A 45106-nucleotide genomic window follows, 5' to 3' on the forward strand; every position below is an offset into this window, starting at 1 on the left:
CTCGGTTCGTTCGGTCCGTTGGGATGGGAGTGATAGAAGCCGATTAACTCCACCCCCTTCTCGATGAACGTCTCTCGCCCAGCAAGAAGCGCTTCGGGATCGATTTCGAACCGCCGTGTCGGTGTGCTGGCGACGTTTGGCGTCCGAATCGAATCTTGCACCGTCGCCGGCGGGCCGGTTCGGCCGCCAAGGAGCCCACATGCTTCTTTGGGGGCGGCTTCAAGAGCGTGCTCAACGATCGATTCACGAACCGACGCCGCCAGTTGCATTTACCCCAGGTCGCGGCGCATCGCGATGTCGAACCACGGACAGGTCCGCAGTTGCCGGTAGTTCCGGGGGTTCTCCCAGAGGTCCTCGTAATCGACCCATAGCACACCGCCGACCTCCGCCGGATCAGTATCGAGTTCCGGATCCGTCACGGTCGCCGTGAGCACTGCACAGACCTCCCATTCGAGCCCTTCGTCGAGATAGTAGCGTTTGTATTCGAACCGATCGGTCACGCCCAAGTTCTCGTACTGGTCCGGTGTGACCCCGAGTTCCTCTTCGAGACGTTCCTCCGTGGCCTCGATTTGTGTTTGTCCCTCAACCGGATGTGAGGCGACCGTTCCGTCCCAATGTGTATCCCATAGCCGTTTGTCCCGGGCGCGCTGGGCGAGCAACACCCGCCCCTCCTCGTCGAACAGCATACAGGTAAACGCACGATGGCGGATACCGTCCCCGGTGTGTGCTTCGAGTCGATCGACGGTTCCTTCTGCGGTATCTTCCTCGTCGACCGCGATGACCGCTTCGCCGCCGGACCGTTCGCCTGTGGCGGTCTCATTGTCACTCGTTTCGTTGGTCCCACTCATGGACAGTGAAACGGCGAGGACTGATTTGTACCCACCGGTCTTTCACCGGTTCCGGGTCCTCACCCCCGTTTTTCCTCGAGGATCAACCGCGTTTTTGTCGAACGGACCTCCGACTGCTCCCGGGTCCGCGTGATGAGCTCGTTGACCCGTTCGGTGTCCATCGCGTCGACAACGAGGACCATGTCCTCCTCCCCGGAGACCTGCCAGACGAAATCGACTTCGGACCATTCGGCCATTCGTTCGGCGAGGACCTGTGTGTTTACGTCGACTGCAACTGACACCTCGACCATCGACTTGACGTTCCCCGTTCGAGTCGCGATCGTGAACCGCTCGATCGTTCCGTCCTCGAGTAATCGATCGACGCGATTGCGAACTGTGCCTTCGGAGACGTCGAGAATATCCCCGATCTCGGTGTAGGGGGTTCGGGAATCTTCCCGAAGAAGTGCGAGAATCTCCCGGTCGAGATCGTCCATGTCCGTTTCTCTCTCGCCCGGCCGAAAACTGTTTCGAATTTCGTAATTCAACTACGAAAGCAAGCCTTATATTTCATGCAACGTTTGAATCTCGTAATGTCGGACGCCTACATCGCCCTGGAGACCGGCAAGGTCCTTGAGGGTCGCGCCAGGTCGCCCGGGGAGGCCCACGGCGAACTCGTTTTCACGACGCCGTATACGGGCTACGAGGAGAGCCTGACCGATCCGTCCTACGAAGCGCAGGTACTCACCTTCGCGTACCCACTCATCGGGAATTACGGCGTCCGAGCGGAGCGATTCGAGTCCGACCGGGTTCACCCCAACGGGGCCGTCGCCAGGGAACTCACTGATGACGTCGCCGAATGGCTTCAGGACGAAGGCGTCCCGGCGGTCGATGCGGTCGACACGCGGGACCTCGTCTTGGACATCCGGGATGGCGGCGCCATGAAATGCGGGATTTCGGCGGGGCCTGACGCCTCGGCGGAGAAGGCCCGCGAGGAACTCGACGTCTGTCCGCACATGAGCGAGATCGAGGCAATCGGCGATATGGTCAGCGTTGAGGACGTCGAAGTCCATCGGGCCGACGGCGAGGGGCCGAAGACCGCTCTCATTCACTGTGGAACGAAGGGCAGCATTATTGATTCACTACTGGCCCGTGGTTCCGATGTCCACGTGTTCCCCCACGACGCCGATCCGGCCGAGGTGGAATCCGTTGACCCGGACCTGGTCTTCATTTCTAACGGGCCAGGCGATCCGGCGAACTACGGACCGACCGAGGACCTCGTCGAGCACTTCCTCGGTGTGCTCCCCATCGCCGGCATCTGTCTCGGGATGCAGATCGTGGCCAACGCGCTCGACGGCGAGACGACGAAGATGGAGTTCGGCCATCGCGGCGTGAACCAACCAGTCCTCGATCAGGCGAGTGGCCGGGTCGTCATGACGACACAGAATCACGGGTATATGGTCGCTGACGCGGGTGACCTCGACGTGACACAGGTCAACGTCAATGACGACACACCGGAGGGGGCCGAATCGGCCGACATCGGCGTCATTACCCGCCAGTATCACCCCGAGGCTCATCCAGGACCCCACGACACACTGGACTTTTTCGACGACGTCCTGGCGATGGCCGACGCTGGCACCCACCCGAAAGCGACTCAGTAAGATCGGCGCCGGTCGTGTCCCCCTGTCGGGAAAACCCGGTGGGCTTTATTGCTCCCATACGAATCTTGTGCTGATGGCCCACGAGTACGTCGAGCAGCTTTGGGAGCAGCGCGAGCAGAAGGAGGAGTATTTCGCCGAGAGCCCCCGGTCACCGATCCCGCACTCGGTCCAAGCGGAGTTCCCCGGGCTCGAATATTTCCCCGTCGATGAATCCATGCGCTTCGAGGTCGAACTCCACGAACACGAGGATCCCGACCGGTTGACTGTCGAAACGACGGCGGGCAACAGCCAGGAATACCTTCAGTGGGGGGAGTTCCACCTCGAAATCGACGGCGAACCGGTGACGATTCAGGCCTATAAGAGCGATTCCGCCGATGACCGGCTTTGGGTTCCGTTTCGCGACGAGACGAACAGCGAGGCAACCTACGGGGCGGGCCGCTATCTCGACCTCGAACGGGAGCACCACTATCAGGACGGCGTCTGGATTCTCGATTTCAACCAGGCGTACAACCCGACCTGTGCGTACAACGAGGGGTACGAATGTCCACTTATTCCGACGGAAAACTGGCTCGACGTGCGGGTCGAAGCCGGCGAAAAGGAGTATCCCGGCGAGCCACACAGCCCGACAGGTCACTGAGGGACTACTGTTGACCCCACTTTTCGGTCCGTTTCAGCCGGTCCGAGATGGACTCGACGTCTAACGGCTCCTCTTGGGCTTTAAGGGCGGCGAGGGTCGCTCTCGCAGACGAAAAGGTCGAGAAGTAGGTAACCTCCTGTTCGACGGCAACCTGCAACGGTTCGCGGTTCCGGGAGATGATGAGGTCGATGTCCCCGGCCTGGATGGCCGCTTCGAACTCACTCTCGTCTTCGAAGTCAGCAATAGCGAAGTGTCGGGCGAACCCCTCGATGAGCTCTTTGCCGGCCGCAGTCTCGGGGTCGGGGAATTCCTCGTGGCTCAGATCGATCAGCGCGGTCCCTTCAGTCGGGATCGGCTTGTCAATAGCCATCTGGGACTTTTCGTAGGCCTTGCCGAACGTGTCGGCCGTGCCCATAACTTCGCCAGTAGATTTCATCTCAGGGCCGAGTGTGGGATCCGACCCGGGGAGTCTGTCGAAGGGGAGAACGACTTCCTTGAACGAGATCTGCTCGGGGATCTGCTCCTCTACGTCGAGTTCGGGGAGACCCGTCCCAGCCATCACTTTTGCGGCCAGCTTGGCGATCGGGACGCCCGTAGCCTTGGAGATGAACGGCACCGTCCGGGAGGAGCGGGGGTTCGCTTCGAGGACGTAAACAGTGCCATCTTGGATGGCCAACTGGACGTTGAGCAGGCCGACTGTTTCGAGAGCCGTGGCGATGTCTTCGACGACATCACGCACCCGCGCCATCGTCTCCTGACCCAGGTTCTGCGGCGGGATCATCACGGCCGAGTCACCCGAGTGAACCCCGGCGCTCTCGATGTGCTCCATGACGCCGCCGATGAGGATTTCCTCGCCGTCGGCGACCGCGTCGACGTCTAGTTCGATGGCGCCTTCGAGATAATCGTCGACGAGAATCGGCTTTTCAGGGGAGACCCGCACGGCCTCCTCGATATAGCCTTTCAGTTCGTTGTCGTCGTAGACCACTTCCATCCCCCGGCCGCCGAGCACGTAACTCGGCCGGACCAGAACGGGATAGCCGATCTCGTGGGCCAGGTCGAGCGCTTGGGCTTCGTTTGTGGCCGTCCCGCCGGAGGGCTGATCGACGCCCATCTCGTCCATCAGAGCGTTGAACCGGTCCCGGTCCTCCGCAAGGTCCATCGCCTCAACACTCGTTCCCAAGAGTTCACACTCGAGGTCCCGCCGCTCGATTTCGGCCGCGAGCGGGTCCCCGATGTTCACGGAGGTTTGACCGCCGAACTGGACCATCACCCCGTCGGCATTGGTTGCTTCGATGATGTCTGTGACTTCTTCTGCGGTGATCGGTTCGAAGAACAGGCCGTCGGAGGTATCATAATCCGTCGAGACGGTCTCGGGATTGTTATTGACGATGTGGGTCTCGATGCCTGCCTCCCGAAGTGCCCGGACGGCGTGGACGGTTACGTAGTCGAATTCGACTCCCTGTCCGATCCGGATCGGGCCTGCACCGACGATTACCACACTTTCGACGTCCGGGTTAGTCTGCACCTCCACGCGGGTCCGTTCTCCTGGTGAGCGTGCGGAGTAATAATACGGTGTCGAGGCGGCGAACTCCCCGGCACACGTATCGACCTGTTTGAACGTACGTCCTGGGCCTTCCGACTCGGTCGTTTCGACACTGACTGCCGGGTCAGCATTGGTCCCCGGGAGGTCCATCTCGGTCGGTCCCAGCCCCCCACCGGTCGCACTTGTATCGACCGTTCCGTCGGTCGCCATGGCGGCGGTTTCGGCGTTCGTGTAGCCGGTTTTGAGGGCCGGTTCGAAGTTCCCGTCAGCCGCCTTCCCAGCGGCAGTCGCTACATTGGCGAACCGTTCGATGTACCACTCCTTGATTCCGGTTGCCCCGACGACCTCCGCCGTGGTGAATCCACGATCGAATGCCTCGAAGATGGCGTAGGGCCTGTCCGGGGTCGGGGTTTCGAGATGGTTTTTGACCAATTTTTCGTCCGAGACCGCATCCCAGTCCACAGCGGGGACGTACTCCGTCGAACGCAACGCTTTGAGCAGGGATTCCTCGAAGGTCCGGCCGATGGCCATCGCCTCCCCAGTCGACTTCATCGCCGTCGAGAGCGTGAAGTCCACTTCGGGGAACTTGTCTATGGGCCACCGAGGGATCTTCGTCACGATGTAGTCGATCGCCGGTTCGAAGGCTGCGGTCGTTTCACCCGTGATCTCGTTTTCGATCTCGTGGAGTTTCTTGCCCAGTGCGACCTTTGCGGTGACTCTTGCGATGGGATACCCGGTCGCTTTGGAGGCCAGCGCGGAGGACCGCGAGACACGGGGGTTGACTTCCACGACACGGTATTCCCCGCCTGGGGTTCCGTCGTCGTGCCACGCGAACTGGATATTACAGCCGCCCTGTATGCCCAGGTCCCGAATGACCTCGAGGGCTGCGTCCCGCATTTCCTGGTGACCCTCGTCGGGGATGACCTGACTCGGGGTCACGACCATCGATTCGCCGGTGTGGATCCCCATCGGATCCAGGTTCTCCATGTTGCAGATGATGATCGTGGAGTCCGCGGCGTCCCGCATGACCTCGTATTCAAGTTCGACCCATCCGTCGATGGACTCGGTGATCATCACCTCGTGGTTCCGTGAGAGGTTGAGTCCGCGCTGGACACGGTCGTGGAGGTTCTCCATGTCGTGCACCACGCCGGATCCCTGCCCGCCAAGAGTGTAGGTCGTCCGCATGATGACTGGCAGGCCGCCGACGGTATCCACGGCGTTCTCGATTTGTTCGAGACTCTCGATGGTGACCGATTCGGGGACCGGCTGATCGAGGGCCTGCATCCGGTCACGGAACTGTTCGCGGTCCTCGGTCGCGTAGATCGTTTCCAGCGGGGTCCCCATGATCTCGACGTCGTACTCGTCGAGAACGCCCTGCTCGGCGAGTTCGGCGGTGACGTTCAGTCCGGTCTGGCCGCCCAGCCCCGCGATCACGCCATCCGGTTCTTCTTCACGGATGACTTCGGCGATGGCCTCGGTGGTGATCGGTTCGAGGTAGACCTCGTCGGCCATCTCCGGGTCGGTCATGATCGTCGCTGGATTCGAGTTGACGAGGACGACCCGGACGCCCTCCTCTTGGAGGGCTCGGCAGGCCTGTGCGCCGGAGTAATCGAACTCAGCAGCCTGTCCGATCTGGATCGGCCCACTTCCGATGAGAAGTACGGTCCGGTCGTCTGGCATTACCGAGTGAAACCCGCACATCGTAATAAGTCCGGCGAAAGTTTCCAGTTTTCGCAACTCGATTTCGAAATTCGAAGGATTTGCCCCTCCCGTCAATGGGCCAGGACCAGGATCTTCTCGGGCGTGCTTCGCACACAGATCGGCTCAGGTGGCGGAGACGAAAACGAGAGTGCCTGGTCTTCGGCCACGAGCAACCGATCGAAAACGTCGCCACTGACTGGACAGGTGTATCCTTCGCGGTTTTCGAGGGTCATCGTCGACCCGTCCTGTTCCAGCAGTTTGAGTCCCGCTCGGTAGTCGTGTACGGAAAAGCCGTCTTCGACAGCCAGTGTCGGCATTAACTGATCGATGGTCTCTTCGCCCCAAGAAGGTATGATGCCGAGGCTCGTTAGTCCCGACAGCCTCGTCGGTTCAGTAGAAATCCTCGATCAACTCGTCGTAGGCCTTTGCGAGCTGTTCGGTCACGGGCCCGACCGCGAACTGTTCGCCATCGAGTTCCCCGACAGGCCACACTTCACCGGTCGTGTTGGTTAGGAACAGCTCGTCCGCCTCAGCAAGCCGCTCCGGCCGATAGCGTCCCGTTTCGACCGGAATATCTAAATCGGCGGCCAAATCGAGGACCACGCCCCGGGTCACGCCCGCGAGAATTGCCCCCTCGAGACTCGGCGTATGGAGGACGCCGTTCTCCACGAAAAACACGTTGGCAGTCGTTCCTTCGGCCACGTAGCCTGCCGTGTCCAGGAGCAACGCATCGTCGGCCGCGACAGTCCCGTCCTCGTTTCTGAGTTCTAACCTGGCCAGGACCCCGTTGAGGTAATTGTGGGTTTTCAGTCCGGGCGGAATCGCGTCCGGGTGATTTCTCCGTGTTTCGACGGTCTCCACCACTGCCGGCCCGTCCCATCGCGGCTCGCCCTCTACCCCCGCACGCGGGAGTTCTTTGACAATCACCACGATCGTCGGGTCAATGTCGGGTTTGGGCGTGAGCGCTCCCGGTTGGATACCTCGGGTAATCGAGACGCGCACGTACCCATCTTCGAGATCGTTCGCGTCGAGTGTCTCTTCGACACGCTCGTGGAGGTCGTCCGGAATCACCGCGGGCATTCCGAGTTTTTCACAGGTGGTTTGCAGTCGCTCGAGATGCGCATTCCATTTGAAGAGGGTTCCCCCGTAGGCTCGCAGCGTCTCGAAGGCCGCGTCGCCGTATTGAAACCCCCTGTCAGCGACATTGACGGTCGCCGCTTCGGCGGGCACGAGCTCGCCGTTTACGTGGTATTGCATACGTCTTCAACGAACCATGCCACGATATCTATTCCCTTCGGTGTCAGGATGCTTTCTGGATGGTACTGTACGCCGTAATGAGGCTTGACATCGTGGCGCACACCCATCACCAGTTCTGGTTCGTCGTCGGTCCAGGCGGTCTCTTCCAGACTCGCTGGGAGGTTTTCTCGTTGGACCCCCAGGGAGTGATATCGTCCCGCCTCGAACTCATCAGGGAGGGTGGCGTACATACCCTCGCCGTCGTGGGTCACGATGGACGATTTCCCATGGACGACGCCCGGGGCGAGATCCACCGGTGAGCCGTGGACCGCACAGAGGGCCTGGTGGCCGAGACAGACTCCTAGAGTCGGATAGTCCACTTCCGCGAAGATCGGCATTGAAACGCCTGCGTCCTGGGGAATCCCCGGCCCTGGCGAGACGATGATACCGTCCGGGTCTAACGCTCGAATCTCCGGGATATCGATTTCGTCGTTCCGTTTGACGGTCATCTGGCCTGCGAATTCCCCGGCGTACTGGACCAGATTGTACGCGAAGGAGTCGTAGTTGTCGACCACCAGGATGTGAGGCCCGCTCTCTTTAGTCAAATCGCTCATTCGCCCACCCCCAGGTCCCCGGCGTCGAGGGCCGCATCGACCGCGTTGAGCAGGGCGCGGGCCTTGTCGAGTGTCTCGTCGTATTCCCGATCCGGGACCGAATCGTGGACGATCCCGCCACCAACCCGGAGGTGATAGTTCTCACCATGTCGCACCAGCGTCCTGATCACGATATTGAGGGTGGCCCGCTCGTCGAACCCGATTGCGGCCATGCTGCCGGTATAGGGCCCCCGTCGGGTCGATTCGACCTCCTCGATGATCTCCATCGTCCGTGGTTTTGGTGCGCCGGTGATCGTCCCACCCGGGAACATTGCCCGAATGGCGTCTACGACTCCCGAATCAGGTCGGAGCCGCCCCGAAACCAGCGACACCAGGTGCATCACCTCGGAGTACCGGTCGACCCGGCGATACTCGTCGACGGTGACTGTCCCGTATTCGGACACTTTCCCGAGGTCGTTTCGCTCCAGATCCACCAGCATGGCGTGTTCAGCCCGTTCTTTCTCGTCGCCCGTGAGATCTGCTTCAAGCGTGCGGTCCTCGTCTTCAGTTGCCCCGCGAGGGCGCGTCCCCGCGATCGGTTCGGTTTCGATGCGATCACCCTCGCGTTCGAGGAGGAGTTCGGGACTCGCGCTCACCAGATCGACCCCTGGGTATTCGATCAATCCAGAGTACGGGGCGGGATTAACCGACCGGAGCGCGTCGTAGGCCTCGACCGGATGAACGGCGGCTGGGGCCTCCAACCGCTGCGAAATATTGACCTGGAAGGTATCCCCGGCCCTGATGTAATCCTGTACCGTTCCCACCCGGTCCGCGTACATCGAGCGGTCGGTTGGGCTCTGGAATTCCGCGGTATTTGTCACGGCCGGCGGATCGCCGACCGTCGGATCACCAGCAGCGATCCGCGCAGCCAGGGCGTCTAACTGGTCTCGACCCCGCTCGTAGGCAGCCGTCGCATCTTCTTCGACGGTGGGCGAGGCGACGAGGAACAATGACGGCTCCTCCGCAAGTGGCATTTGCCAGGCTGCGATGGCCTCGTAGACGCCGAACTGGAGATGTGGCAGTCCACGGTCGTCGGTCGCCTGCTCGGGGAGGTCCTCGAGGTCCCGGACGACATCGTAGGAGAGCCAGCCGAAGAGGCCGCCTGGATAGGGGATTTCACAGTCGGTTTCGGCGAGCGATTCCTTATCCAGGACCGTCTCTAACTGGTCGAGTGCCCCTGCGCCGTCGACAGTGAGAAACGCCGTGGGTTCAACGCCGAAGTAGCCCCACCCCTCGCGCCCACCGGAGGTTTCGAAGAAAAATGACGGCTCGGCCCCCCTGGCCCGCCGGTACGCAGTCCATGGATCGACCGACAGCGTTCCCATGATTGGAACGCGAGTCCCAGCCGGGGACCCAGCAGCCCGTTCGTGGAACGCGGAACGGGAGGTCGACACCGTGAACGCAGACATACTGGTGGAACGTCGGGCTCGATTCAAGACACTTTGGGTCTTTGTCGGTCCTGCCGACGCTTTTCAAACCGGCTCGTCGAACTCGTCATCGAAGTCCCGAACGTCCCGGTACTCCGTGACGAACTCCTCGACATCGAAGTCGGCCCGGTGTTCGGTAAAGGCCGCCGTCGCCGAATTGTCTCCCACTTCCGTGACCGCGTTCGCCATGATTTCGAGTATCGCTTCGACGACGAGTTCGTGGAGTTCCCGCGAATCGAAGGCCGAGACCCAAGCCACTGCGAATCCCGTCGACCCGTCCTCCATCGCGTCGTGGGCGACCAGATGCTCGGGATAGGCGTCCATCACCAGTCCCATAAGTGGAATTGTCCCGAATTCGTCGGTTTCAGTGCCCTCCGCGGCGAGCGTCTCGGCGAGCACCTCTGTGACCGACGCGGGCAAGAACCGGGTCGGTGGATGTGGGTCCATGACGACGGCGTGGGTGGCCCCACACTCACATGCGAATTCTCGGAGCCCCAGATCAAGGTCGTCGGGCGTGATAGTCTCGCCACAGGGCAAATCGATCGTCGTGTCGCTCGTATCGGACGGAACGCCTGGTTGGGCCATTATGGCCACTCCTCCCGGTCTGGTTCCCCATCAGGCTTGCGCTGTTCACCGACTGGCCAGCCCGCTGCCTTGGCGGCGTCTTCGACCGGGAAGTACTCCCAACCGGCTGCTATGGCCGCTTCTCGGTCCGTTTCGTCCGTGCCGATCATGACGTAGCGATCCGATTCGAACTGGCCTCTGACACTCTCCAGGGTCTCTTGGAACCCATCCGGGCCCGAAAAGAAATCCTCGCGGATGCGACGTTTCCGCGTGTAATTCGTCAGCACGTGTGTCGGTTCGTCGGCCGAAACGACCCCTGCGTAGCGGGTCCATTGCCGGGCGTCGGCAAACGCGGTCCCCGGTTCGGCGAGGGCCTGTAATGCCGACAGTTCGAAGGCAAGGGTCATTTCGCCCCCGTCATCCGGCGTGTCCATACGACTGCTGGGAGCGATTCGCGCAAAACCGCTTCGGTCCGGGGCCGAAAAGGGGTCTTAGTCGAAGTTGACGTCAACGTCGAGGTCTTCCAGGCTGAAGGACTCCTGCAGGAGCACGTCCTTCTGATCGGCAACTTCCGCGCCGCTCAGGATGAGGTCCTTGTACTTGGACTGGGCAGCGAGGTCGCCGATGAGGACGCCACCGATGAGCTGGCCGTCCTGGAACGCGAGACGCCGCCAGGACGTCTCGTCGTACTTCCGCTCGGCATCGTCGTCACCCTCTGTCGGGTAGCCAAAGGAGAGGAAGGGGAAGTCAAAGTGCGTGATCGAGTACGAAGAGACCCACCGGAACTCCTCGGTCTCAACGTCTGCGCCCTGGTCCGCGAGCATCGTGCGAGCGGCCAGACTGCCCTGTTCCTTCGCCGAGCCCCAGGAGCCGTTTTGGGCCTCGCCTTCGATGACTGGATCGAAGAAGGTCACGATGTCCCCGGCCGCATAGATGTCATCCGCGTCGGTCCGCATGTATTCGTCCGTGTGAATGCCGCCGTTGGTCTCGACATTCGTGCCCTGCAATAGTTCAGTGTTGAAATTCAGGCCGATAGCGGCGCCGACAAAGCGACTCTCGTAGCGCTCGCCATTGGCGTCGATCGTTGCATCGACGTGCCCCTCATCGTCCATCACGAATTCCTCAACGCCGGACTCGAGCACCAGCTCGATTCCCATGTCACGCATCGCTTTGTGCATGATCTCGGCCCCTTCGAGGCTCAGCGCGTATCGCCACCAGCGATTCCCGCGCATGATGTACCAGGCGTTCTCCAAGTCATAGGCGCCGGCGATGGCGGCCAGGTCGATGCCGAGCAGGCCAGCACCGACGATGACGGCATTCTCAGCCGTTTCCATTCCTTCCCGGATGTCCCGAGCGTCTTCGAACGTCCAGAAGTGATGGAGTCCGTCAGCGTGACTGCCAGGGACGGGAATATTTGCCGGTGTGCCGCCGGTTGCGACGAGTAACTTGTCGTACTCGTAGGTTTCGCCCTCGTGAGTGTAGAGTTCGTGGGCGTCCTCGTCCACGGAGGTCACGAGCGTGTTCATTTGAAGGTCAATGTCACGATCCCCATACCAGTCGGTTTCGTGGATTGAGACCGGACCCTCGGGCATTTTGCCCTTGGCGTACTCCTTGATGAGAATGCGGTTGTAGAGGGCCTCTCCCTCGTCGGTGATGACGGTAATGTCCGCGTCGTCATCGTGTTCGCGGAGTTCTTCGGCGGCCGTACTTCCAGCGATTCCATCGCCGACAATCACGTAGGACGCACTCATACAAGGGTTTTCTTCGTCTTCCTTAATGTGGATTGCTATATCAGTCAAGCCCCGTTTCGGACCGATTATGTCCGGGTCCGAAGCGCTCGGATCGCCTGCTGGCAACCTTGGACGAGTGGCTCGCCATGTCCCGGAGCGACGATTTCGACCGGTGGGAGACGGTCGAGCAGCCGTTCCACGCTGTGATCGATTCTGACCGTGTCCCGATTCAGGTACCACGGCGGGCGCGAGAGGGTTTCTCCATCACTTCTGAGCAGATCTCCGATGAAGGCTACGTCTCTGGCCTCGCTGACGTAGGCGACGTGACCTGGTGAGTGGCCTGGGGTGTGGATCGCGGTGAACGAACCGATCTCGTCCCCGTCTTTCACAGTGGAGAGCGGGCGGTTCGGTGGCGTGAGAAACACCGCTCCGAAGCGCTGGATTGCTTGTTTCACGCCGGAGAGGCCCGGCACGGTTCGGCCCGCGACGAGGTCCAGGTCGCCTGCGCCGACGATGATTTCCGGCGATCCTGGGACCGCGGTGAGGGCTCCGACGTGATCGAAATCGTAATGTGTCACGAGAATCCGCTCGACCTGTGCCGGTTCGAAGCCAGCGGCCCGAATCTCGGATTTGATTGTGGAGCCACTCCACGGGAGGCCAGCGTCGATCAGCGTGAGCACGTCGTCGTCGACAAGGTAGGCGTTCACGTAGTCCAAGTCGAGGTGCCAGATGCGTTCGGTAAGGTGGCCACCCATGGGTGAGAAACTGACCGCTCAGCGGTTTGCATAGACCATTTCGGCGATCACTTGACGCTTTCCTTCGTCGTCATCGTTCACGTATTTGTACCTGGTATCCGGGTTTTCGTCGGTCGTCACGACGTGGGACCCATCACAAAACGGATACTCGGCCGAGAGCCCGCACATACAGATCGCGATGTCTCCCTTTTCCTCGTCGATATCGCTCTCGTCGATTCGGTGGGGACCGTTCGCATCGTGGGTGATTTCTCGGGGCATACACGGACTTTCGTCCGCCCAGTATTTATAGGAGGGCGGTGAAACCGGCGCTTTAACGTCTCAATCGGTTACATGCAACCTCTGCCCCGGAGTAATGGATTGATCTCCATCAGTCGCTGTTAGGTGGGTTGAAAGATCGGGACACGGTAGTTCTGGGCGTAGCCGTCTGCCCCGTGTTACAAGTCAGTGGCAGCCAATTACGAACTCGTTTCCAGGTCCCGGATCCCGTCGTTTCCCAGTCGTTCAGAACGGCGGTCGAAAAGCTGTTGACCCGGGCGGATTCGAACGACGTGTCTTTCGAGAATCGATCCTGGGATCTCAGCCCCGGTGCTTCAGCGGATCGCATGGATCTGCAGATTACGACCCTCAGGTCGGTCCGTTCGAGTCACTACTCCACCGATTGACTGCTCGGTGACGAAGTTTCACCGGCTTTCGAGGATGCGGTCGGCCACTTCGAATCCGGCGACGATTCCCCCGTCGAGACTCCGCTCTGGGTACTGGGCGCGGGACGCCATGCCGGCGTAATAGACGCCATCGCCGACGGCCTCGCCGAGGTCGAAGGGCACGACCTGTTCGAGATACCCGCGCTCGTAGACCGGGGCCGTCCGCCGGTTCCGGGCCGTTTTAATCCAATTCACCGATCCGCGGTCGAAGTCCGGAAAGAGCGATTCGATCCCATCGAGCCACGTGGCCTCGATGTCCTCGTCAGAAGCCGCAAAGAGCGGATCGTCCGCGGATTGCACGTATTTCGGCACGTAAAGGAGGTGTTCGTCACCATAGTGACTCGGGTCGATGAAGTTGGTGTGCTCGATAAGGGCGCCGAACGGTGCTTCGTCTCCGATGTTGAGCCAGTAGGTGTTCGTGAGCGGTTCGTCCATCGAGACGACCGAGCAGACCGTGCCTTGAAACTCGATGTCACAGGTGTACCCCGTCAACTCCTCGAGGACGTTGGGCATTGTTGCCACGATCGCACTTTCGACAGAGCGGGTCCCCGATTCCTCGCCTTCTATCGTGATCGACTCGATCCCCGCGTTCCCCGTGGAGAGTTCAGTTACACGGGTGCCGGTGACGAGACTTTCAGCCCCGATTTCCTCGATCAATCGGTCGACGAGCCGGCCAAATCCACCTTTCAGGTAGCCGAGTGGCTCCCCGCGAAGCAGGTCTCGCTCCCCGCGGAACCGAACCCGGCCGAGGAGCCAGGCGGCACTGATCTCGTCTTTTCGGGCGCCGAACTTCGCGTCTAAAAGCGGTTCGAAGAAGTTCTCGTAGACTCCGGCAGTGGTGTGCTCTCGCACGAACTGCTCGAGTGGGACATCTTCGTAGGCTTCGAGTTCCTCGTACGCCTCGAGGCTTGGGAGGCCCTCGCGAACGTCGACACCGAGGACGAGCATACCCAGTCGGAACGTATCATACAGGCTCAGATAGGGATAGGCGGCGATTTCCCAGGGCCTGTCGAGCGGATAGACCGTCCCGTCCATATAGTAGGCGTTCTTCCCAATGGGCCACTCCAGGTCCTCGTTTAATCCCACCTCCTCGATCAGGGAGACGATCGTTTCCTCGCTCTTCGAGAGGTGGTGGTAGTAGCGCTCGATCGGCTCGCCCCCGGTCTCGTAGCTGGCCGCAAGCCCGCCCACTTGGTCGGCCGCTTCGTAGATCCGGACGTCGTGTCCCGCCTGCGTGAGTCGGTACCCGGCGGCGAGTCCAGCGATCCCGCCACCGACGATGGCGATCATACCTCCATCTGTGCGAGCCGCGTGGAATAGGATTGTGATACGGCACATGAACAATCTTAAAGCCTTTCGCGGTCGAAATGCTCCGTACTCACAATGGACATTGCTGATATTGCGACGACGGATTACATCGAAGTCCCCGTCGACCGACGACTCGGAAAAGTTCGTTCTATCTTCGAGAAAGAACACCCAAAAGGGATCATCGTCACCGAGGGCGGCAGCTACCGTGGTGTCATCACCGAACGCCATCTCCTCCAGTCCCACGTCGAGGACGACCAGAAGGCAGCCGCGGTGGCACAACCTGCGCCAAAGGTCTCCCGGACCGAAGACATCAGGGACACTGCCAGGATGCTCGTCGAGGGCAACACGAAGGTCGCGCCAGTGTTCGAAGGTGGCTCGCTCTGGGGCATCGTCACTGAGGACCTTATCTTGGAGGCAGTCCTCGACAACCTCGATGCGCTCACTGTCTCGGACATCTACACGACCGATCCGGTCACCGTCCCCGATGATGCCACGGTCGGCCGCGTCATCAATCTCCTGCGCGAGAACGGCGTCTCCCGACTTCCAGTCCTCGACGACGGCTTGCTCACTGGCGTCGTGACGGTTCACGACGTGGTCAATGTCGTCGTCAGGGACATGTCCAAAACGACGACCGGTGACCGTAGCGGCGAAGTCGAGCGGGTACTCGACCTCCCGGTTTTTGACGTGATGTCGAGCCCGGTCGAGACGGTCACCCCCTCCGTGTCCGTGGAGGACGCAGTTCGGCGGATGCTCGACGGTGACTTCGGCGGTGTCGTCGTCACCGATCCCAAAGATGACTCAGACGTCGAGGGCGTTCTAACGAAGACTGACGTCCTGCGGGCGTTGACCTACACAGAGGAGGCCCAGATGGACGTCCAGATCACCAACATCGACCTGCTGGATACCATCTCCCGGGAAGAGATTCGAGAACAGATCACGGGTATCTCGGACAAATACAGCGATATGCAGGTCCAGCACGCTCACGTCCGCTTCAATCAGCACAAGGAGAAACTCCGAGGCACGTCACTCGTGCAGGCCCAGATCCGGTTGCGGACCAATCGCGGACAGGTCGCGGGAACGGGCGAAGGCTACGGAGCGGACAACGGCTTCTACGTCGCCGTGGACAAACTCGAGCGCAACGTCCTCGAAATGAAGGACATCCGCGCTGACGAAGAGTACGAAGGCCAACTACTTCGCAAGCTCAACGAGCTGTAGACGCGGTTTTGAGGCCCGCCTGACGGCCTATCGCTGACTCGTTTCGATTCCATCCCCGGCAATCACGAACTCCGCGCTCTCCCCCTCGGCCTTCGCGCGGTGTTTTTCCAGCACGGCTCGCCTGTTGGAACCTTTATAGCGATCGAGCCGGACGATCGTCCCGGTCCAGTGTGAGAGGGTATGGCCACCCAGCGGGCGCGGTCGCCCGCCGTCGCTGTCAGGATCGCTGAAGACCTGATTCGTAAGCACTACGGCGATATCGTGTTTGCGGGCCAATCCAAGGAGATGGGTCACCTGATCGGCGACAGCCCGCAATGCGTCCCCGTTTTCGGTGTCAGCGGTGCGACGGAGGCGATAGAAACCGGTCGCGCTGTCCAGGACAATGAGATCCAACTGGTCGCCGAACTCGGCGGCGTCTTTGACCGCCTCCGCCTGCTCGTCGAAGTCCAGGGCCTCACTCACGATGACATTCTGGGCGGCGCTGTCCTGGTCGGTCGTATTGCCCGCGAGCACCTGCTCGAAGCGCTCGATCGAGAGTCCCTCGGTGTCGATGTAGAGTGCCTGACCGCCAGTTGCTGCGACGGCTACGGCGCTGCTTAAGGCGACATTCGTCTTGCCCGCTCCGGGTGGGCCATACAGCTGTGTCGCGGTTCCTCGCTCGAATCCACCGCCGAGCAAGGAATCCAGCGCTCCGCAGCCAGTGGGCACGTCGGCTGTCACACCTCCGGGTTCGTTGTGATCACCTGAAAAGGCCCCGATGTACGCAGGCGATTTCGCCACTGGCGCAATGGTTTTCCGTCGTGCCATCACAACCTAACACATCCCATAGGCCGACCATGAACGAAGTTCAACTCGAGGTGGCAAAGGCCTACCCGAACGATTCGGGCCGAGGCATCGCCCGCCTTGATCCCGATACGTTGTTGCATCTCAAACTCAGCCCCGGCGACATCATCGAGATCGAAGGTGCGGAGTCGACCGCGGCGAAAGTCTGGCGTGCGGACCGCCAGGACTGGAACAGCGACACCGTCCGCATCGACGGGTTCACACGGCAAAACGCAGACGTCGGCATCGGCGAGCGCGTCACGATCAGAAAGGCAACGACAGAACCAGCCGAGACGCTGGTGTTAGCACCTCCTGAGGACGCGAGCGTGCAGTTCGGCTCGGACGCGGCCGGGATGGTCAAACGCCAGATTCTCAAGCGCCCCGTCGTATCCCGCGACATCGTCCCGGTGATGTCCAGCACGAACCACCCCTTCATGCGATCACCGGGCCAGGCAATCCCGTTGATCGCCGTCGAATCTGAACCGGAGGGCACAGTTCTCGTCACCGAGGAAACAGACGTCGAACTCCGGGAGGAACCTATCGCCGGCTTCGAACGCACCGGGGGTGGCATCACCTACGAGGACATCGGCGGCTTGGAAAACGAGATCCAGCGGGTCCGGGAGATGGTCGAACTCCCGATGAAACATCCGCAGGTGTTCCAGAAACTTGGAATCGAGCCACCACAGGGAGTCCTCCTCCACGGCCCACCAGGAACGGGGAAGACCCTGCTCGCAAAGGCGGTCGCCAACGAAACGTCAGCGAGTTTCTTCTCCATTGCGGGCCCGGAGATCATCTCGAAGTACTACGGGGAGTCTGAACAACAACTCCGGGATATCTTCGAAGACGCGAACGAGGAGTCCCCAGCGATCGTCTTCATCGACGAATTGGATTCCATCGCTCCCAAACGCGAGGACGTGACCGGCGAAGTCGAGCGCCGGGTCGTGGCCCAACTGCTGACGATGATGGATGGCCTCGAAGGCCGGGGCGAAGTCATCGTCATCGCGGCGACCAACCGCGTTGACGCCGTGGACCCCGCGCTCCGTCGTCCCGGTCGGTTCGACCGCGAGATCGAGATCGGGGTTCCGGACGAGACTGGCCGCGAGGAGATCCTCCGGATTCACACACGGGGCATGCCGCTCTCGGACGAAGTGGCGCTTTCGGAGCTGGCTGATGACACCCACGGCTTCGTGGGCGCGGACATCGAATCTCTCTCGAAGGAGGCTGCGATGCGGGCGCTCCGGCGGTACCTCCCGGAGATCGACCTCGACGAACAAGACGTCCCGCCGTCGTTGATCGAACGGATGATCGTCACCCAGGGGGACTTCGAAGGGGCGCTCAGCGAGGTCGAACCGAGCGCCATGCGGGAGGTGCTTGTCGAACTGCCGAAGGTCTCCTGGGACGACGTCGGTGGCCTTGACGAGGTGAAAAGCCAGATCAAGGAAAGCGTCGAGTGGCCACTTTCCGAGTCTGCGGGCTTCGACCGATTGGGTGTCAACCCGCCTGCCGGGGTCCTTCTCTACGGGCCGCCGGGAACGGGCAAGACCCTGATGGCGAAGGCGGTGGCCAACGAAACCGACGCGAACTTCATCAGCGTCCGTGGCCCCCAACTCCTCTCGAAATGGGTCGGCGAATCCGAGAAAGCGATCAGGCAGACCTTCCGGAAAGCCCGGCAGGTGAGCCCGACAGTCGTGTTCTTCGACGAACTGGACAGCCTCGCCCCGGGTCGGGGCCAGGACGCCGGTAACAACGTCTCGGAGCGTGTGGTCAATCAGTTGTTGACAGAACTCGACGGCCTCGAACAGATGGAGGGGGTGATGGTGATTGCGGCGACCAATCGCCCAGACATCATCGACCCGGCACTCATCCGCTCCGGGCGGTTCGACCGCCTCGTGATGGTCGGTCAGCCATCCGAATCGGGTCGCGAGGAGATCCTTCGGATTCACACCCAGGAAACGCCACTGTCCCCGGATGTCAGCCTTCGAGAGGTCGCCGAGCGGACCGAAGGCTACGTTGGCTCAGATCTGGCGACGGTTGCACGCGAGGCTGCAATCGAAGCGCTGCGAGACGATCAGGACGCCGAAACCGTCGAGATGGCCCACTTCGGCTCGGCCCTGGAAGACGTTCGGGCGACGGTCACCGACGACCTCCTCGACTACTACGATCAGGTCGAGGAGGAACTCACTGGCGGTACCGGTCCAGCCGTCGCTGGTCGGGATCAGGAGCGCCATATCGGCTTCCAGTGACCGGCCCAAATCCGCGGTGATACCTGCTTTATCTCGGTGTGGAAATCGGAGAAAAATACTCGAATAGCGCGGCGGTTTCTACTCCTCGGGCTCGTAGTCGACGATGATCGCGTTGACCTGACCAGTTTGGCCGGGTCGGGAGGTCACGCGAGCGAACCCGAGTTCGGTCTCAAGGATCGCGCCCTTGGTGATGATGTTTCGACGCGCATAGTTTGGGTTTGCCGGGTTGTTGACGACGTTCTCGATTTCGACCCGTTCGGTCTCGCCGTCCTCAGTGACGTTTGTCACGTCGGTCGCGAGGGCGCGGATCTTGGTGGTATTACCCCGTGCATCGACGGCTTTGTAGGATGGGTCGTCGAACTGGGTCTCGGTCGGGCTGCTTCCGAGTTGGTGTTTCTTCTTGTTGCCGTGGGGGTGAATGCGACCCCCTGTTTTGGTTCGGGACGAGCGGCCTTGGTCTTGCATATCCATAGAGAGCCCCAGCGCGCACTAAAACCCCTCGTTTGAGCACTGGCGATGGCAACCGTTTAGAGTCGGCCACTCTTGGGTTCGCCAATGAGTCTCCGCATCGCCGTCGCCGCTCCATTCAAACGAGCAGGGCGGGAACAACTTTCCGAACAGTCCTTCGTGGTCGATCTGGCCGTCGAGCGGAATTGGGTATCGCCCGATCAGGCCAAACGGCTCGTCGAACTTGGCCGAAAACGGGGGCTTCTCGAAACGGCCGAGGACGACCTGGTGGCCATGTTCGACGTCACCAGCGTGACGGTCCCGGACGGATTCATGCCCGACGAGTCGTTGTTTCAGGAGCGATCGCCGGTCGAGATCGTCATCGACGCACTCGTCGAGGTCGGCACGGACCGCCGGGCGGCCGTCGCATCGATCAATACCCTCCAGCAGGAGTTGTCGGTGACCGCCGGAACGGCTGCGGTATTGCGAGCTAGACAAGTGGGGCGTGACGTGCCAGAGGCCGTCACTGGCGCAAAAGCGGAGTTGCGATCTTGATGGTCGAGGACGAACTCCGGGATCCACAACGGATCGCGGAACTGCTCCGGGCCGAAATCGAGGGATTTGCTGACCCCCCGTTTGACTCTCTCGCCGTCGAATCGGGTGACGGATCGGCAGCGAATGGAACTGAGGCGTTTGTCATTCGAGAAGGGGGCCAAACAGTCTGTTCGGCGACGAAAGGGGCGGATCGACTTGTTCTGGAATTTCGCCATCGACCCGATGCGGTGGCCGACGCCGCTGATGCTGCGGGATTACAGACCCGACCCAAGGCAACGACCCCACCGGCAACGATCGTGTTCGTCGAACGAGCGGCGGCCGTAAAGCGCGTGATTGATGTCTTCCGAGCGACCCACGATTCGTAATGAGTTTCTTCGATGCCCTCGGGGCCCGAATCGACCGGATCGACAGCGTCCTCAGCGTCGGTTTGGATCCGGACCCGGCCCGACTCCCGCCGTCAGTCCGTGATACCGATCTGCCTCGCTGGGCATTTAACCGCCGGATCATCGATGCGACACACGAGTACGCTGCTGTATACAAACCGAACGCGGCATTTTACGAGGACCCGGACGGGTGGCGGGCCCTCCGCGAGACGATGGCCTATGCCGACGGAAAGGGTGTCCCAGTTTTGCTGGACGCAAAACGAGGGGACATCGGGAACACGGCCCGTCAGTATGCGGATCTTTTGGACTTCGCAGACGCGATCACGGTCAACCCGTATCTAGGTGGTGACTCCCTTCAGCCGTTCCTCTCGAAGGCGGAGAAGGGCGTTTTCGTGCTCTGTCGCACCTCTAATGCCGGCGGGGCAGACATTCAGGACCAGGAACTGGCGGATGGCCGGACAATCTACGAACACGTCGCAGACCTCGCTGCAGGCTGGAATGAACACGAAAACGTCGGTCTCGTCGTTGGGGCCACAGCACCTGAAGAACTCGAATCGCTCCGGGAGTGGGTCCCCGACCTCCCATTCTTGGTGCCCGGCGTTGGGGCTCAGGGTGGTGACGTGGAGGCAGCGGTTACTGCTGGCCTCGCGGATGGGGTTGGGTTGGTGAATTCCTCGCGGGGCATTATTTTTGCCGCGGAAGAGCAGGACGAATGGGAGCGGGCTGCTGGGGTGGCCGCGAAACGTCTCCGCGATCGGCTTAACGAGTTCCGCGGGGACGACTGAGCCCGGTTGGGGATAGTCTTATCTCCCGGTCCGCCTAACCCCCGCGCATGGCCGGTGATAGGGCCCTGCTACGGCAGGCGCTCTCTACGGGCGAGGAAACGGACGGCCGCGTCGAATTCAAAGAGCGCCTCTCTCGTGAGGTCCATCTCTCAGAGGCGCGTTTCGAGAGTTTAGCCGCCCAGCTACGCCATCGGGTGCTGTCTGGGGACGGCGAGGCCACCTATGTCGTGGGCGTCACCGATGAGGGCCACGTCGCTGGAATCAAACCTGATGCGTTTTCCGAGTCGATGGACGTGTTGAACCTGATCGCCGATGAGGCGGGCGCCCATCTCGATGCAGTCGAAACCTGGGGGACCAAAGATGGGATCGTGGGGGTGGCGACAGTCAAGGATGGTGGAACGCTCGAAATCGCGACTGATCATCTCATCGTGGGAACGGCCGGGCACGTCGATCACGGGAAGAGTACACTGGTCGGGAGCCTTGTGACTGGGCGACCCGATGACGGCGAGGGCGGCATGCGCTCGTATCTCGATGTAAAGCCCCACGAGATCGAACGGGGGTTGAGCGCGGACCTTTCATATGGCGTTTACGGGTTTGACGACGCGGGCCCTGTTCGCGTGGACAAACCGGATCGCAAATCAGATCGCGCCACGGTCGTCGAATCGGCTGACAGGGTCGTGTCCTTCGTGGATACGGTCGGTCACGAACCCTGGCTCTCGACGACGATCCGGGGCTTGCTCGGCCAGAAACTCGATTACGGGCTATTGACCGTTGCCGCCGACGACGGCCCAACCGAAACGACCCGTGAGCATCTTGGCGTGCTGCTGGCGACGGATCTGCCGACGATCGTGGCGATCACGAAGACCGACCTCGTTTCGGCGGCGGAAACCGATGCCGTCCAGCGGGACGTGGAACGTTTGCTTCGCCAGGCCGGTCGGAGCCCGCTTTCGATCGCCCGTCACGGAACAGATGCGGCCCTCGATGAGATCGGTGACGGGGTGGTTCCAATCGTCAGAACCAGTGCCATCACTATGGACGGTCTCTCGACGTTGGATACGTTGTTCGAACAGCTACCAAAAACGGCGGCCGCGGGTGGCGAGTTTCGGATGTACATCGATCGAACCTATCGGATCACTGGTGTCGGTCCGGTAGCGTCCGGAACGATCGAGTCAGGGACGGTCGCCGCCGGTGACTCGCTGCTCGTGGGCCCGGTTCAGGAAGGGACGTTCGAGGAGGCCGAGGTTCGCTCGATCGAGATGCACTACCACCGCGTCGATCGGGCCGAAGCCGGCCGAATCGTCGGGATCGCACTCAAGGGGATCGAGGAAACCGATTTGGAGCGCGGCATGGCACTGGTCCCCAAATCCGCCGACCCGACACCGACACGGCGCTTCAAGGCGGAAGTCATGGTACTCAACCATCCGACACGGATCCACACAGGGTACGAACCCGTCGTCCACCTGGAAACGGTCAGTGAAGCAGCTCGCTTTGAACCCCTTGATGGCCAACTGCTCCCCGGCGACTCCGGTGAAACCGAAATCGAGTTCAAGTTCAACCCGTATCTCATCGAACCAGGCCAACAGTTCGTGTTCCGCGAAGGCCAGAGCAAGGGGGTTGGGACAGTAACCCAATGTATTGAGTAACAAGGAGCGTGTTTTACCTTTACCACTAACGTAAGGCGGCCGAGCCCCAAAGTCATTATCAGGAATACGGATGCCAACCCGGAGCCAACTCGCCAAAAGTGAGCGGATTCATCGCCGAACCGGTCGAACGTTTTACCTCGCGACACGCATGTTTCCGCGGCGAATTCGACATGCAACCTACGTTCTGTATGCCTTTTTCCGGGTCGCTGACGACGTGGTCGACACGACCGAGACGATGGCAAACTCGGCCCAACGCGAACGACTCGAACAGATCCGGGCCGCGGTTCTCGGCCGGGCCGACACGGATGAACCGGTGCTTTTGGCCACTCGTGAATTGATCAGGAAACACGATATTGAAGACGCGGAGGTCGATCGGTTCATCGATGCGATGATTTCGGACATCGACCCCGAGCCATACGAGAGTCGGGCAGAACTCGACTCGTATATGCGGGGGTCAGCTGTTGCGGTCGCGCACATGATGCTTGACGTTATGAAGGCCCCGGACCCGGGACGGGCCAAACCGCACGCGACGGCATTGGCCGAAGCGTTCCAACTGACGAACTTCCTCCGGGACGTTCGGGAGGACATCCGCGATTACGGTCGGGTCTATCTGCCCGGAGAAACCCGTGAGGCGTTTGGCGTCACAGTGTCACAACTCGAAAACGGAGCGGCGGACACAGGTTTCCGTCGGGCGATGCAGGTCGAACTCGCCCGCACCGAAGAGCGCTACCGGAAGGGTGTCGCCGGTATCAGACATCTCCCGGAAGACACGCAGTTCGCCGTCCTAGTTTCGGCCGTTCTCTACGCCGATTACCACCGGGCGATCGTCGCTCAAGACTATGACGTGCTCTCGGAGCGCCCCTCGCTTTCGACGTGGCGCAAACTGTCCTTGCTGGCCAAAACCCGGTTTTATTGGGCGCTTTCGGGTGATCCGGTCGCAGTTTTCGATCGAGTGGCGACGATCGAACCAGCGGATCACGTGGAAATCGACTCGTTATCGCCAGCGACGTCCCCAATTCAGTAACTGTGGGCGGACCGCGAAATCGAAACGCTCCGTGCGCAACAAGCCAATTCCCATGAGCGCTGCGAGGGCTACCGGTATCCACTGGCCGAAGTGGAGATTAATGCCGCCCCAGAGAATGACGAAACTCACCATATCATCGAGCATGAACGGACAGGACTCGAGCCGTTCGATGAGGAGGTCTCTGGCCAGTATTTTGTCGAAGACCCATACCGAAATCCCGCCGGAGAGCACCCAGCCGAGGAAATTGATCGATGGGACGCCGTAATAGCCCCCACCATCGACGTAGGCCCAGAATCCCAGACCAACCGCTCCTGGATCGAGGACCAAATCCATCACCAGGACCAATGCCAGGGTTCCAGCCAGTCTGAGACTCGTCGATTCGGCTCTGGGTCCAAGCAGCAGGATGACCAACAGATAGCTGTTCAACACGAGGGGAAGGAAAAAGACCGGCAGCCCCACCGGCACGTTTCCGAACAGCATCGGGCCCAGATCGATGAGGTACCAGAACTCGCCATACGGGAGGCCGGTCTGGACCCCGATTAGCTCGATCCCGTACGCGTACCCCGTCAATCCAAGCACACCGAGTGTGCCCCGTCGGTCGAGGAGCGGGAGCACGCCCGCAATGAGGGGCAATCGCATGACAGCCGTGCCGATAAGGATGAGCGTCGGCTCGAAAGAGAGTGGGGCCGGCACCCATCCCTCGGCACTGCCGACCAACAGCAGCGCACCGATGGTTGGGAACACCACTGCGATCGTAAACCGGTTCTCGGTGACGAGGGTGTCGAGCCGCGATTCGACTGTCCCTCTATCCATAGACGAGCCTCCAGAGGCCCCCGATGGTCAAAACCCCGCCGACAACCGCATTGACGGCCGGATACCACCAGTAGGCCCTGCCGACTGGCACGTCCGAGCGGACGACCAGCCAGAGCAAAACCGGATAGGTTCCAAGCGCCACTCCAAGTCGCCAATCGAGGGTTCCGAAGGCGAACGCGGCACCGGTCCAGAGGAGGCCACAATACCAGAACGCACCGTGCTCGCCGAGATGGGTCGCGGTTGTTTCCAACTCGGCTGCCCGGTCGGGTTCGATATCCGGAATGGCTGAGAACGTATGCATAGCCATCGCCCAGGCCCACGCTCCCAGGATCGCTGCAACTGGGGGATGTGTGCCAGCGAGAGCGGTATAGGCGGCGAACCCTGGGAGGACGTAGAGCCCGTTCGAAAGTGAGTCGAGGTAGGGCCGAGCTTTGAATCGGAGTGGTGGCGCGCTATACGTGGTCGCCAACACCGCCCAGAGCAAGAGATACCCCCACGTCTCGGGAGGAAGAACGGCAGCAACCGGTATGAGAAAGATCCCGGTCGCCAGGACAACACCTGGGACTAGTCGTTGGCCGCGGTATCTGGCCTCCTGGCTCCCTTTCTTGGGATTATGCTGGTCAGTATCCGTATCGAACACGTCATTGATTCCGTAGAGATAGACATTGGCCGGGACCAGGAAGTACACGAAGAGCAGTCCAACGGTTGGCGAAAGCGCCGCCTCCAGGCTTTGGGCCCCATACACGGCTCCGACCAATATCGGCCCCGCTAAGTAGAGCCAAAACCGGGGCCGTGACAGGACCACCAGATACCTGAGCATTCACTCAGCCAGTTTCGTCCTCGAGCAGGTAATTTGCCGTGTGTTCACCGCTGATCAGGGTCATCGGGACACCGATTCCAGGCGTCGTGTACGAGCCCGTGAAGTACAACCCGTCGAGGGCCGAGGAGCGATGCCCAGGCCGAAAGACGGCGGTCTGTCTGAGCGTATGGGCTAACCCGAGAGCTGTTCCCCGCATGCTATTGTAGAGCTCCCGATAGTCCGAGACTGAGACCGATTTTTCGTAGACTATCCGATCGCGGATTTCGGTCCCGGTCTCGGCTGCCAGGTCACCGAGAATTTTGTCCCGGTACGTTTGGCGAGTTTCCTCGCCGTCATCGAGTCCGGGGGCAATCGGAACGAGCAGGACGATCGTACTGTGTCCGTCAGGGGCCACGGTGTCGTCGGTTTCGGACGGGACCGAAACGTAATACGCCGGGTCATCGGGCCAGGCCGGTTCATCGAAGATCGTGTCGAAGTGGTCGCTCCAGTCCCCTGGAATCACCAGGGTGTGGTGGGCCAGTTCGGGAACCTCGCCCTCGACCCCCAGATAGAGCATGAACGCAGACGGTGCGTAGGTTCGTGACTCCCAGTACTCGGCGTCGTACTGTCTGTCGCTGGGCTGGAGGAGTTCCTGCTCGGTATGTGCGTAATCGGCGTCCGAGACCACCAGGTCGGTCTGGTACTTGTTTGCGGTCGTCCGCACGGTGAAATTCCCTCGAGAACCACGAATCGATGTCACGGGTTCGTCCGTCACGAACTCGACGCCCAGTTCCTCGTTTAACTCCACCATTGCCTCGACGACCCCGCCGATGCCACACTCGGGATAGTAGACGCCCAGATTGAAATCGACGTGACTCATCAGGTTGTAAAGCGCCGGCGTATTTCGTGGCGCACCCCCGAGGAAGACGAGGGTATATTGCATGATTTGGCGGAGTTTCGGGTGATCGAAGTACTTCTCGACGTGGTCCTGCATCGTTCCCAGGAGAGACAATCCCCGGGCGTATTTTGCGAGTCGCGGATCGAGGAAATCCCGGATGCGCGAGCGGTCCTCGTAGACGAAATGTTCCATCCCGATATCGTAGTTCTCTTTGGACTTCTCGAGATAGCGTTCGAGGGCGTCTCCAGCCCCGGCTTCGTATGCTTCGAACAGTTCGATCGACGACTCGAGATCGCGGGTGATATCGATCCGATCGCCATCCGGATCGCGCTCGACCCCTGGTGGGTTCCCATCTGGCTCCGGTCCGACGTTTTCCTTGAAGAAGAGTCGATAGTGCGGGTCGAGGTGTTCCAGTTCGTAGAACTCGGCCGGGGATCGATCGAAGTGATCGAAAAACCGCTCGAAGACGTCGGGCATGAGATACCACGACGGCCCCAGGTCGAAGCGAAATCCCTCGGCTTCGAGAACCGCTGCTCGCCCCCCGACCGATTCGTTCTTTTCGAGTACCTGCACGTCAGCCCCGGCGTCAGCGAGATAGGCGGCCGTCGAGAGACCGCCGAATCCGGCCCCGATGACGGTAGCTGACCGGTCGGAAAGTCTGTCCATACAGATAGAGACGGCGGGCCGACTCAAAAACGATTGCCCCTGGTAACCTCTCACTCGAGTCCGAAACTGTCGGCGAGTATAGTCTCGTGAACGTCACCCGCCTTGTAGGTCGGACCGCCCCGGACGTCTATCGTTACCTGAGCCGGCCCGAAGACGGCCGGATCGATGTCCGAGAGGTCCCAGTCGACGTGCTCGTAAATCTCTCTGAAGGGGTCCCCGTAGGTCACGGCCGCCGTCGAGGCGACGTTTTCGAGGGCGTCGTCGTCCTCACGAACCGTCAGATGGACTTGGCCACCATAGACCACGCTGTCGTTCACTCGCCCCATCGCCGTTTCCTCGTTGCCTGCAACGGGCGGAACCGGTGCGGACCCGCTTGCAGTCAGCACGTCCGTCGGATCGTAGCCGAGTTCGAAGAGTCGGAACACGGCCAGTTCGGCGGCCCGGCCGGCCCCGCTGACACTCCCTGCGACACTGCCCGTCCGGTAGGCTGGAAGATACACGGCTTCGGGAGCGACGTCAGTTCGGTCTGCGACGTGGGCCGCGATACCCGCTCTGGGCATCGTCTCCGTCTCGATCGACAGCACGGCCAGGTCGAAGGCGTCGGCGTAATCGAGCGCCTGAAATTCGGTTTCTTCCGCTACGAGCGCCCGCGCTGGACCGCTACCCAGAGCTTCGAACCCTTTGTGGCTTAGTTCCCACCCTGCCTTCTGGGAGCCCAACAGCGAGAGCCCTGGTTGGTCGGTCGAGACCTCGACGTGGGGGAATGGTGCACCGGCGACTGTGTCCATACGGGTCTGCACCGTCGCAAGACCGGCGGTCTGCAGCTCGGTGAGTAGCAGTCCTGCTTCGATGCCCCCGTCGGCTTCGACGCCGAAATCGATCGCGGTCGCGCCGTTCGACAGTTCCTGTGGGACGACCGCGAGTTCGTCGGCGAACTCCAGAGCCTCGTCGGCCAACTCGATCGCCATTCGATTGAGACTTTCCATAGCCTGGATTTCCCGGTCATCGGCTAAAGGACTTTGTGTGGGGCTCGGTCTCGACGCCGGTCGACTTGCTTGTGGGGCAGGCGAACAGGCCTGGCGCAGAGGGGGCACAGTTTTACTGTGTGGCTCCCTACCATGAGGTGTGGAACCATTATGGAAGACAAACTTGAACGCCTCGAAGCGATAGTCGACCGACTCACGGAGGACCAGCCGATCGACTCCGATGAGCTCAGGGACATCGCCTCGGATCTTGAAACTGGCACGAAGTACACCTGTGCCACCTGCAAGATGTTCTGCACGGGTGAGGAAATCATGGTCATCTACGACTCGGAGGCAGAGGAGTTCATTCAGATCGAGGCTCCGATGGACGAATCGAAACCGGTCTCGGTCGAGCGGGTGGCGTGAGGATCGGTTCGGGTAGCGCTTCTCGGTGTCGGTGATGTGGAGAGGGGTTGGGTTGTTTTTGGATGCGCTGGCGGGGATTTGAACCCGATGGCAAATCCTCCCTGTTCGCGGTTTCACCGCTCACATTTCCGAGACACTCGAACCGCGAGTGTCTCGTAGCACTCGGATTTGCGTAGTTCAAATCCCAACGCATCCATCAGCCGAATCGAACCGAGCGGCACAGCACGCTGGTCGCTCGGTGTCGATGTCTCGGAGAAGTGCGCTGGCGGGGATTTGAACCCCGGTTGTGACCATGGCAAGGTCACGTGATACCACTACACTACCAGCGCGTGCCTTGCAAAAGACCATCCGACAGCCACGGGAAAAACACTTTCGAAACGGGTGAGGCCAGGCCGAGTCTGACTCCTCGTCTATGCGTTCGCGTTGCTGCTCCAACTCGCGAACCCGCCGTTCCAGCGTCTCGACCTGTTCCTCATCGACATCCGATCGGCTGAACAGGTCTCGGAGGAGCATGGGTATCCCGATGACGAAGAGCAATGGCAGGATAAATATCAGGAGTCTGATGCCGATCTCCATTTGGCTCTTGGGCGAACAAGACTGACCACAACGGCCAGCGGGGGAGTCCTGGGACCGTCTCTCAAACGGACCGTCCAGCACCCCCAAAACGCCTGTATTCGAACGTGAAACCGACTCACACCCCCAGAAAGAAACGCCATGCTTAAATGGACGTATTGAAAAGAAATGCTACAGTCTCATGGCGAGACGCGGACGCGGGACGGCATGACAACGAGCGTGCTCGTTCCGTCGTCCATCGCCCGAGAGACCACCGACAAACGGACGGCGACCCTGAAGTTAGGGTACGTGGCCCGTGCGGCGGCGGTCTTCGGGATCGACCGTCTGTGGGTCTTTCCGGACTCCGACGGGGAAACAGGATTGGACGGCGGGTTCGTCGAGACCGTCCTCCGGTACGCCGCGACACCGCCCTACCTCCGAAAGGAGGTATTCGGGACGCGGGACGAACTGGAGTACGCCGGTGTGCTACCGCCGCTCCGTCTCTCGTCATGGACCGGCTCCGAATCGAGCGGTTCGGGGTCGATACGTCAGGGAGTAGTGACCCAGGTCGGATCTGACGGGCGCGTTCGGGTCAATTGCGGACTGCAACACCCGATCTCGCTCCACGTACCGTCGCAGATGACGGTCGCGGAGGGGGAGCGCGTGACCATCAGGGTCTCTTCGCGACGACCGGTTCGCGCGAAACTCGTCGACCAACCCCTACCGGGCTTCGTCGTCGACCGCGTGGACCTCCGGGACGCTCTCGATCGTCCCGACGCCGGACTTCGGGTCGCCACCTCTCGCCACGGGACGCCAATTACGGCGTCGCTGGCGGCCGAGATGGCGACCCGGGGCGTCGAGGATGGACTGACCGTCGCGTTTGGGGCGCCGGGTCGTGGCCTGCCCGAGATGCTCGGACTCGATCCGAGCGATCTGGCAGCCGACTCGACATCCCCGCCGGTCAGCGAGACCCGTCCCGATTCCGATACCCCGGGCGGATTCGACGCCTGGCTGAATACTATCCCGGACCAGGGTAGCGAGGTAGTGCGAACGGAAGAAGCGATGTTCGCCTCCCTTGCCCACCTGACGCTCACGGAGTGATACGATGCCACAACCAGACCGACCACGAAAAGGCTCGATGGGGTTTAGCCCCCGCAAGCGTGCCCAGAGCGTTGTGCCACGATTCGGTTCGTGGCCCGACGACGACGGGCAGGTGGGCCTGCAGGGATTTGCCGGGTACAAAGCCGGCATGTCCCACGTCGTCATGGTCGACGACCAGGCGAACTCTCCGACGGAGGGCATGGAAACGACCGTGCCAGTGACCGTCGTGGAGACCCCACCGATGCGGGTCGCAGCCGTGCGTGTGTACCAAGACACGACGTACGGGCAGAAGCCTCTCACAGAGGTCTGGGCGACTGACGCCCATCCCGACCTCGATCGAGCCGTCTCCATACCGGACGGTGCACAGGACGATAACAGAAACCAACTGACTGATGCTCTCGAAGCGGGCGACGTCGACGACGTTCGCGTCGTCTCGTATACGGTCCCCGCCGAGGTGCCAAGCGTTCCGCGCAAGAAACCCGACGTGATGGAAAATCGCGTCGGTGGCGGAACCATCGGCGACCGGGTCGAGTTCGCACTCGATCTGCTCGACGAGGACGGCAGCTTCGAATTCGGTGACGTCTTCCGCGCCGGGGAGTTCCTCGACGTGGCTGGCGTCACCAAAGGCAAGGGCCTCCAAGGGCCCGTCAAGCGCTGGGGCGTCCAGAAGCGGAAGGGCAAACACGCCCGCCAGGGTTGGCGACGCCGTATCGGCAACCTCGGTCCGTGGAACCCGAGCCGCGTTCGCTCGACGGTTCCCCAGCAAGGACAGACCGGCTATCACCAGCGAACCGAACTCAACAAGCGCCTCCTGGAATTCGGCGACGAGGACGACGTGACCGTCGACGGCGGCTTCCCGAACTACGGCGAAATCGAGGGGTCGTACGCGCTTGTCGAGGGCTCGGTTCCCGGCCCGGAGAAACGCCTGGTGCGTTTCCGCCCGGCCGTTCGGCCGAACCAGTCACCGCGCCTCGATCCCGAGGTGCGCTACGTGAGCACAGCCTCGAACCAAGGATAATCATGCAGGTACCACTCAAAGACCTGGACGGCGAGGAGGTCGAATCAGTCGATCTCCCGTCGGTCTTCGACGAACCGGTCCGGTCGGACCTCGTCCGACAGGCCGTCACCGCCGCCCAGGCCAACCGCCGACAGGATTACGGCGCTGACGAATTTGCCGGGATGCGAACGTCCGGTGAATCCTTCGGGAGCGGGCGTGGGATGGCCCACGTGCCACGATCGGAGGGCACTGGCGTTCGGGTTCCCAATACCGTCGGGGGCCGAACGGCTCACCCGCCGAAAGCCGAGACGGATCGTACACGAACCATCAACGACAAGGAACGACAATCAGCGGTCCGCAGCGCCATCGCGGCGACGACGGACCCCGAACTGGTCGCCGACCGCGGCCATCAGTTCGACGCCGAGGAACTTCCGATCGTCTTCGAAGACGACTTCGAGGACCTGGAGAAGACCCAGGACGCCCTCGCGGCATTCGAAGCCGTCGGCCTCGGAGCTGACATCCAACGCGCCGACGAAGGTCGGACGATTCGGGCTGGCCAGGGCAAGCGCCGTGGCCGCAAGTACCGCCGTCCGTCCTCAGTCCTCGTCGTTACCTCGAGCGAGTCCGGCCTTTCACGGGCGGCTCGCAACCTGGCCGGCGTCGACGTGGCGACCGGTCGTGAAGTGAACGCCGAGGACCTCGCCCCCGGTGGCGAGCCCGGCCGACTCACCGTCTTCACCGAAAGCGGTCTCGCGGAGGTGGCCGACCGATGAGCGGCGTCATCGACCACCCCCTTGTGACTGAGAAGGCGATGAACGACATGGACTTCGAGAACAAGCTCCAGTTCCGCGTGGACCTGGACGCGACGAAACCCGAAGTTCGGGACGAAGTCCAGACCCGCTACGACGTCGAAGTCGTGGACGTGAATACTATGATCACCATGAAGGGAACGAAAAAAGCAATCGTCACACTCTCGGAAGACGACGAGGCCCAGGACGTGGCCTCCAGAATTGGGGTGTTCTGAGATGGGACGACGCATTCAGGGACAACGGCGCGGCCGCGGGTCACCGACATTCCGTGCCCCGTCCCACCGCTACAAGGCTGACCTCTCCCACAAGAACGAGGAGAGCGACCTGCTCGCCGGCAAGGTCACCGACATCGAACACGATCCTGCCCGGAGTGCCCCGGTCGCCCGCGTCGCCTTCGAAGACGGCGACGAGCGACTGGTCCTCGCCCCGGAAGGGATTGGCGTCGGCGACCGCGTCGAGGTCGGCATTTCCGCCGCCATCGAACCCGGCAACACGCTTCCGCTGTCCGAGATTCCGGAAGGAGTCCCGATCGTTAACGTGGAAGCCCAGCCTGGAGACGGCGGCAAGTACGCCCGAGCGTCGGGTGTCAGCGCAGATCTGGTCACACACGAACGGGACGCAGCGGTCATCAAGCTCCCGAGTGACGAGATCAAGCAGCTCTCGCCGGACTGCCGGGCGACCATCGGGGTCGTCGCCGGCGGTGGCCGGACCGAGAAACCGTTCGTCAAAGCCGGCTCGAAATATCACAAAATGAAATCCCGTGGCACGAAGTGGCCGCGGGTTCGCGGGGTCGCAATGAACGCCGTTGACCACCCGTTCGGTGGTGGCGGCCGACAACATCCGGGACGCCCGAAGAGTGTCTCGAAGAACGCCCCGCCGGGTCGCAAGGTCGGCGACCTTGGCTCGCGACGAACCGGCCGCGGAGGGAACTAACATGAGCGAACTACGAACCGGTCACGAAGGTGCGTTCACCTATCGGGGCCACGAACTGGACGAGTTGCAGGCAATGGATCTCGAGGAGGTCGCGGAACTGCTTCCCGCACGACAGCGGCGAACTATCACCCGTGGTCTCTCCGAGGATCACCAGAAGCTGCTCGAAGAAGCGCGAGGAGCCGAATCCGAGGAGACGGCAAACAACCCGATCCGGACCCACCTGCGCGATATGCCGGTGCTGCCGGAATTCGTTGGGTTGACGTTTGCCGTGTACACCGGCCAGAGCTTCGAACGCGTGGAGGTCGAGCCCGAAATGCTCGGGCACTACCTCGGCGAGTTCCAGTTCACGCGTACACAGGTCGAGCACGGGCAGGCGGGCATCGGCGCGACCCGCTCCTCGAAGTTCGTGCCACTGAAATGAGCATGGGAATCAGTTACAGCGTCGAGGCCGACCCGGAGACCACCGCGAAGGGAATGCTCCGCGAGCGGCCCATGAGCTTGAAGCACAGCAAGGCCATCGCCCGCGCCATCAAAGGGCAGACCGTCGAGGAGGCACAGGAGTACCTCGAGGACGTGACGGCCGAAGAACAGTCAGTGCCCTTCAAACAGCACAACAGTGGTGTGGGACACCGTGGGGACATCGACGGCTGGGATGCCGGTCGCTACCCCGAGAAGGCCGCCAAGGCCTTCCTGTCCCTCTTAGGGAACGTCTCCAACAATGCCGAGCAGGCGGGACACGTCCCCGAAGAGATGGAGATCGCACACGTCGCCGCCCACAAGGTCGGCGAACGAGAAGGGCGCAAACCCCGCGCGTTCGGTCGGGCCTCGCCCTGGAACACCACGGAAGTGGATGTCGAACTGATCGTCGAGGCGCCCGAGGAGGGTGATGCCTGATGGCGGACGAACTCGAATTCATCGAAGAGGGCCTCCAGCGCTCTCAGATCGACGAGTTCTTCGCCGAGGAACTGGCCCGAGCGGGCTACGGCGGCATGGAAGTCGCCCACACCCCAATGGGGACCCAGATCGTCCTCGAAGCCGAAAAGCCAGGCATGGTCATTGGCAAGGGCGGGAAGAACATCCGGAAGATCACGACCGAACTCGAGGATCGGTTCAACCTCGAGGACCCACAGATCGACGTGCAGGAGGTCGAAGAGCCGGATCTCAACGCCCAGATCGTCGCCGACAGACTCGCGAATGCGCTCGAACGCGGCTGGTACTTCCGAAAGGCCGGTCACACCACGATCGACCGGATCATGGAAGCCGGCGCGCTCGGCGCGGAGATCGTGCTGGCCGGCAAAGTGACCGGCGCACGCTCCCGGGTCGAGAAGTTCAACCGCGGCTACATCAAGCACAACGGCGAACCCGCCGACGAGATCGTCGACGCAGGCCAGGCCGTCGCGGTCATGAAACTCGGCACGATCGGGGTCAACGTGAAGATCATCCCGCCGAACGCCGAGTTGCCCGACGACTTCCGCATCGAAGAGGGTGCAGACATCTCCGACCTCGTGGTCGAGGAAGACGGTGAGTCCGTCGAGGAGCTCCTCGAGGGCGAACCCGAAGATACAGAGGCCGCCGCCGAGGACTTCGAAGAAGTCGAAACCCCCGGCGAGGAGCCGGCCGAGGCCGCCGAGGTCGACGAGGAACTCCTCGAAGTCGACGAATCCGAGGAGACCGATTCCGAGTCCGAGGAGGCCGAAGCGCCGGAAATCGAAGACGTGGAGGAAGATGCCGAGGCGGAAGCCGAAGCGTTGCTCGACGAGATGGACGAGGAGGTGGATGAGGAATGACGATCCTCCATCCAACCGAGATCCGGGACATGACCCCCGCCGAACGGGAGACGGAACTCGATGAACTCGAGACCGAACTCCTCAACAAGAAGGCCGTAAAGGCCGCTGGTGGGGCCCCGGAGAACCCGGCACGAATCAGCGAACTGCGACGAACCGTCGCCCGAATCAAGACGATTCAGCGAGAGGAAGGCGACACGACGGATACCACAGACGAATGACACTTTCACCCGAGACGCTGATCGGTCACGAGCTCATTGGACTGCCGGTCCGAGTGACAGCGTCGTCCGACCCGAACCGGGTCGGCATCGACGGAACCGTCGTCGACGAGACGACGAGTACCCTCGTGATCCAGCGTCAGTCGGGTGAGGCGCAGATTCCCAAGGCGGGAACCGAATTCAGATTCGCAATCACAGATGAAGCCGCGGCGTCCGCGAAGGGCGCCGGGACCGTTTCCCAACCGTTCGAGTCGGCTGGCTCGACCGGCGAGGTAACGGCCTCCGTTACGGTGGATGGCACGCACCTGCTCTCACGACCCGCCCGCAGAACCGTTTCAGGAGGACGATTACAATGGCGATAGGATTGAACGTAACAGAGCCGGAAGGCACCTGCTCCGATGACAACTGTCCGTTCCACGGAACACTTTCCGTGCGCGGTCAGATCATCGAGGGTACGGTCGCCTCAACGGACATGGAGAAGACCGTTGTCGTCGAGCGGGAGTACGACGTGTTCGTACCGAAATACGATCGGTACATGAAGCGTCGGTCACGCGTCGCGGCTCACGCCCCGGCGTGTCTCGACACCCAGGTCGGCGACACGGTCCACATAGCAGAGACTCGACCGCTCTCGAAGACGAAAAGCCACGTTGTCGTGGACGTCGAAACCGACGGAGGTGACGCCTGATGGAAGCCATCAAGGCTGACGTCACCCCTGGCCTCGAGAAAGGGTCGCTGATCACCTGTGCGGATAATACAGGTGCACGCGAACTCAAGGTACTCAGCGTTACCGGCTATCAAGGAACGCACAACCGCCACCCGAAGGCCGGTCTGGGCGACACGGTGACCGTTTCGGTCACCAAAGGGACCCCGGAGATGCGCCGTCAGGTGCTCGAAGCCGTCGTCGTTCGACAGCGCAAACCCATCCGACGACCGGACGGGACACGCGTGAAATTCGAAGACAACGCGGCCGTCATCATCGATGACATGGGCGATCCCCGGGGCACGGAAATCAAAGGCCCCATCGCCCGCGAAGTCGCCGAGCGGTACGGAAGCATCGCATCGACAGCGACCATGATCGTATAGTTATGAGTGAACAACCGTCAAAACAGCGCATCGAAACCGAACGGGCGTCGCTCCACGAGCGACACCGCCAGGTCCGGGCCACGCTGAGCGACGACCTCCGCGAGGAGTACGGAAAGCGGAGCGTGACCGTCAACGCAGGTGACACTGTCGAGGTGCTCCGCGGCGATTACGCCGGGGAGGAAGGCGAAGTCCTCAACGTCGAGTTGAAGGAGGCCGTCGTCCACGTCGAAGAGGTCACCCAGGAGACAGTCGAGGGCGAGGACGTTCCCCGCCCGCTCGACGCCTCCAACCTGCGGATCACGGACCTCGACCTGGAGGACCCGGTGCGTCAAGCACGTTTGGAAGGTGACACAGAATGAGCAACCATCAAAAACGACTCTCGGTTCCCAAATCCTGGCCGGTCGAGCGCAAGACCGCCACCTTCACCGCGAAGGCAAATGCCGGCCCCCACGGTGAGAGCGGCGTTCCACTCGTTATCGTCCTTCGGGACGTGCTCGGGTACGTCGACACCGCCACGGAGGCCACGTACGCGGTGAACTCAGGTGGGGTCCTTGTCAACGGCGACACCGTCGAGGACCGCAACCGGCCGATCGGGATGTTCGACATCCTGGCATTCCCCGAACGGGACGAGTACTACCGCGTCTTCCCAGACGAAGGCGGGCGACTCGGTCTCACACCGCTCGACGAGGCCGACGCCGGCTCGAAACTCGGGAAGATCATCGACAAGACGACAGTGTCCGGTGGACGAACCCAGCTGAACCTCCACGATGGGGCCAACCTCGTCGTCGAGGATGATACGTTTAGTGGGAAGGATTCGATCGTCCTCGACAACGAGGAAAACGAGATCGTCGCCCACTTCGAATACGGTGAGGGCGCACTCGTTACCGCCGTCGCCGGCCAGCACGCCGGCGAAATTGGCGAGGTCGCGGACATCAGTGTAACTCCAGGAAGCGCCTCGAACACCGTCATCGTCGACAGGAGTGAGGATACGTTCGAGACCGTCGAGGAGTACGTGGTCGTTATCGACGAGAACTTCGTCGGCGACGACGCGTCCCTTCCCGGAGCTGAGGAGACGACCGAGGACGAGTCGACAGAGGAAGAAGACGAATCGGACGAGACAGATGACACAACGGAGGGTGAGGACTAATGGCGAGTGCTGATTCGAACTTCCACGAAATGCGGGAGCCCCAGATCGAGAAGGTCGTCGTCCACATGGGCGTCGGTCACGGTGGGGAAGACCTGCAACTCGCTGAAACGATTCTCACGGAAATCACCGGGCAAGAGCCGGTTCGGACCACTGCGAAGAAGACCGAACCCGAGTTCGGGATCCGTGCGGGCGACCCGATCGGGGCGAAAGTCACGGTCCGCGGCGACGTCGCCGAGGACTTCCTGGAACGGGCGCTTCCGATTGCCAACGTAACCCGCAGTCAGTTCGACGAAACGGGGAACGTGAGCTTTGGCATCGAGGAACACACCGACTTCCCGAGCCAGGAGTACGACCCGAAGACGGGGATTTTCGGTCTCGACGTGACCGTCAACCTGGTTCGTCCCGGGTATCGCGTCTCCAAGCGCGCCCAGGCGAGTCGCCAGATCCCGTCGAAGCACCGGCTGAACACGGCAGACGCGATCGCGTTCCTCGAGGAACGCTTCGACATCGAGGTGAGTTCATGAGCGAAGCCGAACAAGACACCCAGGAGACCGGACAGACACACACCTGTCGCCGATGTGGCCGCGAACAGGGCCTCGTCGGGAAGTACGACATCTGGCTGTGTCGCCAGTGCTTCCGGGAGATTGCCCCCGATATGGGATTCAAGAAGTACAGCTAACTATGACGGCAGACGACCCACTGGCCAACGCGCTTTCGGGTATCGACAACGCGGAGAGCGTTGGACAGTTGACACATACGGTAACGCCCGCCTCGAACGAGATCGGTGCGGTACTCGAGGTCCTCTATGACCGCGGGTACATCGGCGGCTTCGAATACGTCGATGACGGCCGCGCCGGCCAGTTCGAGGTTGAACTGACGGGGTCCATCAACGAGTGTGGACCCGTGAACCCGCGATACTCGTCCGGCGTGGACGAACTCGAGAAATGGGAGAAACAGTTCCTTCCCGCTCGAGATTACGGCACGCTCATCGTGACGACATCGCAGGGGATCATGAGCCACTACGAAGCCCGAGACGAGGGCATCGGTGGCCAGCTCATCGCGTACGTGTACTGACAATGTCACGAATCGAAATCCAACTACCCGAGTCCGTCTCGGCCGAGACCGACCGCTTTGACCTCACAGTCGAAGGGCCGGAGGGATCGGTCACCCGGCGTCTCTGGTTTCCCAACGTGACCGTCGAGGTCACCGGGGAGGCCGTGACGATCGAGACCGATTCCGAGGACGCCAAGACGAACGCCACAATGGGGACCTTCGAGAGCCACGTGGAGAACATGATCCATGGGGTCACCGAGGGCTTCGAGTATCGGATGCAGATCCATTACTCTCACTTCCCGATGCAGGTGTCCGTCGAGGACGACGCAGTCGTTATCCAGAACTTCCTCGGCGAGACGGCGCCCCGACGGGCGCCCATTCGAGGCGAGACCGATGTACAGATCGACGGCGAGGAAATCACCCTGAGCGGCCCCGACAAGGAGGCCGTAGGGCAGACCGCCGGCGAGATTGAACAACTCACCCGGGTTCCCGACAAGGACACACGCGTCTTCCAGGACGGCGTGTACATCGTCGAGAAACCCGGCCGCGGAGGTGCCTGAGATGAGCGACGCTGAATCTACGGACGAGCGCGAACTCGAAGCCATCAGCGGGATCGGCCCCTCCAAAGCGGACGTCCTCCGCGAGGGCGGCTACGAAACGATTACGGACCTTCAGGCAGCGAGCCAGTCCGAACTGGCCGACCTCGAAGGCGTCGGGAACGCCCTCGCCGCCCGTATCAAGGCGGACGTAGGCGGACTCGAGATCGAGGAGGAGACCGAAGCTGAAGTCGAAGAAGCCGAGGTCGAGGAGGAAGCGGTCGAGGAGGACGTTGCAGAAGAAGTCGAGACGGAACTGCGCCCCCGAGGCGTGGCCGACAAGACGCCGGACCTCGACGACGAGGACTCCCGACTGCTCGCCCAGCGAACCCGTGAGGGCAAACCCGCATTCAACCAGCAGGACCATCACATGAAAAAGCGAGTGTCGAAGTCCTGGCGGAAGCCGCGTGGGGACCTCTCGAAGCAGCGACGGGGTATCAAAGGTAAGGGCGCGACAGTTCAGCCCGGCTTTCGGACCCCGGCTGCTGTTCGTGGCCTGCACCCGAGTGGTTTCGAGGAAGTCCGGGTCCACCGACCTGCGGACCTCGAAGACGTCGATCCCGATCGGGAGGCGGTCCGGATCGCGAGCGCCGTGGGGGCTCGTAAACGAGAACGCATCGAGGATGTCGCGGCCGACCGCGAGATCCGCGTGCTCAACCCAACCTACGAGGAAGTCGAGGTGACCGAAGATGAGTGATCTCTCGACACAGAAACGACTTGCAGCCGACGTCCTCGACGTCGGCACGAATCGCGTTTGGCTCGACCCGGCCGCCCAAGGCGAAATCGCCGAGGCGATCACCCGGGAAGACGTCCGCGAACTGGTCCAGGAAGGGGCCATTCGGGCGGAGGAACCCTCGGGGAACTCCCGAGGCCGCGCCCGAAAGCGGGACAAGAAACGCGCCGCCGGACATCAGTCCGGCCCGGGCACCCGGAAAGGGAAAGCCGGGGCACGGTCAGATCCGAGCGACGAGTACCGGAACGGCATCCGCGCACTCCGAAACGAACTCCGCGAACTGCGAGACGAGGGGCCGCTTTCCCGTTCGCAGTACCGCCAACTCTATCGGATGGCGAGTGGCGGGGAGTTCGACAGCGTCCGCCGACTCCGGGCTTACATCGAGGACAATTACGACATCGACCTACGAGGTGACAACTAATGGCCAGCGGACCACGCTACAAAGTACCGATGCGGCGACGCCGCGAGGTCCGGACCGATTACCATCAGCGGTTGCGCCTGCTGAAATCCGGGAAGCCCCGACTGGTTGCTCGGGTGAGCAATCAGCACGCCAGGGCGCAGCTGGTGACTCTTGGTCCTGACGGAGACGAAACGATCGCAAAGGCAGTCTCGGCCGATCTGGCCGAGTACGGCTGGGACGCCCCGACCGGGAACCTCCCGGCGGCGTACCTGACCGGCCTCTTGGCCGGCAGCCGCGCTCTCGACGCAGGGATGACCGAAGCCGTACTCGACATCGGCTTGCACTCGGCAACGCCGGGTGCAAAGGTATTCGCCATTCAGGAGGGTGCCATCGACGCCGGACTCGACATTCCGCACAACGAGACAGTCTTTGCTGATTGGGAACGGACTCGTGGCGATCATATCGCCGACTACGGAGCACAGCTCGATGAACCGCTTTACGGCGGGGCGTTTGACGCAACCGAACTGCCGGACCACTTCGAAGAAGTGCGTTCGGCCCTACTGGAGGACAACGAATGAGTCATACCGACGCCTGGGAGCCCATGACCCGACTGGGTCGTCGCACCAAGGACGGCGAAGTAGAGGACATGTCCGCCGCCCTCAACTCCGGACTGCCGCTCAAGGAACCGGAGATCGTCGATACGCTCCTGCCGGGGCTCGACGACGAGGTATTGGACATCAACATGGTCCAGCGGATGACCGACTCCGGCCGTCGCGTGAAGTTTCGCGTGGCTGTCGTCGTCGGCAATCGTGACGGCTTCGTCGGCTACGCGGAAGGTCGCGACGATCAGGTCGGTGGGGCGATCCAGAAAGCCATCGACATCGCGAAACTGAACATTATCGACGTCTCTCGGGGCTGTGGGTCCTGGGAGTGTGGGTGTGGGTTGCCCCACACCGTTGCGCTCAAGACGACCGGCAAGGCCGGGAGCGTCGAAGTGGAACTGATTCCCGCGCCACGAGGCCTCGGCCTCGCGGCCGGCGAAACCGTCCGGCTGGTCCTTTCGATCGCGGGGATCGAGGACATCTGGACCCGATCATCGGGGAAAACCCGGAGTACGGTCAACTTCGGCAAAGCGACGTTCAACGCACTCAAGCGAACAACCGAAGCCCGTGTCCCCGACCGCACGCTGGAAGTGCGCGAGGTGATCGAGTGATGCAGGCCGTCGTACAGATACGCGGCAATGTCAACATGACCGACGCCGTTACGGACACCCTTGAGATGCTCAACCTCCATGGAGTCAACCAGTGCACACTGGTTCCGGAGACGGACACCTACCGGGGGATGCTCACGAAGGTCAACGATTACGTGGCCTTTGGGGAGCCCAGTCAGGAGGGCCTGGAAACGGTCCTCTCGAAACGAGCCGAACCTCTCGAGGGCGACGCCGACGTCGACGACGACTGGATCGCCGAGCAGACCGATTACGATTCGGTAGCGGAACTCGCTGACGTCCTGCTCGACGGGGAGACGACCCTGCGAGACGAGGGTCTCTCGCCGACGCTGCGGCTGCATCCGCCACGAGGCGGTCACGAAGGCCTCAAGAACCCGCGTAGTCAGGGCGGCCAACTTGGCACACACAGTACCGCAGAGATAGACGAGCTCCTGGCGGCGATGCGATAACCATGACGAGTAAGAAACGACGCCAGCGCGGCAGCCGAACACACAGCAGTGGCTCCCAGAAGAACCGGCGTGGCGCCGGTCATCGCGGGGGCCGCGGCCGCGCTGGTCGCGACAAACACGAGTATCACCACTACGAGCCGCTCGGGAAGAGCGGCTTCAAACGTCCGGAAAGTTCCCAGACGAACGTTGCGGAGGTCAAACTCCAGGAAATCGACGAGGATGTCCCCCTGTTGGTCGAATCGGGGCTGGTCACGGAGACCGACGCGGGCTACCGCGTCGACGCTCGTGAACTGGCCGAGGATGACGAAGCCGACGTGATCAAAGTTCTGGGTGGCGGGCAAGTGCACAACGCACTCGAGATTACCGCGGACGCGTTTACCGACGGGGCCCGCGACGCACTAAAATCGGCGGGCGGCGATGCGATCGTCCCCGAGGACGCCACGGACGAAGACGAAACCACAGAAAACGAGGACTAACTTATGGGATGGAAGGAGGCCGCTGAACCTTATCTGACCCGGATGCCCTCGGTCGAACGGCCGACAGGCCACGTGCCGTTCAAGCGCAAATTGGCCTGGACGGGTGTCGTCCTGGTACTTTACTTCTTCCTGACGAATGTCTATCTCTTCGGCGTGGCAGGCGGTGGTTCTGACCTGTTCGGTCAGTTCCGCAGTCTGCTTGCCGGCGGTCAAGGGACGATCCTGCAAGTGGGGATCGGCCCGATCGTCACAGCCTCCATCGTGTTGCAGCTTTTGGGCGGGGCAAATCTGCTCGGTTTGGATACCTCGGACCCCCGTGATCAGGCGCTCTATCAGGGCCTCCAGAAGCTCCTCGTGATCGTGATGACTGCGCTGACCGCCCTTCCGATGGTTTATATGGGCAACTTTCTCCCGGCGAGTGATGCACTCGCGACGGGTCTTGGTATCGGTTCGTTCGGGGTGGAAACCCTCATCTTTGCCCAGATATTCGTCGGCGGTATTCTCATCCTCTACATGGACGAAGTCATTTCCAAGTGGGGGGTCGGATCAGGGATTGGCCTATTTATTGTCGCCGGTGTCTCCCAGAGTCTCGTCGGCGGACTGATCTTCTGGGAGGGCGCAGTTGGAAACGAGGGCGTGATCCCGACGTGGATCGACATCGCCCTGGGGAACGCGGGACAGATGCCCTCGCTCCTTTCGGCGGATGGGATCATGTTCCTGCTCCTTGACGGCCAAATTCTTGCGATCTTCACGACGATCATCATTTTCACGGTGGTCGTCTACGCCGAATCCGTCCGCGTCGAGATTCCACTCAGTCACGCTCGCGTGAAGGGCGCTCGGGGCCGATTCCCGGTAAAGCTTATCTACGCCAGTGTGCTGCCGATGATTCTCGTTCGGGCGCTGCAGGCGAACGTGCAGTTCCTCGGGCGGCTTCTCTACAGCCAGCTCGGGGAGGGCCTTCCAACATGGATGGGCGTCTACACCCAGTCTCAGGGCCAGGTTTACCCGGTCGACGGGTTGTTCTACTATCTGGCCCCGATCTACCAGCGATCCGATTGGATGTGGTGGCTCGGTGGCACGGCCCAAGACCCGGCCCAAATTCTGCTTCGCGTCTCAGTTGACCTTTTCATCATGATCGTTGGCGGTGCCATCTTCGCCATCTTCTGGGTGGAGACCGCCGACATGGGCCCCGAATCGACGGCCCAGCAGATCCAGAACTCCGGGATGCAGATCCCCGGGTTCCGGCAGAACGTCGGTGTGATTGAGAAGGTTATGGAGCGGTACATTCCCCAAGTGACCGTCCTGGGAGGTGCCCTTGTTGGCCTCCTGGCGGTCATGGCGAATATGCTTGGCACGATTGGCCAGGTTTCCGGAACGGGGCTGCTCCTGACGATCTCCATCATCTACAAGCTCTACGAGGAGATCGCAGAGGAACAGATGATGGAGATGCATCCAATGATGCGCCAGATGTTCCAAGAATAAGAGCCAATCCATCTTTTTTAGTGGTTTCAGGGCTTTTATTAACATTTTAGGAAACTCCACGAAAGCTATTATTGCAGCCTATGCTTGTCCAAAGAGTACCGGTCTTGAACACATATGACAATTTGCTAAATTGATCATTCGCTGACGAACAGATGGCCCGAATTCAGCAGAAAGCGTGGCGAATAGGGGTTGCAAAATTCATTTCACTTGCTCACTGTTTTGGAACGTCATCGTCGTCTGATCAGACGCGACGGTTGTCTGAATCGTAATCCAGCCATCGTTGCTGTCGATCTTTTGACCGTCTTGAAGAGAGAGTTCTACTCGTGTGGTTGTGGTATGAGGAGCACCTGCACTAAGGGAACCCACGTCTTCCTTTCCCTCCCAGACGAGGTCGTCCGTCCCAGTATTGTTCTCCCGAGCGAAAGTCCGTGAATAGACGGTGACGCCGGTCGCTTCCTCGTGTTGGTTGTTCGTAACGGTTGCAGTTACGTCTCGGCAGGTCAGCCCACACTCCGCAACCTCGTCGATGGTAAATGAGAACGGTGTGACTTCAGTTTCGGTCAGGTCTGAGGACTCCTGCTCAGATTCTGTCTCCATTGGGAACTCCGAGCGGTCTTCCCCAGATTCTCCGCCACCAGGTGCTGGCCCGACCCCACTATAGAAGGCAACTCCTAGGCCCAGTGCAATGACCAAAACGATCAGGATTCCGGCGATCAGATAGTTCCGGCTCATTCGATTTCCTCGTTAGTCCTCTGTCTCCGTATCGTAGATGACTTCCACTTCATCTGCGACTGGCTGCAAGACCTACTGGCCGGTCTGTCCTGTTTGACTGGCGTGAAGTCACGATTACGAGCAGTGTCCCGATGAGGAACACGCTCGGGCCAACGAACAACGGGGCAACCATAGCGAGGATGGAAATCTTCTTTCGTCTGCCGTTTCAGTGCCGTTTTACGTTTCTGTTGCATTGGAAGCCCCGATGTCGACTTCTTCGACCTCGACGTCTTCCCCCACGACTCCGCTTTTTCCAATGACTGGGAGCAAGGTATCCGGATACCGCCCATGCCGAAAACGACATTAGATATCTCCACTATCCGTTAGCGAAAACGCGTCACGCGATGGAGGCGAGAACGCCGTGAAACGCGTTCGTGATTTCCTGTCCGAAGCCGATTAACATAGAAATCGGCCAACCTGTATTCGAGGTCTATGATGACGAGGTCGGGGATCAGCGCTGGCGACTTCGTCACAGTAATGGTACCACCCTCCCGACCGGTGCTCAAGGGTATTCGAACCGAAACGGGGTCTGGACCGGCATCCAGAGTGTGAAGCGGAATGCTTCAAATACTCTCAAAGTGATTTTCGTGTCAAATACATCGCCGGGGAAATCCAACTAAGATCTATTAACTACCGCATAGATGTATCTCCCTCTGCAAAATACATGGTCTATATCTTGCAGTCGGTTTCTGACAACCTCTGATTAGGTCTCACGGAGCGTGATGAATATAGAGCGCATATCGGTCATTTGGTTACCAAACCAAACTGACTCCCAGTCGATTTCTCTCGAACCGCTCAAAGAGTGCTGGCCGAAAAGGGGAACGAAGTCAGTCAGGTGGGGAGCGCGATGGTAATTCGATTTCCCGTCGGTTC

The 45106-nt window shown here is 61.2% G+C and carries 58 protein-coding genes and 1 tRNA gene; 37 read left to right on the forward strand and 22 right to left on the reverse strand.

All coding sequences use genetic code 11. From position 1 onward, the window contains the following. The 3 genes from V5A26_RS06635 to V5A26_RS06645 all read right to left on the reverse strand — a co-directional run. Window positions 1-269: M67 family metallopeptidase (locus V5A26_RS06635; RefSeq protein WP_332322288.1), on the reverse strand; the 269-nt coding region annotated here is incomplete at its 3' end. After that, window positions 270-848: an isopentenyl-diphosphate Delta-isomerase gene (locus V5A26_RS06640; protein WP_332321459.1), complete on the reverse strand. Its 579-nt coding sequence runs from the start codon at window positions 846-848 to the stop codon at window positions 270-272. It lies immediately after the preceding gene. A gap of 59 nt (window positions 849-907) precedes the next feature. Next, on the reverse strand, window positions 908-1321 hold the full coding sequence (locus tag V5A26_RS06645) for an Lrp/AsnC family transcriptional regulator (protein WP_332321458.1): 414 nt from the start codon (window positions 1319-1321) through the stop codon (window positions 908-910). A 96-nt stretch (window positions 1322-1417) separates the two neighbouring features. Here V5A26_RS06645 and carA point away from each other — a divergent pair, with 96 nt between their 5' ends. Together carA and V5A26_RS06655 are read left to right on the forward strand one after the other, a co-directional pair. Beyond that, on the forward strand, window positions 1418-2485 hold the full coding sequence (gene carA, locus V5A26_RS06650; RefSeq protein ID WP_332321457.1) for a glutamine-hydrolyzing carbamoyl-phosphate synthase small subunit: 1068 nt from the start codon (window positions 1418-1420) through the stop codon (window positions 2483-2485). 73 nt (window positions 2486-2558) lie between these two features. Beyond that, a complete protein-coding gene (locus V5A26_RS06655; protein WP_332321456.1) occupies window positions 2559-3122 on the forward strand; it encodes a DUF1684 domain-containing protein in 564 nt (187 codons plus the stop codon). A gap of 4 nt (window positions 3123-3126) precedes the next feature. Here the strand turns inward: V5A26_RS06655 and carB are convergent, their stop codons facing one another. The 11 genes from carB to V5A26_RS06710 all read right to left on the reverse strand — a co-directional run bounded on the left by carB (window position 3127) and on the right by V5A26_RS06710 (window position 14722). Then, complete coding sequence (gene carB / locus V5A26_RS06660; RefSeq protein ID WP_332321455.1) at window positions 3127-6345, reverse strand: carbamoyl-phosphate synthase large subunit; 3219 nt, start codon at window positions 6343-6345, stop codon at window positions 3127-3129. A 92-nt stretch (window positions 6346-6437) separates the two neighbouring features. Then, window positions 6438-6683, reverse strand: coding sequence for a DUF7385 family protein (locus V5A26_RS06665; RefSeq protein ID WP_332321454.1), 246 nt, complete (start codon window positions 6681-6683; stop codon window positions 6438-6440). Window positions 6684-6756: 73 nt separating this feature from the next. After that, the gene (locus V5A26_RS06670) at window positions 6757-7623 is read right to left on the reverse strand and encodes an aminotransferase class IV (RefSeq protein ID WP_332321453.1); all 867 of its coding nucleotides are present in this window, start codon (window positions 7621-7623) and stop codon (window positions 6757-6759) included. Then, window positions 7608-8216: an anthranilate synthase component II gene (locus tag V5A26_RS06675; protein ID WP_332321452.1), complete on the reverse strand. Its 609-nt coding sequence runs from the start codon at window positions 8214-8216 to the stop codon at window positions 7608-7610. Before V5A26_RS06675 ends, V5A26_RS06670 begins: the two co-directional genes overlap by 16 nt. Then, the gene (gene pabB, locus V5A26_RS06680) at window positions 8213-9664 is read right to left on the reverse strand and encodes an aminodeoxychorismate synthase, component I (RefSeq protein ID WP_332321451.1); all 1452 of its coding nucleotides are present in this window, start codon (window positions 9662-9664) and stop codon (window positions 8213-8215) included. Before pabB ends, V5A26_RS06675 begins: the two co-directional genes overlap by 4 nt. 63 nt (window positions 9665-9727) lie before the next feature. Next, window positions 9728-10267: a DUF5815 family protein gene (locus V5A26_RS06685; protein ID WP_332321450.1), complete on the reverse strand. Its 540-nt coding sequence runs from the start codon at window positions 10265-10267 to the stop codon at window positions 9728-9730. Beyond that, a complete protein-coding gene (locus V5A26_RS06690) occupies window positions 10267-10680 on the reverse strand; it encodes a DUF7124 domain-containing protein (RefSeq protein ID WP_332321449.1) in 414 nt (137 codons plus the stop codon). Before V5A26_RS06690 ends, V5A26_RS06685 begins: the two co-directional genes overlap by 1 nt. 57 nt (window positions 10681-10737) lie before the next feature. Continuing rightward, complete coding sequence (locus V5A26_RS06695) at window positions 10738-11997, reverse strand: NAD(P)/FAD-dependent oxidoreductase (RefSeq protein ID WP_332321448.1); 1260 nt, start codon at window positions 11995-11997, stop codon at window positions 10738-10740. Between the two features lie 65 nt (window positions 11998-12062). Then, window positions 12063-12731, reverse strand: a complete 669-nt coding sequence (locus tag V5A26_RS06700; RefSeq protein ID WP_332321447.1) for an MBL fold metallo-hydrolase — start codon at window positions 12729-12731, stop codon at window positions 12063-12065. Between the two features lie 18 nt (window positions 12732-12749). Continuing rightward, entirely contained in the window at window positions 12750-12989 is a 240-nt protein-coding gene (locus V5A26_RS06705; RefSeq protein ID WP_332321446.1) for a CDGSH iron-sulfur domain-containing protein, read from the reverse strand. Between the two features lie 422 nt (window positions 12990-13411). Beyond that, on the reverse strand, window positions 13412-14722 hold the full coding sequence (locus V5A26_RS06710) for an NAD(P)/FAD-dependent oxidoreductase (RefSeq protein ID WP_332321445.1): 1311 nt from the start codon (window positions 14720-14722) through the stop codon (window positions 13412-13414). 93 nt (window positions 14723-14815) lie between these two features. Here V5A26_RS06710 and V5A26_RS06715 point away from each other — a divergent pair, with 93 nt between their 5' ends. Further along, window positions 14816-15955: a CBS domain-containing protein gene (locus tag V5A26_RS06715; protein ID WP_332321444.1), complete on the forward strand. Its 1140-nt coding sequence runs from the start codon at window positions 14816-14818 to the stop codon at window positions 15953-15955. Between the two features lie 27 nt (window positions 15956-15982). Here V5A26_RS06715 and radB read toward each other — a convergent pair whose 3' ends face one another. Then, window positions 15983-16762 carry a DNA repair and recombination protein RadB gene (gene radB / locus V5A26_RS06720; protein WP_442908771.1) on the reverse strand — a complete coding sequence of 260 codons (780 nt, stop codon included), beginning with the start codon at window positions 16760-16762 and terminating at the stop codon, window positions 15983-15985. A gap of 29 nt (window positions 16763-16791) precedes the next feature. Here radB and V5A26_RS06725 point away from each other — a divergent pair, with 29 nt between their 5' ends. Beyond that, window positions 16792-19020, forward strand: a complete 2229-nt coding sequence (locus tag V5A26_RS06725; RefSeq protein WP_332321443.1) for a CDC48 family AAA ATPase — start codon at window positions 16792-16794, stop codon at window positions 19018-19020. A gap of 78 nt (window positions 19021-19098) precedes the next feature. Here V5A26_RS06725 and V5A26_RS06730 read toward each other — a convergent pair whose 3' ends face one another. Then, on the reverse strand, window positions 19099-19485 hold the full coding sequence (locus V5A26_RS06730; protein ID WP_332321442.1) for a 30S ribosomal protein S8e: 387 nt from the start codon (window positions 19483-19485) through the stop codon (window positions 19099-19101). A 90-nt stretch (window positions 19486-19575) separates the two neighbouring features. Here V5A26_RS06730 and V5A26_RS06735 point away from each other — a divergent pair, with 90 nt between their 5' ends. From V5A26_RS06735 to V5A26_RS06755, 5 genes are all read left to right on the forward strand, one after another. Next, window positions 19576-20022, forward strand: a complete 447-nt coding sequence (locus tag V5A26_RS06735; RefSeq protein WP_332321441.1) for a DUF2240 family protein — start codon at window positions 19576-19578, stop codon at window positions 20020-20022. After that, window positions 20022-20387, forward strand: coding sequence for a hypothetical protein (locus V5A26_RS06740; RefSeq protein ID WP_332321440.1), 366 nt, complete (start codon window positions 20022-20024; stop codon window positions 20385-20387). Before V5A26_RS06735 ends, V5A26_RS06740 begins: the two co-directional genes overlap by 1 nt. Continuing rightward, a complete protein-coding gene (gene pyrF, locus V5A26_RS06745; protein WP_332321439.1) occupies window positions 20387-21190 on the forward strand; it encodes an orotidine-5'-phosphate decarboxylase in 804 nt (267 codons plus the stop codon). The genes V5A26_RS06740 and pyrF overlap by 1 nt, the downstream gene beginning before the upstream one ends. Before the next feature lie 47 nt (window positions 21191-21237). After that, a complete protein-coding gene (locus V5A26_RS06750; protein WP_332321438.1) occupies window positions 21238-22833 on the forward strand; it encodes a GTPBP1 family GTP-binding protein in 1596 nt (531 codons plus the stop codon). Between the two features lie 70 nt (window positions 22834-22903). Next, on the forward strand, window positions 22904-23857 hold the full coding sequence (locus tag V5A26_RS06755; RefSeq protein WP_332321437.1) for a phytoene/squalene synthase family protein: 954 nt from the start codon (window positions 22904-22906) through the stop codon (window positions 23855-23857). Here the strand turns inward: V5A26_RS06755 and cruF are convergent. Genes cruF through mch form a run of 4 tightly spaced genes read right to left on the reverse strand, consistent with a single transcriptional unit; the run spans window position 23828 to window position 28019 of the window. Continuing rightward, the gene (gene cruF, locus V5A26_RS06760) at window positions 23828-24670 is read right to left on the reverse strand and encodes a bisanhydrobacterioruberin hydratase (protein WP_332321436.1); all 843 of its coding nucleotides are present in this window, start codon (window positions 24668-24670) and stop codon (window positions 23828-23830) included. The genes V5A26_RS06755 and cruF overlap by 30 nt on opposite strands. Further along, a complete protein-coding gene (locus tag V5A26_RS06765) occupies window positions 24663-25490 on the reverse strand; it encodes a prenyltransferase (RefSeq protein ID WP_442908772.1) in 828 nt (275 codons plus the stop codon). Before V5A26_RS06765 ends, cruF begins: the two co-directional genes overlap by 8 nt. A gap of 4 nt (window positions 25491-25494) precedes the next feature. Continuing rightward, window positions 25495-27033, reverse strand: coding sequence for a phytoene desaturase family protein (locus V5A26_RS06770; RefSeq protein ID WP_332321434.1), 1539 nt, complete (start codon window positions 27031-27033; stop codon window positions 25495-25497). Window positions 27034-27083: 50 nt separating this feature from the next. Further along, entirely contained in the window at window positions 27084-28019 is a 936-nt protein-coding gene (gene mch / locus V5A26_RS06775; protein ID WP_332322290.1) for a methenyltetrahydromethanopterin cyclohydrolase, read from the reverse strand. 150 nt (window positions 28020-28169) lie between these two features. On the opposite strand from mch, the gene V5A26_RS06780 reads away from it, so the two are divergent. Beyond that, entirely contained in the window at window positions 28170-28421 is a 252-nt protein-coding gene (locus V5A26_RS06780; RefSeq protein ID WP_332321432.1) for a hypothetical protein, read from the forward strand. A 258-nt stretch (window positions 28422-28679) separates the two neighbouring features. Here the strand turns inward: V5A26_RS06780 and V5A26_RS06785 are convergent. Continuing rightward, window positions 28680-28750: transfer RNA gene (locus V5A26_RS06785), tRNA-Gly, on the reverse strand. A 94-nt stretch (window positions 28751-28844) separates the two neighbouring features. Between V5A26_RS06785 and V5A26_RS06790 the strand changes: the two genes are divergently transcribed. The 26 genes from V5A26_RS06790 (at window position 28845) to secY (ending at window position 43462) form a co-directional block, all read left to right on the forward strand. Further along, window positions 28845-29105, forward strand: a complete 261-nt coding sequence (locus V5A26_RS06790) for a hypothetical protein (RefSeq protein WP_332321431.1) — start codon at window positions 28845-28847, stop codon at window positions 29103-29105. 96 nt (window positions 29106-29201) lie between these two features. Then, window positions 29202-30074 (forward strand): RNA methyltransferase, encoded by an 873-nt coding sequence (locus tag V5A26_RS06795; protein ID WP_332321470.1) that lies wholly within the window; start codon window positions 29202-29204, stop codon window positions 30072-30074. 4 nt (window positions 30075-30078) lie between these two features. Further along, window positions 30079-31092: a 50S ribosomal protein L3 gene (locus V5A26_RS06800; protein WP_332321430.1), complete on the forward strand. Its 1014-nt coding sequence runs from the start codon at window positions 30079-30081 to the stop codon at window positions 31090-31092. A gap of 2 nt (window positions 31093-31094) precedes the next feature. Beyond that, a complete protein-coding gene (gene rpl4p / locus V5A26_RS06805; RefSeq protein WP_332322291.1) occupies window positions 31095-31844 on the forward strand; it encodes a 50S ribosomal protein L4 in 750 nt (249 codons plus the stop codon). Beyond that, complete coding sequence (locus tag V5A26_RS06810) at window positions 31841-32095, forward strand: 50S ribosomal protein L23 (protein WP_332321428.1); 255 nt, start codon at window positions 31841-31843, stop codon at window positions 32093-32095. Before rpl4p ends, V5A26_RS06810 begins: the two co-directional genes overlap by 4 nt. A gap of 1 nt (window position 32096) precedes the next feature. Continuing rightward, window positions 32097-32813 (forward strand): 50S ribosomal protein L2, encoded by a 717-nt coding sequence (locus V5A26_RS06815; RefSeq protein ID WP_332321427.1) that lies wholly within the window; start codon window positions 32097-32099, stop codon window positions 32811-32813. Between the two features lies 1 nt (window position 32814). Beyond that, complete coding sequence (locus V5A26_RS06820) at window positions 32815-33234, forward strand: 30S ribosomal protein S19 (protein ID WP_332321426.1); 420 nt, start codon at window positions 32815-32817, stop codon at window positions 33232-33234. Between the two features lie 2 nt (window positions 33235-33236). Further along, window positions 33237-33707: a 50S ribosomal protein L22 gene (locus tag V5A26_RS06825; RefSeq protein ID WP_332321469.1), complete on the forward strand. Its 471-nt coding sequence runs from the start codon at window positions 33237-33239 to the stop codon at window positions 33705-33707. After that, on the forward strand, window positions 33707-34600 hold the full coding sequence (locus V5A26_RS06830) for a 30S ribosomal protein S3 (RefSeq protein ID WP_332322292.1): 894 nt from the start codon (window positions 33707-33709) through the stop codon (window positions 34598-34600). Before V5A26_RS06825 ends, V5A26_RS06830 begins: the two co-directional genes overlap by 1 nt. Next, the gene (rpmC, locus tag V5A26_RS06835) at window positions 34597-34818 is read left to right on the forward strand and encodes a 50S ribosomal protein L29 (protein WP_332321917.1); all 222 of its coding nucleotides are present in this window, start codon (window positions 34597-34599) and stop codon (window positions 34816-34818) included. Before V5A26_RS06830 ends, rpmC begins: the two co-directional genes overlap by 4 nt. Then, window positions 34815-35177 (forward strand): ribonuclease P protein component 1, encoded by a 363-nt coding sequence (locus V5A26_RS06840; protein WP_332321916.1) that lies wholly within the window; start codon window positions 34815-34817, stop codon window positions 35175-35177. Before rpmC ends, V5A26_RS06840 begins: the two co-directional genes overlap by 4 nt. Then, complete coding sequence (locus V5A26_RS06845; protein ID WP_332321915.1) at window positions 35168-35500, forward strand: 30S ribosomal protein S17; 333 nt, start codon at window positions 35168-35170, stop codon at window positions 35498-35500. The genes V5A26_RS06840 and V5A26_RS06845 overlap by 10 nt, the downstream gene beginning before the upstream one ends. Beyond that, window positions 35500-35898: a 50S ribosomal protein L14 gene (locus V5A26_RS06850; protein ID WP_332321914.1), complete on the forward strand. Its 399-nt coding sequence runs from the start codon at window positions 35500-35502 to the stop codon at window positions 35896-35898. Before V5A26_RS06845 ends, V5A26_RS06850 begins: the two co-directional genes overlap by 1 nt. A gap of 2 nt (window positions 35899-35900) precedes the next feature. Beyond that, a complete protein-coding gene (gene rplX / locus V5A26_RS06855; protein WP_332321913.1) occupies window positions 35901-36257 on the forward strand; it encodes a 50S ribosomal protein L24 in 357 nt (118 codons plus the stop codon). Next, window positions 36254-37045, forward strand: coding sequence for a 30S ribosomal protein S4e (locus V5A26_RS06860; RefSeq protein WP_332321912.1), 792 nt, complete (start codon window positions 36254-36256; stop codon window positions 37043-37045). Before rplX ends, V5A26_RS06860 begins: the two co-directional genes overlap by 4 nt. After that, window positions 37045-37569, forward strand: coding sequence for a 50S ribosomal protein L5 (locus V5A26_RS06865; RefSeq protein ID WP_332322293.1), 525 nt, complete (start codon window positions 37045-37047; stop codon window positions 37567-37569). Before V5A26_RS06860 ends, V5A26_RS06865 begins: the two co-directional genes overlap by 1 nt. Then, entirely contained in the window at window positions 37566-37724 is a 159-nt protein-coding gene (locus V5A26_RS06870; RefSeq protein ID WP_332321910.1) for a 30S ribosomal protein S14, read from the forward strand. Before V5A26_RS06865 ends, V5A26_RS06870 begins: the two co-directional genes overlap by 4 nt. Before the next feature lie 2 nt (window positions 37725-37726). Continuing rightward, a complete protein-coding gene (locus tag V5A26_RS06875) occupies window positions 37727-38119 on the forward strand; it encodes a 30S ribosomal protein S8 (protein WP_332321909.1) in 393 nt (130 codons plus the stop codon). Between the two features lie 2 nt (window positions 38120-38121). Continuing rightward, on the forward strand, window positions 38122-38658 hold the full coding sequence (locus tag V5A26_RS06880; protein ID WP_332321908.1) for a 50S ribosomal protein L6: 537 nt from the start codon (window positions 38122-38124) through the stop codon (window positions 38656-38658). Window position 38659: 1 nt separating this feature from the next. Beyond that, window positions 38660-39391 (forward strand): 50S ribosomal protein L32e, encoded by a 732-nt coding sequence (locus tag V5A26_RS06885; protein WP_332321907.1) that lies wholly within the window; start codon window positions 38660-38662, stop codon window positions 39389-39391. Continuing rightward, window positions 39384-39848, forward strand: coding sequence for a 50S ribosomal protein L19e (locus tag V5A26_RS06890; protein ID WP_332321906.1), 465 nt, complete (start codon window positions 39384-39386; stop codon window positions 39846-39848). The genes V5A26_RS06885 and V5A26_RS06890 overlap by 8 nt, the downstream gene beginning before the upstream one ends. Then, window positions 39848-40405: a 50S ribosomal protein L18 gene (locus V5A26_RS06895; RefSeq protein WP_332321905.1), complete on the forward strand. Its 558-nt coding sequence runs from the start codon at window positions 39848-39850 to the stop codon at window positions 40403-40405. Before V5A26_RS06890 ends, V5A26_RS06895 begins: the two co-directional genes overlap by 1 nt. Then, on the forward strand, window positions 40402-41040 hold the full coding sequence (locus V5A26_RS06900; RefSeq protein WP_332321904.1) for a 30S ribosomal protein S5: 639 nt from the start codon (window positions 40402-40404) through the stop codon (window positions 41038-41040). Before V5A26_RS06895 ends, V5A26_RS06900 begins: the two co-directional genes overlap by 4 nt. Next, window positions 41040-41504 (forward strand): 50S ribosomal protein L30, encoded by a 465-nt coding sequence (rpmD, locus tag V5A26_RS06905; protein WP_332321903.1) that lies wholly within the window; start codon window positions 41040-41042, stop codon window positions 41502-41504. Before V5A26_RS06900 ends, rpmD begins: the two co-directional genes overlap by 1 nt. 2 nt (window positions 41505-41506) lie before the next feature. Next, the gene (locus tag V5A26_RS06910; protein ID WP_332321902.1) at window positions 41507-41980 is read left to right on the forward strand and encodes an uL15m family ribosomal protein; all 474 of its coding nucleotides are present in this window, start codon (window positions 41507-41509) and stop codon (window positions 41978-41980) included. A 3-nt stretch (window positions 41981-41983) separates the two neighbouring features. Further along, entirely contained in the window at window positions 41984-43462 is a 1479-nt protein-coding gene (gene secY, locus V5A26_RS06915) for a preprotein translocase subunit SecY (RefSeq protein ID WP_332321901.1), read from the forward strand. A gap of 198 nt (window positions 43463-43660) precedes the next feature. On the opposite strand, the gene V5A26_RS06920 is transcribed toward secY, so the two are convergent. Next, window positions 43661-44194 carry a hypothetical protein gene (locus V5A26_RS06920; RefSeq protein ID WP_332321900.1) on the reverse strand — a complete coding sequence of 178 codons (534 nt, stop codon included), beginning with the start codon at window positions 44192-44194 and terminating at the stop codon, window positions 43661-43663. A 413-nt stretch (window positions 44195-44607) separates the two neighbouring features. On the opposite strand from V5A26_RS06920, the gene V5A26_RS11420 reads away from it, so the two are divergent. Next, on the forward strand, window positions 44608-44853 hold the full coding sequence (locus V5A26_RS11420; protein WP_442908759.1) for a YegP family protein: 246 nt from the start codon (window positions 44608-44610) through the stop codon (window positions 44851-44853). Window positions 44854-45106 lie beyond the last annotated feature (253 nt).

The sequence above is a fragment of the Halodesulfurarchaeum sp. genome, assembly GCF_036626455.1.
Classification (GTDB): Archaea; Halobacteriota; Halobacteria; order Halobacteriales; family Halobacteriaceae; genus Halodesulfurarchaeum.

Excerpts from the sequence above, each read along its gene's own strand:
- V5A26_RS06845 (WP_332321915.1), top strand. The coding sequence starts at position 35,168 with ATGGCGATAGGATTGAACGTAACAGAGCCGGAAGGCACCTGCTCCGAT.
- V5A26_RS06695 (WP_332321448.1), bottom strand. The coding sequence starts at position 11,997 with ATGAGTGCGTCCTACGTGATTGTCGGCGATGGAATCGCTGGAAGTACG.
- V5A26_RS06645 (WP_332321458.1), bottom strand. The coding sequence starts at position 1,321 with ATGGACGATCTCGACCGGGAGATTCTCGCACTTCTTCGGGAAGATTCC.
- V5A26_RS06655 (WP_332321456.1), top strand. The coding sequence starts at position 2,559 with ATGGCCCACGAGTACGTCGAGCAGCTTTGGGAGCAGCGCGAGCAGAAG.
- V5A26_RS06920 (WP_332321900.1), bottom strand. The coding sequence starts at position 44,194 with ATGAGCCGGAACTATCTGATCGCCGGAATCCTGATCGTTTTGGTCATT.
- carB (WP_332321455.1), bottom strand. The coding sequence starts at position 6,345 with ATGCCAGACGACCGGACCGTACTTCTCATCGGAAGTGGGCCGATCCAG.
- radB (WP_442908771.1), bottom strand. The coding sequence starts at position 16,762 with ATGGCACGACGGAAAACCATTGCGCCAGTGGCGAAATCGCCTGCGTAC.
- V5A26_RS06710 (WP_332321445.1), bottom strand. The coding sequence starts at position 14,722 with ATGATCGCCATCGTCGGTGGCGGGATCGCTGGACTCGCCGCCGGGTAC.
- V5A26_RS06890 (WP_332321906.1), top strand. The coding sequence starts at position 39,384 with ATGAGTGATCTCTCGACACAGAAACGACTTGCAGCCGACGTCCTCGAC.
- V5A26_RS06885 (WP_332321907.1), top strand. The coding sequence starts at position 38,660 with ATGAGCGACGCTGAATCTACGGACGAGCGCGAACTCGAAGCCATCAGC.
- V5A26_RS06875 (WP_332321909.1), top strand. The coding sequence starts at position 37,727 with ATGACGGCAGACGACCCACTGGCCAACGCGCTTTCGGGTATCGACAAC.
- V5A26_RS06685 (WP_332321450.1), bottom strand. The coding sequence starts at position 10,267 with ATGGCCCAACCAGGCGTTCCGTCCGATACGAGCGACACGACGATCGAT.
- V5A26_RS06705 (WP_332321446.1), bottom strand. The coding sequence starts at position 12,989 with ATGCCCCGAGAAATCACCCACGATGCGAACGGTCCCCACCGAATCGAC.
- rplX (WP_332321913.1), top strand. The coding sequence starts at position 35,901 with ATGAGTGAACAACCGTCAAAACAGCGCATCGAAACCGAACGGGCGTCG.
- pyrF (WP_332321439.1), top strand. The coding sequence starts at position 20,387 with ATGAGTTTCTTCGATGCCCTCGGGGCCCGAATCGACCGGATCGACAGC.
- V5A26_RS06860 (WP_332321912.1), top strand. The coding sequence starts at position 36,254 with ATGAGCAACCATCAAAAACGACTCTCGGTTCCCAAATCCTGGCCGGTC.
- V5A26_RS06690 (WP_332321449.1), bottom strand. The coding sequence starts at position 10,680 with ATGGACACGCCGGATGACGGGGGCGAAATGACCCTTGCCTTCGAACTG.
- V5A26_RS06700 (WP_332321447.1), bottom strand. The coding sequence starts at position 12,731 with ATGGGTGGCCACCTTACCGAACGCATCTGGCACCTCGACTTGGACTAC.
- V5A26_RS06730 (WP_332321442.1), bottom strand. The coding sequence starts at position 19,485 with ATGCAAGACCAAGGCCGCTCGTCCCGAACCAAAACAGGGGGTCGCATT.
- secY (WP_332321901.1), top strand. The coding sequence starts at position 41,984 with ATGGGATGGAAGGAGGCCGCTGAACCTTATCTGACCCGGATGCCCTCG.
- V5A26_RS06670 (WP_332321453.1), bottom strand. The coding sequence starts at position 7,623 with ATGCAATACCACGTAAACGGCGAGCTCGTGCCCGCCGAAGCGGCGACC.
- V5A26_RS06865 (WP_332322293.1), top strand. The coding sequence starts at position 37,045 with ATGGCGAGTGCTGATTCGAACTTCCACGAAATGCGGGAGCCCCAGATC.
- rpmC (WP_332321917.1), top strand. The coding sequence starts at position 34,597 with ATGACGATCCTCCATCCAACCGAGATCCGGGACATGACCCCCGCCGAA.
- V5A26_RS06640 (WP_332321459.1), bottom strand. The coding sequence starts at position 848 with ATGAGTGGGACCAACGAAACGAGTGACAATGAGACCGCCACAGGCGAA.
- V5A26_RS06755 (WP_332321437.1), top strand. The coding sequence starts at position 22,904 with ATGCCAACCCGGAGCCAACTCGCCAAAAGTGAGCGGATTCATCGCCGA.
- V5A26_RS06840 (WP_332321916.1), top strand. The coding sequence starts at position 34,815 with ATGACACTTTCACCCGAGACGCTGATCGGTCACGAGCTCATTGGACTG.
- V5A26_RS06735 (WP_332321441.1), top strand. The coding sequence starts at position 19,576 with ATGAGTCTCCGCATCGCCGTCGCCGCTCCATTCAAACGAGCAGGGCGG.
- V5A26_RS06715 (WP_332321444.1), top strand. The coding sequence starts at position 14,816 with ATGGACATTGCTGATATTGCGACGACGGATTACATCGAAGTCCCCGTC.
- V5A26_RS06820 (WP_332321426.1), top strand. The coding sequence starts at position 32,815 with ATGAGCGAACTACGAACCGGTCACGAAGGTGCGTTCACCTATCGGGGC.
- V5A26_RS06895 (WP_332321905.1), top strand. The coding sequence starts at position 39,848 with ATGGCCAGCGGACCACGCTACAAAGTACCGATGCGGCGACGCCGCGAG.
- V5A26_RS06740 (WP_332321440.1), top strand. The coding sequence starts at position 20,022 with ATGGTCGAGGACGAACTCCGGGATCCACAACGGATCGCGGAACTGCTC.
- V5A26_RS06810 (WP_332321428.1), top strand. The coding sequence starts at position 31,841 with ATGAGCGGCGTCATCGACCACCCCCTTGTGACTGAGAAGGCGATGAAC.
- V5A26_RS06750 (WP_332321438.1), top strand. The coding sequence starts at position 21,238 with ATGGCCGGTGATAGGGCCCTGCTACGGCAGGCGCTCTCTACGGGCGAG.
- pabB (WP_332321451.1), bottom strand. The coding sequence starts at position 9,664 with ATGTCTGCGTTCACGGTGTCGACCTCCCGTTCCGCGTTCCACGAACGG.
- V5A26_RS06675 (WP_332321452.1), bottom strand. The coding sequence starts at position 8,216 with ATGAGCGATTTGACTAAAGAGAGCGGGCCTCACATCCTGGTGGTCGAC.
- rpmD (WP_332321903.1), top strand. The coding sequence starts at position 41,040 with ATGCAGGCCGTCGTACAGATACGCGGCAATGTCAACATGACCGACGCC.
- V5A26_RS06770 (WP_332321434.1), bottom strand. The coding sequence starts at position 27,033 with ATGGACAGACTTTCCGACCGGTCAGCTACCGTCATCGGGGCCGGATTC.
- V5A26_RS06795 (WP_332321470.1), top strand. The coding sequence starts at position 29,202 with ATGACAACGAGCGTGCTCGTTCCGTCGTCCATCGCCCGAGAGACCACC.
- V5A26_RS06825 (WP_332321469.1), top strand. The coding sequence starts at position 33,237 with ATGGGAATCAGTTACAGCGTCGAGGCCGACCCGGAGACCACCGCGAAG.
- mch (WP_332322290.1), bottom strand. The coding sequence starts at position 28,019 with ATGGAAAGTCTCAATCGAATGGCGATCGAGTTGGCCGACGAGGCTCTG.
- V5A26_RS06830 (WP_332322292.1), top strand. The coding sequence starts at position 33,707 with ATGGCGGACGAACTCGAATTCATCGAAGAGGGCCTCCAGCGCTCTCAG.
- cruF (WP_332321436.1), bottom strand. The coding sequence starts at position 24,670 with ATGGATAGAGGGACAGTCGAATCGCGGCTCGACACCCTCGTCACCGAG.
- V5A26_RS06665 (WP_332321454.1), bottom strand. The coding sequence starts at position 6,683 with ATGCCGACACTGGCTGTCGAAGACGGCTTTTCCGTACACGACTACCGA.
- V5A26_RS06870 (WP_332321910.1), top strand. The coding sequence starts at position 37,566 with ATGAGCGAAGCCGAACAAGACACCCAGGAGACCGGACAGACACACACC.
- V5A26_RS06900 (WP_332321904.1), top strand. The coding sequence starts at position 40,402 with ATGAGTCATACCGACGCCTGGGAGCCCATGACCCGACTGGGTCGTCGC.
- rpl4p (WP_332322291.1), top strand. The coding sequence starts at position 31,095 with ATGCAGGTACCACTCAAAGACCTGGACGGCGAGGAGGTCGAATCAGTC.
- V5A26_RS06850 (WP_332321914.1), top strand. The coding sequence starts at position 35,500 with ATGGAAGCCATCAAGGCTGACGTCACCCCTGGCCTCGAGAAAGGGTCG.
- V5A26_RS06910 (WP_332321902.1), top strand. The coding sequence starts at position 41,507 with ATGACGAGTAAGAAACGACGCCAGCGCGGCAGCCGAACACACAGCAGT.
- carA (WP_332321457.1), top strand. The coding sequence starts at position 1,418 with ATGTCGGACGCCTACATCGCCCTGGAGACCGGCAAGGTCCTTGAGGGT.
- V5A26_RS06725 (WP_332321443.1), top strand. The coding sequence starts at position 16,792 with ATGAACGAAGTTCAACTCGAGGTGGCAAAGGCCTACCCGAACGATTCG.
- V5A26_RS06780 (WP_332321432.1), top strand. The coding sequence starts at position 28,170 with ATGGAAGACAAACTTGAACGCCTCGAAGCGATAGTCGACCGACTCACG.
- V5A26_RS06815 (WP_332321427.1), top strand. The coding sequence starts at position 32,097 with ATGGGACGACGCATTCAGGGACAACGGCGCGGCCGCGGGTCACCGACA.
- V5A26_RS06880 (WP_332321908.1), top strand. The coding sequence starts at position 38,122 with ATGTCACGAATCGAAATCCAACTACCCGAGTCCGTCTCGGCCGAGACC.
- V5A26_RS06800 (WP_332321430.1), top strand. The coding sequence starts at position 30,079 with ATGCCACAACCAGACCGACCACGAAAAGGCTCGATGGGGTTTAGCCCC.
- V5A26_RS06765 (WP_442908772.1), bottom strand. The coding sequence starts at position 25,490 with ATGCTCAGGTATCTGGTGGTCCTGTCACGGCCCCGGTTTTGGCTCTAC.